Annotated in this window: 44 protein-coding genes, 1 tRNA gene and 3 pseudogenes; 13 read left to right on the top strand and 35 right to left on the bottom strand. The window is 60.7% G+C overall.

Features of this window, described 5'->3' with window-relative positions:
* The 3 genes and pseudogenes from AC6LKG_RS16935 to AC6LKG_RS16945 all read right to left on the bottom strand — a co-directional run.
* Nucleotides 1-222: LysR family transcriptional regulator (locus tag AC6LKG_RS16935; protein WP_498166107.1), on the bottom strand; the 222-nt coding region annotated here is incomplete at its 3' end.
* Nucleotides 223-640: 418 nt separating this feature from the next.
* Complete coding sequence (locus tag AC6LKG_RS16940; protein WP_498166108.1) at nt 641-1,060, bottom strand: hypothetical protein; 420 nt, start codon at nt 1,058-1,060, stop codon at nt 641-643.
* Nucleotides 1,057-1,496: pseudogene (locus AC6LKG_RS16945) on the bottom strand (Fur family transcriptional regulator). Before AC6LKG_RS16945 ends, AC6LKG_RS16940 begins: the two are co-directional and overlap by 4 nt.
* 106 nt (nt 1,497-1,602) lie before the next feature.
* On the opposite strand from AC6LKG_RS16945, the gene AC6LKG_RS16950 reads away from it, so the two are divergent.
* Both AC6LKG_RS16950 and AC6LKG_RS16955 read left to right on the top strand, forming a co-directional pair.
* Nucleotides 1,603-2,385: a helix-turn-helix domain-containing protein gene (locus AC6LKG_RS16950; RefSeq protein ID WP_498166110.1), complete on the top strand. Its 783-nt coding sequence runs from the start codon at nt 1,603-1,605 to the stop codon at nt 2,383-2,385.
* Nucleotides 2,386-2,539: 154 nt separating this feature from the next.
* A complete protein-coding gene (locus AC6LKG_RS16955) occupies nt 2,540-3,424 on the top strand; it encodes an alpha/beta hydrolase (protein WP_498166111.1) in 885 nt (294 codons plus the stop codon).
* Nucleotides 3,425-3,437: 13 nt separating this feature from the next.
* On the opposite strand, the gene AC6LKG_RS16960 is transcribed toward AC6LKG_RS16955, so the two are convergent.
* Nucleotides 3,438-3,911 (bottom strand): YkgJ family cysteine cluster protein, encoded by a 474-nt coding sequence (locus AC6LKG_RS16960; RefSeq protein ID WP_498166113.1) that lies wholly within the window; start codon nt 3,909-3,911, stop codon nt 3,438-3,440.
* A gap of 215 nt (nt 3,912-4,126) precedes the next feature.
* Here AC6LKG_RS16960 and AC6LKG_RS16965 point away from each other — a divergent pair, with 215 nt between their 5' ends.
* Nucleotides 4,127-4,732: a DNA-3-methyladenine glycosylase I gene (locus AC6LKG_RS16965; protein WP_498166115.1), complete on the top strand. Its 606-nt coding sequence runs from the start codon at nt 4,127-4,129 to the stop codon at nt 4,730-4,732.
* 4 nt (nt 4,733-4,736) lie between these two features.
* Here AC6LKG_RS16965 and AC6LKG_RS16970 read toward each other — a convergent pair whose 3' ends face one another.
* Entirely contained in the window at nt 4,737-6,647 is a 1,911-nt protein-coding gene (locus tag AC6LKG_RS16970) for an LTA synthase family protein (RefSeq protein WP_498166117.1), read from the bottom strand.
* 298 nt (nt 6,648-6,945) lie between these two features.
* On the opposite strand from AC6LKG_RS16970, the gene AC6LKG_RS16975 reads away from it, so the two are divergent.
* Nucleotides 6,946-9,018, top strand: a complete 2,073-nt coding sequence (locus AC6LKG_RS16975) for an AsmA family protein (RefSeq protein ID WP_498166119.1) — start codon at nt 6,946-6,948, stop codon at nt 9,016-9,018.
* Nucleotides 9,019-9,023: 5 nt separating this feature from the next.
* Here AC6LKG_RS16975 and AC6LKG_RS16980 read toward each other — a convergent pair whose 3' ends face one another.
* On the bottom strand, nt 9,024-10,619 hold the full coding sequence (locus AC6LKG_RS16980) for a GGDEF domain-containing protein (RefSeq protein WP_498166121.1): 1,596 nt from the start codon (nt 10,617-10,619) through the stop codon (nt 9,024-9,026).
* 11 nt (nt 10,620-10,630) lie between these two features.
* On the bottom strand, nt 10,631-11,263 hold the full coding sequence (locus tag AC6LKG_RS16985) for a TetR/AcrR family transcriptional regulator (protein ID WP_498166123.1): 633 nt from the start codon (nt 11,261-11,263) through the stop codon (nt 10,631-10,633).
* 118 nt (nt 11,264-11,381) lie between these two features.
* Here AC6LKG_RS16985 and AC6LKG_RS16990 point away from each other — a divergent pair, with 118 nt between their 5' ends.
* The 3 genes from AC6LKG_RS16990 (at nt 11,382) to AC6LKG_RS17000 (ending at nt 13,819) form a co-directional block, all read left to right on the top strand.
* Nucleotides 11,382-12,128: a 3-oxoacyl-ACP reductase family protein gene (locus AC6LKG_RS16990; protein WP_498166124.1), complete on the top strand. Its 747-nt coding sequence runs from the start codon at nt 11,382-11,384 to the stop codon at nt 12,126-12,128.
* 163 nt (nt 12,129-12,291) lie between these two features.
* Nucleotides 12,292-12,367, top strand: a tRNA-Lys gene (locus AC6LKG_RS16995).
* 249 nt (nt 12,368-12,616) lie between these two features.
* Entirely contained in the window at nt 12,617-13,819 is a 1,203-nt protein-coding gene (locus AC6LKG_RS17000; protein ID WP_498166126.1) for a tyrosine-type recombinase/integrase, read from the top strand.
* Between the two features lie 158 nt (nt 13,820-13,977).
* On the opposite strand, the gene trfA is transcribed toward AC6LKG_RS17000, so the two are convergent.
* From trfA to AC6LKG_RS17060, 12 genes are all read right to left on the bottom strand, one after another.
* Complete coding sequence (gene trfA / locus AC6LKG_RS17005) at nt 13,978-14,883, bottom strand: plasmid replication initiator TrfA (RefSeq protein WP_498166128.1); 906 nt, start codon at nt 14,881-14,883, stop codon at nt 13,978-13,980.
* 891 nt (nt 14,884-15,774) lie between these two features.
* Nucleotides 15,775-16,593: a DUF6988 family protein gene (locus AC6LKG_RS17010; protein ID WP_498166129.1), complete on the bottom strand. Its 819-nt coding sequence runs from the start codon at nt 16,591-16,593 to the stop codon at nt 15,775-15,777.
* Nucleotides 16,594-17,319: 726 nt separating this feature from the next.
* Entirely contained in the window at nt 17,320-18,528 is a 1,209-nt protein-coding gene (locus AC6LKG_RS17015) for a radical SAM protein (RefSeq protein ID WP_498166182.1), read from the bottom strand.
* Nucleotides 18,525-19,457, bottom strand: a complete 933-nt coding sequence (locus tag AC6LKG_RS17020) for a glycosyltransferase family 2 protein (protein ID WP_498166130.1) — start codon at nt 19,455-19,457, stop codon at nt 18,525-18,527. The genes AC6LKG_RS17015 and AC6LKG_RS17020 overlap by 4 nt, the downstream gene beginning before the upstream one ends.
* Nucleotides 19,450-21,015, bottom strand: coding sequence for a carbamoyltransferase C-terminal domain-containing protein (locus tag AC6LKG_RS17025; protein ID WP_498166131.1), 1,566 nt, complete (start codon nt 21,013-21,015; stop codon nt 19,450-19,452). The genes AC6LKG_RS17020 and AC6LKG_RS17025 overlap by 8 nt, the downstream gene beginning before the upstream one ends.
* Nucleotides 21,012-21,677: a hypothetical protein gene (locus AC6LKG_RS17030; protein WP_498166132.1), complete on the bottom strand. Its 666-nt coding sequence runs from the start codon at nt 21,675-21,677 to the stop codon at nt 21,012-21,014. Before AC6LKG_RS17030 ends, AC6LKG_RS17025 begins: the two co-directional genes overlap by 4 nt.
* Nucleotides 21,664-22,791: an ATP-grasp domain-containing protein gene (locus AC6LKG_RS17035; RefSeq protein ID WP_498166133.1), complete on the bottom strand. Its 1,128-nt coding sequence runs from the start codon at nt 22,789-22,791 to the stop codon at nt 21,664-21,666. The genes AC6LKG_RS17030 and AC6LKG_RS17035 overlap by 14 nt, the downstream gene beginning before the upstream one ends.
* On the bottom strand, nt 22,784-23,725 hold the full coding sequence (locus tag AC6LKG_RS17040; protein WP_498166135.1) for a GDP-mannose 4,6-dehydratase: 942 nt from the start codon (nt 23,723-23,725) through the stop codon (nt 22,784-22,786). The genes AC6LKG_RS17035 and AC6LKG_RS17040 overlap by 8 nt, the downstream gene beginning before the upstream one ends.
* Before the next feature lie 133 nt (nt 23,726-23,858).
* Complete coding sequence (locus AC6LKG_RS17045; protein WP_498166137.1) at nt 23,859-24,248, bottom strand: hypothetical protein; 390 nt, start codon at nt 24,246-24,248, stop codon at nt 23,859-23,861.
* Nucleotides 24,249-24,493: 245 nt separating this feature from the next.
* Entirely contained in the window at nt 24,494-25,735 is a 1,242-nt protein-coding gene (locus AC6LKG_RS17050; protein WP_498166138.1) for an NYN domain-containing protein, read from the bottom strand.
* A gap of 199 nt (nt 25,736-25,934) precedes the next feature.
* Nucleotides 25,935-26,771: a YaaW family protein gene (locus AC6LKG_RS17055; RefSeq protein ID WP_498166140.1), complete on the bottom strand. Its 837-nt coding sequence runs from the start codon at nt 26,769-26,771 to the stop codon at nt 25,935-25,937.
* 10 nt (nt 26,772-26,781) lie between these two features.
* Nucleotides 26,782-27,420 (bottom strand): helix-turn-helix domain-containing protein, encoded by a 639-nt coding sequence (locus AC6LKG_RS17060; RefSeq protein ID WP_498166142.1) that lies wholly within the window; start codon nt 27,418-27,420, stop codon nt 26,782-26,784.
* A gap of 258 nt (nt 27,421-27,678) precedes the next feature.
* Between AC6LKG_RS17060 and AC6LKG_RS17065 the strand changes: the two are divergent.
* Nucleotides 27,679-27,824: pseudogene (locus tag AC6LKG_RS17065) on the top strand (IS5/IS1182 family transposase); the annotation flags it as partial.
* Nucleotides 27,825-28,030: 206 nt separating this feature from the next.
* Nucleotides 28,031-28,402 (top strand): annotated as a pseudogene (locus AC6LKG_RS17070) (transposase domain-containing protein); the annotation flags it as partial.
* Between the two features lie 100 nt (nt 28,403-28,502).
* Here the strand turns inward: AC6LKG_RS17070 and AC6LKG_RS17075 are convergent.
* The 4 genes from AC6LKG_RS17075 to AC6LKG_RS17090 all read right to left on the bottom strand — a co-directional run bounded on the left by AC6LKG_RS17075 (nt 28,503) and on the right by AC6LKG_RS17090 (nt 32,942).
* Nucleotides 28,503-29,579 carry a protein kinase domain-containing protein gene (locus AC6LKG_RS17075; protein ID WP_498166144.1) on the bottom strand — a complete coding sequence of 359 codons (1,077 nt, stop codon included), beginning with the start codon at nt 29,577-29,579 and terminating at the stop codon, nt 28,503-28,505.
* Between the two features lie 431 nt (nt 29,580-30,010).
* Nucleotides 30,011-31,927 carry a DUF262 domain-containing protein gene (locus AC6LKG_RS17080; RefSeq protein ID WP_498166146.1) on the bottom strand — a complete coding sequence of 639 codons (1,917 nt, stop codon included), beginning with the start codon at nt 31,925-31,927 and terminating at the stop codon, nt 30,011-30,013.
* Nucleotides 31,928-32,216: 289 nt separating this feature from the next.
* Nucleotides 32,217-32,648, bottom strand: coding sequence for an NIF family HAD-type phosphatase (locus tag AC6LKG_RS17085; RefSeq protein WP_498166148.1), 432 nt, complete (start codon nt 32,646-32,648; stop codon nt 32,217-32,219).
* A gap of 96 nt (nt 32,649-32,744) precedes the next feature.
* Nucleotides 32,745-32,942, bottom strand: coding sequence for an AbrB/MazE/SpoVT family DNA-binding domain-containing protein (locus tag AC6LKG_RS17090; RefSeq protein ID WP_498166150.1), 198 nt, complete (start codon nt 32,940-32,942; stop codon nt 32,745-32,747).
* Between the two features lie 913 nt (nt 32,943-33,855).
* Here AC6LKG_RS17090 and AC6LKG_RS17095 point away from each other — a divergent pair.
* A complete protein-coding gene (locus tag AC6LKG_RS17095; protein ID WP_498166152.1) occupies nt 33,856-34,278 on the top strand; it encodes a hypothetical protein in 423 nt (140 codons plus the stop codon).
* Between the two features lie 93 nt (nt 34,279-34,371).
* On the opposite strand, the gene AC6LKG_RS17100 is transcribed toward AC6LKG_RS17095, so the two are convergent.
* On the bottom strand, nt 34,372-36,252 hold the full coding sequence (locus tag AC6LKG_RS17100; RefSeq protein ID WP_498166154.1) for a site-specific integrase: 1,881 nt from the start codon (nt 36,250-36,252) through the stop codon (nt 34,372-34,374).
* 418 nt (nt 36,253-36,670) lie between these two features.
* Between AC6LKG_RS17100 and AC6LKG_RS17105 the strand changes: the two genes are divergently transcribed.
* On the top strand, nt 36,671-37,768 hold the full coding sequence (locus tag AC6LKG_RS17105; protein ID WP_498166156.1) for a nucleoid-associated protein: 1,098 nt from the start codon (nt 36,671-36,673) through the stop codon (nt 37,766-37,768).
* Nucleotides 37,765-38,757, top strand: coding sequence for a GTP pyrophosphokinase (locus tag AC6LKG_RS17110; RefSeq protein WP_498166158.1), 993 nt, complete (start codon nt 37,765-37,767; stop codon nt 38,755-38,757). Before AC6LKG_RS17105 ends, AC6LKG_RS17110 begins: the two co-directional genes overlap by 4 nt.
* 60 nt (nt 38,758-38,817) lie before the next feature.
* On the opposite strand, the gene AC6LKG_RS17115 is transcribed toward AC6LKG_RS17110, so the two are convergent.
* The 7 genes from AC6LKG_RS17115 to AC6LKG_RS17145 all read right to left on the bottom strand — a co-directional run bounded on the left by AC6LKG_RS17115 (nt 38,818) and on the right by AC6LKG_RS17145 (nt 47,136).
* Entirely contained in the window at nt 38,818-41,958 is a 3,141-nt protein-coding gene (locus AC6LKG_RS17115) for a type I restriction endonuclease subunit R (protein WP_498166160.1), read from the bottom strand.
* A gap of 29 nt (nt 41,959-41,987) precedes the next feature.
* Complete coding sequence (locus AC6LKG_RS17120) at nt 41,988-43,334, bottom strand: restriction endonuclease subunit S (protein WP_498166162.1); 1,347 nt, start codon at nt 43,332-43,334, stop codon at nt 41,988-41,990.
* Entirely contained in the window at nt 43,331-45,376 is a 2,046-nt protein-coding gene (locus AC6LKG_RS17125) for a type I restriction-modification system subunit M (RefSeq protein ID WP_498166164.1), read from the bottom strand. The genes AC6LKG_RS17120 and AC6LKG_RS17125 overlap by 4 nt, the downstream gene beginning before the upstream one ends.
* Nucleotides 45,377-45,577 carry a hypothetical protein gene (locus AC6LKG_RS17130; protein WP_498166166.1) on the bottom strand — a complete coding sequence of 67 codons (201 nt, stop codon included), beginning with the start codon at nt 45,575-45,577 and terminating at the stop codon, nt 45,377-45,379.
* Between the two features lie 282 nt (nt 45,578-45,859).
* Nucleotides 45,860-46,222 carry a helix-turn-helix transcriptional regulator gene (locus AC6LKG_RS17135; protein ID WP_498166168.1) on the bottom strand — a complete coding sequence of 121 codons (363 nt, stop codon included), beginning with the start codon at nt 46,220-46,222 and terminating at the stop codon, nt 45,860-45,862.
* Nucleotides 46,223-46,591: 369 nt separating this feature from the next.
* Nucleotides 46,592-46,861: a PAAR domain-containing protein gene (locus AC6LKG_RS17140; protein WP_498166170.1), complete on the bottom strand. Its 270-nt coding sequence runs from the start codon at nt 46,859-46,861 to the stop codon at nt 46,592-46,594.
* Nucleotides 46,862-46,881: 20 nt separating this feature from the next.
* On the bottom strand, nt 46,882-47,136 hold the full coding sequence (locus AC6LKG_RS17145) for a hypothetical protein (protein ID WP_498166172.1): 255 nt from the start codon (nt 47,134-47,136) through the stop codon (nt 46,882-46,884).
* Nucleotides 47,137-47,266: 130 nt separating this feature from the next.
* On the opposite strand from AC6LKG_RS17145, the gene tssA reads away from it, so the two are divergent.
* A complete protein-coding gene (tssA, locus tag AC6LKG_RS17150; RefSeq protein WP_498166174.1) occupies nt 47,267-48,397 on the top strand; it encodes a type VI secretion system protein TssA in 1,131 nt (376 codons plus the stop codon).
* A gap of 114 nt (nt 48,398-48,511) precedes the next feature.
* Here the strand turns inward: tssA and AC6LKG_RS17155 are convergent, their stop codons facing one another.
* The 4 genes from AC6LKG_RS17155 to AC6LKG_RS17170 form a co-directional block, all read right to left on the bottom strand.
* On the bottom strand, nt 48,512-49,306 hold the full coding sequence (locus AC6LKG_RS17155) for an OmpA family protein (RefSeq protein WP_498166176.1): 795 nt from the start codon (nt 49,304-49,306) through the stop codon (nt 48,512-48,514).
* Nucleotides 49,307-49,309: 3 nt separating this feature from the next.
* A complete protein-coding gene (tagF, locus tag AC6LKG_RS17160; protein WP_498166178.1) occupies nt 49,310-50,293 on the bottom strand; it encodes a type VI secretion system-associated protein TagF in 984 nt (327 codons plus the stop codon).
* Nucleotides 50,290-54,054 (bottom strand): type VI secretion system membrane subunit TssM, encoded by a 3,765-nt coding sequence (gene tssM, locus AC6LKG_RS17165; protein WP_498166184.1) that lies wholly within the window; start codon nt 54,052-54,054, stop codon nt 50,290-50,292. Before tssM ends, tagF begins: the two co-directional genes overlap by 4 nt.
* Nucleotides 54,055-54,118: 64 nt before the next feature.
* The coding region (locus AC6LKG_RS17170; RefSeq protein WP_498166180.1) for a hypothetical protein at nt 54,119-55,161 on the bottom strand (1,043 nt) is incomplete at its 5' end.

The raw sequence follows: 55,161 nt of genomic DNA on the forward strand, positions 1-55,161 counted from the left end.
GCGCGCATGGTCGGCCAGGATGCGGCCGACTTCGGTGACCCGCATGCCCTTGGGGTGGCGTTCGAACAGTTGATTCTGCAGGCGCTGCTCCAGGCCGGCGATCTGCCGGCTGACGGCGGAACTGACGACATTCAGGCGCGCGGCGGCGCCATTGACGGATCCGGTGTCGACGACGGTGAGAAAGTAACGAAGCGCGGTGCTGTCGAATTGGAATCGCTTCATCGGTATGAATGCCGTAAATCGCAGTGTCGGGTCCGGGCGGCGGGCAATCGCGACAGACAGCGCGGGAGGTGGCGGCCGGTTGGTGCGGCCGCGCGCCGTGGCGTCTGGTGGACGCCGCGGCCAACAGTGTCGGACCACGGAAGCGAGCGCGGGTTGCGCCGCGGGCGGGATGGGAGCGCCTTCCGGAGGGCGCCGGCGCGCCGCAATACCGGTCCCGGGAGCCTGCGGGACAGGCGATGGGCCAGACGTGGAATTTAGTCCAGCAACACCTTTTGCCACAATCGCAAATTTCTCAATATTGCATTCTAATTTCGGCAATAACACCGCAGGCCGGGGATTGCGGCCGGGCGGCCTGGCCGCGCCGCAAAAAAAAGCGCGCCCGAAGGCGCGCCTGGAAAGGCCGAAGCGGCGGGCCGTTTCAGTCGACCACGAAGCCGCCTGGGCCGGCCTGGCCCAGCAGTTCTCGCGCGCATTGCACCGCTTCGCCGGGCGTGGCCACCGCCAGGAACGGCATGCCGAAAGCGCGCGCCATCTTCTCGCCGCGCTTGCGGATCTTGTCGAGCGCGGCGCTATCGCGTTCGATCGCGATGAACGCGCGGCAACGGGCCTTCAGGCGCGGCATGTTGCTGGTTTGCCATTCGATCATGGCCTTGCGGTCGTCATGGCTGGCTTCCTGGCGCATGTCCGGCACCACCATGACGAAGGTCTGCGGGTTGTCCACCAGCATTTCCATTTCGCGGATCCAACTGGCGGCGTAGCCGGCCGGCGCGCTGCCGTGGCGGGCGGTGACGATGGGGAACTGGGACAGGTCGTGGAAGAAAAACTGGTTGCGGTTCATTCGAATTCTCCGATGGAAGGGGGGGCGCGTTCTCGCGGCAGCCGCAGCCGCCGTAAAGCACCAGGCTGTAGGACTCCAGCGCGAAGCCGCTGTCCCGGGCGATCTTGCGAATGCGTTGCGCCATGGCGGTGTCGCTGGATTCCTGGATCCGGCCGCAGTGGCGGCATACCAGGTGGTCGTGGTGTCCCTTGTCATTCAGCTCATACACAGTGGAGTGCGAGTCGAGCTGGGTCCGTTTGAGCAGGCCGGCATCCTCGAGTTGCGTGATGACGCGATAGACCGTGGCCAGGCCGATGCGGCTGTGTTCCGAGATGAGGCTGCGGTAGATATCCGCGGCGCTCAGGTGCTGGTCCGAGTGCTGGTGGAAGATGTCGAGGATCTTCAGGCGCGGGAAGGTGGCTTTGATGCCGGCCCCGCGCAAGCGGGTATGGTCCATGATGATTCTCCATGCCGGGGCGATGCCCGAATGATGAGAATGATGTACATTTTCAAGCACGCCCGCTAACGCGAACCCGTCAACCTGTAGCTCAAATCTGCCAACCATGTCCGACCTGGTCGTGGTCCACCACGCCCTCCCCGACGTCCTGCTGACACCCTTCAGCGTCCAGCATCCGCGGACGTCCAAAGGCGTCAGCGTGCCTGACCATGCCCATGACGAGGGCATGCTGGTGCTGGTGCACGCCGGCCTGGTGCTGGTGCAGGTGGGCAACCAGGTCTGGACGGTGCTGCCGGGCAGCCTGGGCTGGATCCCCCCCGGCGTGCAGCATGCGGCCCGCTGGTTCGGCGAGGCGCGCGGTTCGTTACTGTATGTGCGGGCCGACGCCTGCGCGCGCTTGCCGGACCATTGCCGGTCGTGGCCGTCGTCGCGCCTGATCGACGCCTTGGTCGAGCGGTTCACCGCCAGCCCGGCCGGGGAGCTTTCCGAGGCCTACCTGGCGCAGTTGTTCGACGTGCTGCTGGCCGAGCTCGCGCAGCGCGACCACGTCCCGCTGCCGCTGCCGATGCCGCGCGACCCGCGCCTGCAGGATCTGGCCAATTCGCTGTTGGGCCGGCCCGACGATCCATCGGGCATCGACGCCTGGGCGCAGCGCCTGAACATGTCGTCGCGCACCCTGATGCGCCGCTTCCGCCAGGAAACCGGTGTCACGCTGGGGCAGTGGCGCCAGCAGGCGCGGCTGCTGCGGGCGCTGGAAATGCTGTGCCGGGGAGGCTCGGTGACCGAGGCGGCGCTGTCGGTGGGCTACGAAAGCACCAGCGCCTTCATCGGCAGTTTCCGCGCTGCCTTCGGCATGACGCCCACGCGCTACCTGGCCGGCCGCGAGTAGCTATCCGCCACGGCCGCGCCGCCGGCCGCCAGCCTTTACCGATCTTCACGTTTTCCCGACAGATTTGCGGATCTTGCCGCGCGCCCCTTGCCTACCATGGCGCCAGGGTAGGACAGGGCTTGCCGTTCCTCCCGCCACGCATCAAGGGTGTTTCATGAATTGCCAACCATTCCTTTCCACGCCGCCGCGCACCGCCGCGTTGCTGATCCACGGGCTGGGCGGCACCGAATTCGACATGGGCTCGCTGCACCGGGTACTGGCCCGCGCCGGCGTGGACACCCATGGCGTAACGCTGCCGGGCCATGCCGGCCGCCCCGAAGATCTGCTGGACGTGCGGGTCGAGGACTGGATGGCGGTGGTCACCCGCCGCTACCACGAGCTGTGCGCGCAGTACGAAGTCGTGCACGTCATCGGCATGTGCCTGGGCGCGTTGCTGGCGGTGGAACTGTGCAAGCGCGAGTCGCACACCCGCGGCGCCCTGGTGTCGCTGTCGGCGCCGGTGTTCCTGGATGGCTGGAGCACGCCCTGGTACCGGGCCTTGCGCTACCTGCTGTACCACCTGCCGGGTGTGCCGCGCCGCATCCGTGTGGAGGAAGAGGACCCCTACGGCGTCAAGAGCGAGCTGGTGCGGGCCTTCATCAAGGCCGGTTTCGCGCGCGGCGATGGCTTCCATTACCAATGGGTGCCGCTGGCCTGCGTGCGCCAGGTCGACCGGCTGCGCCGCATGGTCAAGCGCGGGCTCGAACACATGCGTTGCCCGGTACTGGTGATGCACGCGGTCGAGGACGAACTGACCAGCCCGCGTTCGGCGCGGTTGCTGGGGGCGCGGATTCCCGGCGCGTCGGTGGTGCTGTTGCGCGACAGCTATCACATGATCTGTGTCGACCATGAGCGCGAGCGCGTCATGCAGAACGTGTTGAGTTTCCTGGGCAAGGACCCGGGCATCGTGCGAGTGCGGCGGCGCGCCGGCCAGGTCGGCGGCTGCCGCGTCGACCAGGCGCCAGCGCGGGCCGAGGGCCTGCTGGTCGCCGCGCGCTAGGCGCGGCGCCGCATCAGGCGGCGGCGGGCTGGTCGGGCTGGTTGGGATGCGAGGGGCCCTGCGGGTCGTTTTCCGCATCCGGCCGCGGTGGCACCGGGGCCAGCCCGAGCGCCAGCCGCAGCCGTTGGCAATCCGGATTGGGCGAACCGTCGGGTTGCCAGATATCGAACTCGCGGCATGGCGTGGGCCGGTTTTCGTAGATGGCGCAATGGATGCCCGGCCGGCCCAGTTGGCCGCGCAGGGCGATGCAGCGGCCGCCCCCCATCTCGGTGCCTTTCATGCAGGCCCGCAGCGGGCTGATCTGGGCGACCAGGTCGAGCGGCACCTGGCCGCCGTTTTCTCCAGCCAGTTCCCCGACATAGAACGACACCCGGAAATGCGAGCAACAGGCGCCGCAGTCCAGGCAGGGATTGGCGGCTGGGTTGTTGTCGCCGGCCAGCAGGGCGGGCGATACCAGGGTCAGGGCGACTGTCTCGAGCTGGGACATGGCGGTGGATCCGAAGGCCTGTCCGGCCCCGGCGTGACGCAAAACGGGCTTGCATGCCGCAAGCCCGCCTGGCCGACCCGGGATGCGCGAGGACAGGGCCGGCGCGGGATCAGGGCTGGTGATAGTAGCTGGATTCGACTTGGGGCCGCTACGTCTTTTTTCGGGGACGTTGCTGCGGTAGCATCTGACTCCCGAACGCCGCCTGGATGCCTGCCATGACTGCCAACACCGACTTTCCCGACGGCCTTGCCCGTTGCCGCTGGGTCGATACGTCCGCCGAGTACATGGCGTACCACGATACCGAATGGGGCCGTCCGCAGGGCGAGGACCGGGCGCTGTTCGAGCAGTTGTGCCTGGAAGGGTTCCAGTCCGGCCTGAGCTGGCGCACCATCCTGAACAAGCGCGAGGCCTTCCGCCGCGGTTTCGCCGGTTTCGACCCGGCCGGGGTGGCGCGCTTTGGCGAACGGCAGGTCGAGGCGCTGCTGGCCGACGCGGGCATCGTGCGCCATCGCGGCAAGATCGAAGCCGTCATCAACAATGCCCGGCGGGCGCTTGAAATGATCGAGCGCGAAGGTTCGCTGGGCGCGTTCTTCTGGCGTTTTGAAGCGCCGCCCGGGGAGCCGTCGACGCGCGGCGCGTCAACCTCGCCGCAATCCGAAGCCCTGTCCAAGGCCCTCAAGAAACTCGGCTGGAAGTTCGTGGGCCCGACCACCGTCTATGCGTTCATGCAGTCGGTGGGCATGGTCAACGACCACCATCCCGATTGCCATTGCCACCGCTCGAGCGAGCAGGCGCGCAAGGCTTTCCGCCGGCCGGGGTAGGGCGTCAGCGCGCCGCGCCGGGCGTCATGGTGGCGGCGCCCGGGATGCAATAGCGGCCTTCGCGATAGGCCCAACTGGGCCACAGCGCGTGGGCCAGCGCTTCGCTGGCCAGTTCCGGATCCAGCGGCACCGGGGCGTAGTCCTGTGGCGCGGTGTAGCGGTACTGCACCGGCGGCTTGTTGGGCGCCAGCACCAGCAGGTCGTTATCCTTCAGGTACCCATAGGTGTTGTCGTACTGCATGATGGCGCGGCCCGGCGTGCTGCGGGTCAGGTCGTGGCCGAGCATCGGGTGTTCGGTGTCCAGGCCGATCAGCGACAGCAGCGTCGGCGCCAGGTCGATCTGGCTGATCAGGCGGTCGTCGCGGCGCGGTTCGATGCCGGCGCCGAGGATCACGGCGGGGATATGGAAGTGGCGCACCGGCACCAGGCTGGCGCCGAACACGCGCGAGTCGTGGTCGGCGGCGATCAGGAACACCGTGTTTTCCCAATAGGGCGCGGCCTTGGCGCGCTCGAAGAAACGGCCCAGGGCCCAGTCGGCGTAGCGCACGGTGTTCTCCACCGTGGCCGGGTTGCCCTCGGTCTGGATGCGTCCCGAGGGGTATTCCCAGGGCGAGTGGTTCGAGACGCTGAAGGCCAGCGTGAAGGTCGGCTGGTCGCCGTCTTCGCGCAGCAGCCGGTCGAGCTGGTTGAACATGTCTTCGTCCGACGCGCCCCAGGTGCCCACGAAAGCCGGGTCGACGAAGTCCTGGCGGTCGACGATCTGCCTGAAGCCGTTGCCCAGGAAGAAGCCCTTCATGTTGTCGAAGTGCGATTCGCCGCCGTAGATGAAGCGCGAGTGATAGCCGTGGCGCCCCAGCAGATCGGCCAGCGAGAAGAAGCCGCGTTGCGAGCGCGGCAGTTTCAGCACCGCCTGGGCCGGCGTCGGCAGGAAGCCGGTCACAACGGCTTCCAGGCCGCGCACCGAGCGCGTGCCGGTGGCATAGGCGCGGGTGAAGGTCCAGGCGTCGCGCGCCAGGGCGTCGAGCTCGGGGGTGAGATCCATGCCGCCCAGGCTGGCGCTGTACTGGGCGCCCAGGCTTTCCTCGAGGATGATGACCAGGTTGAGCGGGCGCGCGGTCTGGCGGCTGGCGGGCTGGCGATGCAGGCTGGGATGGCGCGCGTCGGCCGGCGGGTGGGGCAGGCCGGCCCGCGCCAGCACGCGGCGGTGCATGTCGTCGTCGTCCATGTCGCCATAGACGGCGGAGGCCGACTTCTCGTTTTTCATGCTGTAGACGGCATAGAACACGTTGTACAGCGAGTTCAGGGCCAGGGTGTTGAGCATGCCATCGGAACTGTAGGCGACCGATGAGGGGTTGATCGGGCGGTGGCCGAGCGTGCCGCGGATCGCCAGGATCACCACGGCCAGGATCGCCAGGCTGGCCAGCGGCATTTGCCACCAGGCCAGCGGCGCGTCGGGCACGGCGTGGCCGAACAGCGCATAGGCGCCCCAACCTATCAGGCCGAGGGCGCCGAAGCCGCCCAGCAGCGCGCCCTTGTAGCCGCGCCACAGCATGCCGGACACCTCGCGCGGGTGCTTCAGGTATTCGACGAACAGCCGGTTGGGGCGGGTGTCGTATTCCAGGATGAATGGCGGCGTGGCGACTTCCAGGAACGCCAGCAGGATGAAGGCGACCAGGTACCAGATGCCGGCCGCGGCGGCGGCGAGCGGCAGGTGGCCGAACCAGGGCGACAGTACCGCCGGCAGCGCGGCCAGCACGCCGATCTGGTGGGCGTCGATGCGCAGGCCGCCCAGCAGCAGGGGCGCCAGTCCGCCGGCATCGCGCACGCGGCGCCATTGCCAGGCGGCCAGGGCCAGGCGGCTGAGGGTCAGCAGGGCAAAGGCTGCCACCACGAAGATCAAGCTTGAATGCCGCATCGGGCCTCCTGGTAGTACTGCGGTTGCGCGCGCGGGGCGGCGGCGGGTCGATCGCCCCGCGCATTTGAACAGGGCCGGCGTCAAAAATTCGGTAGGGCTCATGCCTTCCCGGCCGGTGAAACCCCTGGCCGGGCCGGCCCGCTTTGTAACTTTTGCCGACCGGTCTCTCTGTGGCGCGGAAAAATCCGTACACATTATGAGGCCGGCAAGCTTAACCCGCCCGGCGCGGCGCGCTACCCTTGAGGGTAAATAGGGCCGGGGCAGCGGCGCGCCGGCGGCAACGGCAAGGATGATAACGATGACGCGCAGAACAAAAATCGTGGGCGGGATCGTGGGTGGGCTGGTCCTCCTGATGGCGGTAGCGGTAGTGGCGATCGCCACGTTCGACTGGAATCGCGCCAGGCCGATGATCAATGAGCGCGTCAGCGCGGCCATCGGACGGCCCTTCGCCATCAACGGCGACCTGAGCGTCGTGTGGTCGCGGGAACCGGACGAGGGCGGATGGCGCGCCTGGGTGCCGTGGCCGCACATCGTGGCCAACGATATCAGCATTGGCAACACCGAGTGGGCCAGGGCGCCGCAATTCGCGACCCTCAAGCGCGGCGAGTTCAGCCTGGCGCCGCTGCCGCTGCTGCGTCAGCGGGTGGTGATCCGGCGGATCCAGTTGACGGAGCCGGCCGCCGACCTGGAGCGCCTGGCCGATGGCCGCGCCAATTGGGTCTTCACCTTGCCCGACAGCGGCGAGCCGTCGCCCTGGGTGCTGGATATCAATGAAATCGGCTTCGACAAAGGCCGCATCGGCCTGAGCGATGCGATCCTGCAGGCCGATCTGACCGTGCTGGTCGATCCGCTGGGCAAGCCGGTGCCGTTCGCCGACGTGGCGGGCGCGGCTTTCGTGCCGGAGGATGCGGCCGCCGCGTCGCCACGCGATTATGTCTTCGGATGGAAGGTGGACGGCAAGTACAAGGGCCTGCCCGCCAAAGGCGAGGGCAAGGTTGGCGGCATGCTGGCCTTGCAGGACGCCAGGCAGCCTTTTCCGGTGCAGGCCGATGTGACGATCGGCGGCACCAAGGCGGCCGTGGCCGGCACCCTGACCGACCCGGTCAACCTGGGCGCGCTGGACCTGCGCCTGAAGCTGTCGGGCGGGTCGATGGCGCAACTGTATCCGCTGACCGGCGTGACCCTGCCCGACACGCCGCCGTACGCCACCGACGGCCATCTGGTGGCCAGGCTGCGCAACGCCGGCGGCGCGGTGTTCGACTATCGCGATTTCAATGGCCGCGTGGGCAATAGCGACCTGCACGGTGACGTGTCGTTTTCTTTGGCCGCGCCGCGGCCCAAGCTGACCGGCAAGCTGTCTTCCAAGCAGTTGCGCATGGCCGACCTGGGGCCGCTGATCGGGGTGCAGTCCGGCAAGCCGGCGCCGGCCTCGGACAAGCCCAAGGACGCGCCGGCCAAGCCACCGGGCGGCAAGGTGTTGCCGACGCAGGCGTTCCGCACCGACCGCTGGCGCGACATGGATGCCGATGTGGCGCTGGAGGCCGGCCGCATCGTGCATGACGCCAAGCTGCCGTTGTCCGATCTGTCGGTGCATCTGGTGCTGCAGGATGGCCAGTTGACGCTCGATCCGCTGCGCTTCGGCATGGCCGGCGGCAGCATGGCCGCGACCGTGCGGCTCGACGGCGCCAATGCGGCGCTGACCGGGCGTGTCGAGATGCACGCGCGGCGCTTGCGCCTGAAGCAACTGTTCCCGGCCACCGAGGCGATGCAGAAGACCCTGGGCGAGCTGAATGGCGACCTGGCGCTGTCCGGCACGGGCAATTCGGTGGCCGCGCTGCTCGGGTCGGCCAGCGGCGATGTGAAGATGCTGGTCAACGATGGCGTGATCAGCCGCAGCCTGATGGAGATCGCCGGCCTGAACGTGGGCAACTACGTCGTCTCCAAGCTGTTCGGCGATGACGAGGTCAAGATCAATTGCGGCGCCGCGGACCTGGAAATGAAGCGCGGCCTGATGACGCCGCGCGTGTTCGTGTTCGACACCGAGAATGCGCTGATCAACATCACCGGCAGCGCCGACTTCAAGAACGAGAAGCTGGATCTGGATATCACGCCGGATAGCAAGGGGTTTCGCATCTTCTCGCTGCGCTCGCCGCTGTATGTGCGCGGCACCTTCGGCAAGCCGGACGTGGGCGTGCACGTGGGGCCGCTGGCGGCGCGCGGCGCGGGCATGGTGGCGCTGGGGGTGATTCTGACGCCGGCGGCGGGCCTGCTGGCGCTGATCGCACCGAGCACCAGCGACGATAATTCCTGCGGCACGCTGCTCAAGCAGATGCGCTCGCCGCCCAAGGCGCCGGCGCCCAAGGGCAAGTAGGGCCGTCAGCGCGGCAGCGCCATGCGCGCGCCGTCGTCGGCCTGGTCGTCGGCGACACAGACCATGTTGCGGCCGTGGTTCTTGGCGTAGTAGAGCGCGCGGTCGGCTCGCTGGATGACCTCGTCCAGCGTGGCGCCGTGGGTCGGATAACAGGCGACGCCGGCCGACAGGGTGATGGGCGCCGGCAGGCCGGCTTCCGTACCCAGGCGCGCCAGCCTGCGGCGCAGGCGCTCGGCCGAGGCCACCGCCGCCGCCTGGGGGGCGCCAGGCATCAGTACGATGAATTCCTCGCCGCCGCTGCGGGCCACCGTGTCGCCCTGGCGCGAGCCTTCGGTCAGCAGCGTCGCCAGCGCCCGCAAGGCCTGATCGCCGGCGGCATGGCCATGGCGGTCATTGACCGCCTTGAAGTGGTCGATGTCCAGCGCCACGATGGCGAGCGGTGTCTCCGCCGCCTGCAACAGCGCCATGGCTTCGTTCAGGCCGCGGCGGTTCAGCAGGCCGGTGAGCGTGTCGGTGGTGGACGCGCGGCGCAGGTCCCGTATCTTGTGCTGGATCGATGTCAGCCCCATCAGCAGCGCGCGCTTGAGCTGGGTGGCCTCGAAGTACCACGAGCGCACCTTGCGGATGCGTTCGGCCGAGTCAGGGTCCTGCATGTGCCTGGCGATGTCGGCCAGTTCGCCGAGCGGCCGCGCGATCCAGCGCGACAGCAGCCAGAGCAGCGCAATCGAGAGCAGCAGCAGCGGCAGCGTATTGCGGGCGGTGGCCATCAGCAGGTCGTTGAGCGGCAGCAGGGTGCTGGCCACCGGCCGTTGCGCGATGATGGTCCAGCCGGCGCTGGGCACCGGTGCATAGCCGGCCAGGATGTCGGCGCCTGTGGAATCGGTGAAGCGCAATTCGCCGGTCTCGCCGCGTAGCGCGGCCCGCAGCGCGTCCTTGTCGGCGCTCGCATGGCCGAGGCGGCTGCGGTCGGGGTGATAGATCAGGGTGCCGTCGCGCGACAGCACGTAGAGCAGGGAGTCGTCACGGTTGAAGTGCTGCCCGAGCAGACGGTCGAGCACATTGTCTTCATGCAGATACAGCGTGCCGGCGATATAGCCGAGATAGCGATAGTCGCGCGAGAAGATGGGGTGGGTGTACAGGATGAGCCAGCGGCCGTTGCTGGCCCGGAACGGTTCGCTGATGACCGGACGGTGGCTGCTCAGCGAGAGCCGGGCGGCATCGCTGGTCATCTGCTGGCCGAGCAGTTGCGGATACGAGGTCGATACCGCCAGCACTTTGCCCTGCGGCGAGACGACAAAGCTGGAGTTGAAGTGGCCGAGCTGTTCCTCCTGGCGGCGTGCCTCCGACCTCATCAGTCCGGGCTGGGTTTCCATGTCGGCCAGCACGTCGGCGCTGTAGGCCAGGTGACGCCGCAGATCGCCCAGGAAGTATTCGGTGGTGGCGGCCAGCTTGGCGGCATAGACGCGATTGCTTTCCAGCGCGTTGTGCAGCAGCAGGTCGCGTTGCACCAGATAGCTGGCGTGCAGCCCCGCCGCCAGCACCAGGAAGATCGACAGCAGGCTGATCCAGAGGATCAGGCGCCGGAGGTCGATGCGGAACATGACTTGCCCCGTCAGGCACTGGCGCGGCCGGGCGGAGGGGCTTCGCCGGTGAGCGCGTCCCAGGCGCGCATCGCCTGGCGCGCCACGGCTTGCAGGGTCTTGCGGCTGGCGCCGTCGCGCGCCTGGATCGACATGCCGTGCAGGATGGTGGTGTAGAAGGCCGCCAGCCCTTTCAGGTCGGCGCCGGGGGGAAGTTCACCCGAGGCCGCGGCGGCGGTCAGGCGCGCCAGGATGCGGCTTTGCATTTCGCGGCGGTTGTCGCCGAGGAACATGCCGACGCCGTCGTGGCTGTCGGCGCCCGATGGCGCGCCCAGCACGATCAGGCAGCCGGGCGGGGCCCCGGGGGCGGTGAAGCGCTCGGCCGCCGCCAGCAGCATGCCGCACACGCCGTCGCGAGCGGTGGCGCCGGCGGCCAACGCCTGCCGCGAGGCGGCGCCATCGGTGTCGCGGTAGAGCTGCACCGCTTCGCGGAATAGTCCCTCTTTCGAGCCGAATGCGCCGTACAAGCTGGGCGAGTTGATACCCATCGCGGCCGTCAGATCGGTTAGCGATGCTCCTTCATATCCCTTCGACCAGAAGACTTCCATGGCCTTGCGCAAGGCCTGGGCTCGGTCGAAGTTCCGGGGGCGCCCACGTTCTGCCATAAGGCCTGGATTTTACTCGTGGGATATATTTTGTGTTGATCGATAAAAAAATGGTTGACGTCCGCCGGCCAGCATCGGAATATATTTGTACTAATCACTACAAATTTAGGATCGACCCATGCAGAATCTGTACGGAAAAGTCGCTTTCGTGACCGGCGGCAGCCGCGGTATCGGCGCCGCCATCGTGCGGCGCCTGGCGGCGGACGGCGCCGACGTCGCTTTCACCTATGTCAGCGAGGCGTCGCGCGACACGGCCTTGGCGCTGGCGCGCGAGGTCGAGGGCGGCGGCCGCCGCGCGCGCGCCATCCAGGCCGATTCGGCCGACGCGGCGCAAGTGCGCCAGGCGGTGGAGCAGGCCATCGCCGAGTTGGGGCCGGTGGATGTGCTGGTGAACAATGCCGGCATCTTCCTGGCCGGTCCGCTGGACGCGGTGACGCCGGATGACTACGAACGCACCATGAACATCAACGTGCGTGCGCCTTTCGTCGCCATCCAGACGGCGCAGGCCACGATGCCGCGCGGCGGCCGCATCATCAACATCGGCAGTTGCCTGGCCGAGCGCGCGGGCCGCGCCGGCGTGACGCTGTACGCGGCCAGCAAGTCCGCGCTGCTGGGTATGACCCGCGGCCTGGCGCGCGACCTGGGCGAGCGCGGCATCACGGCCAACGTGGTGCACCCGGGACCGATCGATACCGACATGAACCCGGCCAATGGCGAACGCGCCGGTGAGTTGGTGGCGGTGCTGTCCTTGCCGCACTACGGCGAAGCGCGCGACATCGCCGGCATGGTGGCCTTCCTGGCCGGGCCGGATGGCCGCTACGTGACGGGCGCGAGCCTGGCGGTGGATGGCGGCTACGCGGCGTGACCCTCGGGGTAGGTGACTTTTTTTGGGGGCGATGGAACACTGACTTGCACATTTAAAAAAAGCTCTCTATAATCTCGCTTCTTCGCTGATCAAACGCAACGAAACGCATCGAAGCCCAGGCGAGAGCCAGGTTGAAAATGCCCGAGTCGTGAATGAACATGCAGGGCTGTTAGCTCAGTTGGTAGAGCAGCGGACTCTTAATCCGTAGGTCGAGTGTTCGAGCCACTCACAGCCCACCAGAATTCTCTAGTAGTATCAAGCGCTTAGCCCACCGGAAACGGTGGGCTTTTTGCTTTCTGGGAATTTTGACCGCACTTCTAACGCACTCCGGTGTTTTGGCGGACTCTGGCAGCGAACTTCGAGCGCTGTTACAGAAAAAATTTCTGCCTCCATTTGCTGGTAGTTTTCGGCGAAACGGAGCCCCGCGAAGCAAGGGCCCTTCCGCGTTGGCGCTTATACCTCAATCCTCAAATTGTGAGATAAGCAGCATGGCTAACATTCAGAAGCGCGGTGAGTACCAGTATCAGGCAGACATTCGTCGTAAAGGCTTCCCGCGGCAAACCCAGACGTTCTTGACCAAAGACGACGCCGAACGGTGGGTGCGAAAGCACGAAGGGCAAATGGACGAGGGGAAATTCAGAGACCTGCGCCCAGTCGCGAAACTGACCCTCGGCGATGCTTTGGACCGCTACATGGACGAAGTCGTCCCGACCAAGGCCGTAGGTGGGCAGCGCAACGAGCGCAATCGAATTCGACTTCTGAAGAAGCTTCCGCTGGCCAAGCGTGAGCTGAGCACTCTTCAGTCCTCTGACTTTGCCAAGTACCGCAATGAGCGAACCGCACAAGTAGGCAGTGCCAACACGGTGCGGCTCGAGCTGGCGTTGCTCTCGCACCTGTACACGATTGGCAAGAAGGAGTGGAACTGGCCACTCGACAATCCCTTGAAGGATGTGAGGCGGCCATCGGCGCCCGAGGGTCGTGAGCGTCGGCTTCGTGGGGATGAAGAGGCCCGGCTCCTCTCGGGAGTCAGCGATAAGCGCGTTCGGCAATCCGTCTGGCTGGAAGCATGCATTCGACTTTCGCTGGCCACGGGTTTGCGTGCCGGTGAGCTCCTGACTCTCGAGTGGTCACAGGTTGATCTGAAAGGCGGTGTCTTGAACCTGACAAAGGCCCGCAATGGCAGCAAGCGGTCAGTGGGCTTGAATCTCGAGGCAGTACGCGTCCTTCAGAGCCTTCCTCGTTCGACCGAGAAGGTCATCAAGGGCTATCACGAGACCGGCAAGCTGGATTGCGATTTCAAGGCAGCCTGCGTTGCTGCTGGTTTGCTTGATTTGCACTTTCACGATCTTCGTCACGAAGCGGCGACTCGCTTGGCTCCGCACATGATGCCGCAGGAGCTGGCCAAGATCATGGGCTGGAAGACCTTGCAGATGGCCATGCGCTATTACAACCCTTCGCCTAGCGAATTGGCCGCAAGGGTGAGGGCTGTGGAGGCTGCGCGCAGTGGAGGGAGTACCGAGCCAGAAGCCTCGTCGGGCAAACATGTCATCGTCGTCGCTCCTTCCTCCGATTCCTACGACGGTTCGTCCGAAATGCTCGACCATGGTGCCGTCGCGACATGCGGCAACGTAATCCGGGTCGAGTTTGCTCGACGGGGCACGGTCTCAACGCGGACAGCGCAAGCCGCCTGATCGACTTTTTGGCGATGATCAAAGCCCAAGCTAGACCAGCTTGGGCTTTGATCTCGGAATTGAAAGCTGTCTACCGCGCAAGTAGCGAGCTCGCCTTCGATTAGTTGACAGCGTTATCGGCCCGCGGGTCGGGGCAACACAGCCGACGCGCTAACGAATCAGATTTCTTCGTCGAGAGGGCTTTGCCGGTCTCGTTTCGAAACGAAGGCCGGCCTTTGAACGTGGATCATCGTGCCCTTAGATAGATCAAACCTGCACTTCCAACCAGTGGCATCTGTCAAAGCTTCCAACGCGAGTTTCAGCTTTTGCGCCCAGGCAGCAGCTCTCATGTTTTCGCACCCCGAAAGCCGTTGCAGTGTGGCTGAGGCGAGCGGTAGCGGATTTCTATGTGTCGAGTAGAAGGTGTGTAGCCAAAGCCCCAGCGCTGAATCTCTCAGCTTGCGTCGTTGATCCAAATTGACGAGCGTATAACCTGCTGTGTACGCAGAGAGCAGGTTGGTATCAACGCTCAAAACGATGCGTGTTGATGGCCCATTGACGACTTCATCAAGGTTGATCAGGTTGCTCTCCCATTTGAATCCGCTGTCGTGCACGACGCTCACACGCGCAGCGGCCAGGCCTTGCAAACTCGTCCGCAGGGCCTGACGGTTCTTTCTGTCGCAGGTCTTATCCAGCCGCTTCAGCAGGCCGTTGGCAGAAGCGTCAATGGGAATGCGAGGTGCATTTGGTTGGTGGGTGGCCAGGAAGGCAATTCTGAGCAGCTCCATCCACAGGGTCGCTTCAGCTTGGGTTAACTGCATGCCATCTTGCTGAAAGATTTGGTAGCCGCGGACCGATTGCAGGAGTGAGTTCTCAGTGAACGCTCGCCGATTCTTCAAATTCGCAGGCTGGCCTGCAAATATCGCTGAACGAGCCAGAACGTTTGGGATCGCCGCCCGAACATTTCCTGGCCTCACGTTTGGAGTTAACCAAATATCCTGCGTCCGGGGTTGATTGGGTCGATTACTCATGACTCGCGCACTAAGAGTTTTATTGAGTATGTATAGCTTCGCAAGGGGGGCCATGCCGCTTGCCTGATCTACGGAAATCCGGGTTTTTTTGACTGGGAGTAGCAATAGAGATGCCGCCGGGGGGATCGGATTGGTTCAGACGCGGGTCAGCATGCCTACGAGCAGAGATAAGGGGCGGAGGGGGGGCAGAATGCCTAAGCTGGGGGGCCAGATTGCGTCCGGCGAGCGGGGCTGTTCGATCTACTCGGAAAATCTCCTTGTGATTCATGCCTGTTTTCGAGAGTCAGCCACCGTCCTCGTTACTCCTAACTAAAAGAGTTCTTTAACTAAAAGATCCATCTCCCCTGGATGGACGATTTGCGTCATGCAGGCGCTGTCCTGTGGTGAAAGGTACCTTGCTAGGTTTCGAGATGGGATGCTCGAACTTCTGGTTAGCCGTGTGAAAAAACTGGCTGACCAGATGGGTGAGGTGGTAGCGCAGACAATTGAGATTGGGCGTCGCTGACTTTGCGGCTCAGCGCGTGTTTGATAAACTGGCCTATCGCTGAATTCGACGATAAGTCCGGCCGGGGTGACATTACGGGCGAGGCTTGGGAGCAGAACTGGAGTCACTCAGCATCGCTGTCCAGTTGAGCGGGGTGCCTCAAAGTGAGGCGCAATTTGCAGATCGCATTTTGCGGGCGCCGTTCCGATGACTTTCCTTGGGCCCATGCAATGCGTGGGCTTTGCTTTTGGATTCCATGTCTCCAGCACCTGTGCAGTCACGCGATCCGTTTCGGCACTCAAACGGGGCTCCGAGTAACGCAGCCATTCCCCGATGCCGCTTCGGCGCAGATGTCTTGGCCGTTTCACTGCCTGGTCGATCTGGGAGAAAGCTGAACATTCGAGGAGCTACTCCAACGGACCTGTTGAGCTCGGTCACCCAGTTTGAATTTGAAGCCGCCGTCACGCTTGGCCGATGATAGGCAACACGTCCGAAAACGAGTGTTGCATGTGCTGGATGGGCTCCATTTTTTCTGGCATCCCGGTGAGGATGGATTGGAGTTGTGTGCACAAGGCCGTTAGGGCATTGGAGTTGCGGATGATGTCGTAGATGAGCTGCTCTGGGTAGCCCGACAGCGTTCTTGCCAGCGCATGAATTCCTCCGTGCGTGTAGCTGTTCATCGCTTTCCAGCTCACATCTTTGAATTCACGCAACTGGGCAACGATGGGTGCAGGTGCGTTTGGAGCAGTTTCCAAGGCTTTAAGCATGTCAGCAAGCCCGACCCCTTCATTGGCTTGCTTGGCGCTTTCCGCCGTTAGCGGTTCCGAGAACTTGGCTATCCAGTTGTCATTTGCGGCATAGAGCAACCAGATGCCGCGGACGAGGCACTCAAACTGGGGCCTGAGTAGTGCAATGCCAGAAGCAAACCGTCCTTGTTCGAACAACATCGTGGCACTGCGTGCATGCTCTAGGGACAGGAGGCCGGACTGGAAGGCAACAACGAAGCGCCCACCAGGAGCAGGCGTGAGTAATTCGACATGGCGCAGGACGACCTCATAAAACAATGCCGTGCGCGATAGTAGTGTCTGAATTCGTTCCGTAGCCATGGACATTGAGCGGGTAGCGGGTGAATGCAAATCTATCTTATCGGTTTCATGGGTAACGTGTAGCCACGCGCTAAAGGAGCGACGGTGACACATGATGGTTCGTTGGTGACCGCCGTAGGCATCGATATTGGTGCCGCACGAAAGGGCCGCCACCCCTTCATCCTGCGTGGACAAGAAGTGTGGTGTTGCACCCATACTGGTGACCCGGTCTTGTTGGCACAACGTAGCACGGAGTTTGAGGTTCGCCCTGTGGGTATCGACCTTGCCCGTAGATGGAGCCGTCTCGAGAGGGAGAGTCGCAGAGCGGGCTCTGGCCAGTGCAGCGGATATTCTCTTTCTGGCCCCCAGCAACAATGGGCGCTGAGTCTAGTCAGTTTTGCTTCTATGACTGCGTGCGCAATGGTGGGCGCCTGTACCTGACCCAGACGCTGGCGATTTCACATCTCTATCTATCAAAATCAGATCCCACAACAACGTTTTTACGGGGGATTACCAATCCAACGCTTTATCACGTGCCTCCATGGGAGGGTTAGTCGTGTTGGTGTTTAGGAAAATTCGAACAATCTTTGGAAAATTCGAACAATCTTTGGAAAATCAATTCGAGCTGAGCGAAAAGATCAGTCTCTGAACGGCTGCTCTTGGCCGAATCTGTTGAAAAACTCTTTCAGATTGCGCTGTGCTACATCCTTGAGTGTGCTTCACCCCTTGTCCTGGCAGAGATCGTTGATCTGGTGCTGATCTGAAGGGGGGGAAATCTCGGTGCGATGGCGTGCGGAGATCGAGTTTTTCAACAGATTCGGCCAAGAGCGGGCGTTAGGGGTAGTTCAACCTCTCCATGACCTCGGTAACGGGGGGCTAACGCCCACCCATGATGGTGGCATCGTGTCTGGGCCTCAATCGTCAGTTGAAGCGTCCATCTTGCATTTCATTGGACAGACTCGTCCTTAGCGCTTTGGAGCAATAAAATGCATCGAAGCCGTACCGGCGATTTATGTTGGACAGTTCGCTGAAGAAGTGAACGACTGTTTCCTTTGTCGGAGGGATACAGTCGAGCCGGCTTCCTTCGTCCACGTGCAAGACATTGGCGCTAGATACGACGCCGTGTTTGGCGAGGTCCTCGCAAAGCGCTAGCAATCTGTCAGTGGGTTCGAGGCCAAGGACGAAATTAGTCCATGATTTTCCGCGTCCGAAAATTGTCGCCGCATGCTTTAAACGGTCTATGAAGAAGTCGCGCCCCAACGCGCTCTTGCCAGGGCAGTATTTGGTAAACCACGGATCGTTTCCCACTTCCAGATTAAACACAACGATACTCACCCCGGAGTCCTTCAATTTCTCCAGTCGGCCCATATCGTGTGGCGGCGTAATGACCGCGACGATACCTTCGCTGGATTTAGGCGAAACCTGATCCTTGATATGCGCGGCGATGTCACAGTAGATGTCCGCTTGATAATCCAGCTGATCATTGGGTAGGTTTCCCGAGATAAGGATCACGTGCATATGCTCGGAATAGCACTCCGCTCGCAGGGCGTGGTCGATGGACTCGGATAGCGCGCTCAAGTAGTCCTGACGAACCGAGTCCCACGCCGATGAATTACGTCTCATATGGGCCGCGTGCAATGCATCGCTCGGGTTCTTCACCGCAACATTGTTCACACCGCAGAAATGGCAAACGCTCGATATCAAGCAGCCCTTCCAGGGGATGATATTCAACTCATCGTAGCCGCAAGCGGAGATGTATTTCTGCGCGAAGTCACCGTTGCTTAGCTGTTTCCGGTAATACTCAGGCTGCTTCACGAAACTCACGTCGACCTCACGCGAAATGACCACGTTGCCTAGGCGACAATGGACTTCTCCGTTTCCAGATACGTCCACAGTGACTGGTTCACGATGCCCGTGTGCGGATACGCAGGAAACCACAGTCACGTACTCATCCTCACCGGCAAGGAATAATTCCTGCGGGCGTCCGGCGGTATATCCTTTTGGAGCGTTGTAGACAAGGTTCTGTCCTTTCGCATTGACGCTAGCGGCGAAGTCCAGCGCGGCCGGCGTGAACACAACGCCTCGTGTAAGGATCTCGGCCTTCAAATCGGTTTCCGGTTTTAGTATCACTTTTTCGCTTTGATGAAATGAATGAGCCAACCCATATGGAAGACTGGGAAGATCAGCTGATAAGCTGCTGCCGCGGCGATCGAGCGGGGGCGTCGCATCGCAATTACGCCTGCCATCAGTCCCAGCCAGGCGAAGCCGAGAATGGGATGCTGTGCTCCTAGCGCAGCAAGAAAAATGCAGTGGAGCATAGGTAGCAGGTGATAGACGCTAGCGTGGACCCAAAGCAGGCGTCTGTCATACGCGGTCAGTTGTGGGCAGGACAGCGTCTGGCGGAATCCCATGGCCCACCGGGCTCGTTGCCGCCATAGCGCGGAAAAGGAGTAAGACGGCAACTCGAACGCCACGATTTCATGGCTGTAGCGATAGCGCAGTTTGTTCCGCGCAGCGTACACGCCGATCGAGAGATCATCTAAATAGGTATCCGTACGGGATAGCCTGTTCTTGAACGCGGCGGTTCTCAGCAGGAAGCACTGTCCGGGGATCGTCACACCCAAATTCAGCCGCCACAGCAGCGGCCTGAGCAGATTGTGAGAGATCAGTTTGTCCACTTGGACCAGATGCGACGTGAAGTTGTTGACCTGCCGAGAGCTGACTCTGCCCCAGGCAAGATCATAGCTACCGGCTAAGGTCTCTCCAACAAGCCGTATCAATCCCGGAATGTTGGCCTTGATGTCGTTGTCCAGGCTGAGGAGGTACTCATAGTCGCTTTCGTGCAGGGCATGCAGCAGCTTTCGGTATTTCGTGCCGTCAGTATGATGTGTGCGAATGGCGAAATCTGCGGTTAAGGAAGGTAGCGTTGCGCCGGTCTCGTGATAGATCTCCATTATTAGGTCGGGATGGTCTCTGCGCAGGGCGTTCCCGATTTCGACTAGGTCCCGTGTCAAGTGTTCATTGGCGCGCATATAGGTCACGATGCCCAATCTAGCCATGAATCTTCTCCAGGGACCCGCCTACGTAGACGTAGTCCAAGCCAATGGCGGCTGCGCACCGGGCAGCCTGGGAGGGAGTTTCCACAATGGGCTCGTCCGCACCGTTAAAGGAAGTGTTGATTAGGGCAATGCGGCCGGTCACGCGTTCGTATTCATCGAGGACTCCGTGCAGCAGGCCGCCATCGTCTTCCACGACCTGAAGCCGGACGCTATGGTCCACATGCGCCAAGGCCGGGTATGCGGCGCGTGCGCCGTCGATGATCTTGGCGGCCGAAAGCATATTGGGGCCCGCCAGGACATCCCGCGTCAGCTCGTGCAAGTTGCGTCGCAGCACGATGCCGCCGAAAGGGCGGAATGGCTCGCGCCGCTTGATCTGCATGTTTAGCCGAATCTTGAATGCCAGATCGTTGGCCGGCGACAGGATGGACCGGTAACCCAACGCGCGGGGTCCGAATTCGGAGCCACCGTGGTGGACACCGACTATTTTTCCTTCGGCAAGCAAGTGAGCGATTCGCGCCGGGGCATCGGTAGTCTCCCTCGCAACGGGATAAGGGGCGCCGAGCGACACCCCGCAGTTGATCGGCGTATCAATCCCGAACCGTGTCCGAAGCGCCCAGACCGCGGCGCCCACGGCCAAGCCTTCGTCTCCACAGGCGGGAAATATGTCGATGCTGCGCATCCAGGAGCAGTTGGCAAGCAGGCCGTTGCTCTTGCAGTTCAAAGCAACACCACCGCCCAGTAGAAAATCGCCGCATGCGTACTTCGCGGATAGATACTCGCTGCGGACGTGCAGATAGTCCTCCAGCCCCCGTTGCACGGAGCTCGCCAGATCGGCCGCAAGCGGCGTCTGCCAGGGAATGGAGTCGGGGCAGCGCTCCAGAAACGCCAACCATTCAGGATTTACCGAAAACGTACGATGAGCGTCGTAGTTATAGGGATTGGGAATTACAGCACCCTGTTCGCTGAAGGCGGCTAGAGCCATGACCTTTCCGGCGGCATGCGTGGACCCAAATATTTTCTTGCTAACCGCAGCGTAAGCGTAGCCCAGGCTGTCGATATGTGAACCCCATCGGTACCGATTTTTGAAATAGGGCCTATAGCGTTTTTCGAGTTCGTGCAGCTCGCCCCTTTCATGGAGATACACCGACTCGACTTCGTAGAGACCGGCGTCTTGCCCTGTCTCGCCATTGTCTTCCGGCCTGCATCCCCTACCGTCAGTGATCAGGACGATGGAGGGACGTCCTCGTGTCATGACGCTGGCTGCATAGCCGTGAAGCAGATGATGCTGGAACGTGGTTTCGCTGCGCGCGAACCGACTGTCCGCATGCAGAAGCTGCGTGGGGGCATCATGCCAGGCACTATGCACAGCGAGATCAATGTCCGACGCAGAGAGACCAAAAGATTCCAGGAGATAGTCGACGCATATCGACGGATCTCCGCCGTCGTGCTTGCTGCGCGTCAATCGCTCCTTGGATATCGCCCCGACTAGGGCGTCATCTATAAGCAGGCAGGCTGACGCGTCGTGGCCACTGTGCGTGCCGATTATCCTAATACTCATGCCGGCAGGTCTTCTAGGTGAACCAGGCCGAGATTAATCATCTGCCGGACATTTTCAATGGCATCTGGGCAATGGAATGCCTGGATGATCGCATTCATCGGCAGTTGCAACTGGGCGGCGCCGATGACGATCTTCGGAGAGAGCCGGTTGCGGTTTTCATTTTTATATTTGGTCAGGTTGTTCGTGTCTTCCGGCGTCATCGGGTCCAGCAGGAGGAACGTGGACGGCTTGCCGTAGTCGCCCCGATGCGCGCAGCCCGCAGCGTAGGATGCGTGCCATTGATAGCCGCCATATAGGTCGGACACCAGCTTCCGTGTAAGTGGCCGGCTTTCCATCGAAGTGACGCGCCAGCGCTTCTCCAATTCGTGCCGCAGTGCAGTGATGCACTCCACATGCGCCGGATGGACGAAGATGAAGGTCTTGTTTAGGTTGTGCGTGGATCTAAATGCTTTGAAGCTCTCCAATCCGAATTTATGCATGACGACTTGCGGAACAACTCTCCAGAGGATGTGCGAAACATCTTTATCTATCGCGATCAGGCTTTCCAAGCTGTTGATGGCATCTAGACTGTCAGCGAGGCACTCAATGGGCAACTGCTGTTCGCGGATACTGAAGTAGTCGTGCAGCAGCAGGGCAAGTTGTCGTGATTCAATGACAGACATCGGCTACCACCATGCGATCGAGTTGTTCGGCCCGCGCCATTGCATCTTGCAGGTCCTGGGCGGAGAAGCAGACCTCGGCGATTCTGGCATTGGCGCTACCCGTGTTCGGCGGCACGAGGTCGCCGGCCCGCTTGCGCAGCGTCGGGCGATAGCCTTCGGGTACGCTGCACTGCACCCCGGTGATGTGTCCGCCGCCCGTCAGCACGATATTCTTTTGCACCGTATAAGGCGGGAAAAAGGCTGGTGCGTTGAACAGCGCGGCAGCTGCATAGCAGCGGATCCCAGCGTACTGCTTGATCGCATCCATGCCACCTCCGAGCCGGCATGAGAAGTCGATAGGTATCATCCTCCCGTGTGCGACGATAAAGTCGAAGTGCCCAAAGCTGGTAGCCTGGTCGCCAAAGAGAGCATGGCACCAGCGGCGAATTTCCTCTGTCGACGCTGACGCCATGGGCATGGCGATATAGCTGTCACAAACTGGTCTTCCGTTTTTCCAGACGACGATCTTCCGGAACAGCCTAAGTACTTCAGTGTGACCGTTTCGCACGAGTACGTCCGCGCTGAATTCGTCGCCTTGAAGATAGTCTTCGACGACCACGCGGGCGGTGGCGCCGCCAAGCATTGTGCGCATGCTGGCTGTTTCTTGCGCCAAAACCGCGACGGCGATTCTCTCCGGATCGAACTCGCCGAGTTCGATGTGTCGGACGATGCCATAGCCGGAATAGGCCGCGTCCAGGCGCGCCAGATAGTGCGTCGGGTAAGGGGGAGCCTGTGCGTCCAGGTAACGCCTGGATTGATGGTGCAGGCCCCATTGCGCTAGGCGCTCGGACAGATAATGCTTGGAGCGGCTGGCGCACAGCGCGCTCGTCGGAATGTTTGATACACGGCGAAGTCCGGCCTGTGATACCCAGAACTCGTTTAGAGGCAACACCAGGTCAGGGAGGTCAGGCAGAGATTCGGCACGCGTCACAAGATGCCGGTGGGGCGCCGGGATATGGTCGTACATGGCGCCGTTCTCGAGTAGGCAAACCGACGCGCCGACACGGTCGGCAGCATCTAGCAAATACGGGATGTCCTCGATGCAGGAGGCGCCTGCGAGTACGTATTCAGGCAATCGACACCTCAGCGAGCGTTTTGAAGTATTCCGCGGTTTTTCTAAGTCCGACTGCCAGCGGCGTACGGGCTTGCCAGCCCAGGAGCTGTCGGCATTTCGTTAAATCGGGTAATCGTTCCTGAGGGTCGTCCGGACGCCCAGGTGCATGGGTGATGTGGAGGGGCTCTCCCAAGACTGCACCGACCTGTAGCGCAAGGTCGGAGATCGAGATCTCTTGGTCCGAGCCCAGGTTCACAGGCGTGGTGCAGTCGCTCGCCATTAGTGCGACGAGGGCATCCACCATGTCGTCGCGATAGCAGAAGGAACGCGTCTGCGATCCATCACCATCTATGCGTACCGGCTCGCCGGCCAATCCTTGAACGATGAAGTTGCTGACGACGCGCCCGTCGTCGACCTGCATCCCAGGACCATAGGTATTGAATATCCGCGCTACGCGTACGTCAACAGCGTGATGGGCCCAGTACGCGTAGGCCAGCGCCTCAGCGCAGCGCTTGCCCTCGTCGTAGCAGGCGCGCGGCCCCATTGTGTTGACATTACCGCGATAATCCTCGCGCTGGGGCTTTTGCTCAGGATCGCCATAGACTTCGCTGGTCGATGCCAAGAGGAACCTAGCTTGGGACCGCTGGGCCAGCGCGAGCAAATTGCGCGTCCCTAGTACGTTGGTTTCGATAGTCCCAACTGGATCATGCTGGTAATGCACTGGCGATGCTGGACAGGCCAGATTGTAGATCTGGTGGACAGGTTCGATGTTCAGTGGCTGGACGATATCCTGCTGGATGAAGACGAAGTTCTCTTGCGCGAGGAGGCCCGCGAGATTTTCAAGTCTTCCGGTTTGAAGGGAATCTACACAGATGACGGTGTGGCCGGACGTCACCAGAAACTGGCATAAGGCGGCACCAATAAATCCCGCACCTCCGGCAACGACTACCCGCATGCGTTCAGTTCTCACTTTGTATATTCATTTGGAAATGATCGCCGCGCTCGTTCATGCTCGCGGTCGACCGGCTTGTGGAGAGGAGTAGGGAGGTGGCGACAAGGATTGCGCCGCATTCTTACCTGATGGCATGTTAGTAGGGCGGATCGGCAAGCTGTGGGTTTTCGGTGAGATCGGTTTCGTTTTGCTTTTCTAACTCAGCCAGCGAGCCAAATTCGTTCTTCGAGGTACGTATGGGAGCCATGCAGATGAGCAGTGTGTCGATATTCGCCCGAAATACGTCGTAGCCCGGGCGACGCAGCGCCTTTTCATAGTCATCAATCACCACAGCTCTGATTTTTACTCGTCCGGTTTCTTTCCTGATTTCTTCGCGGGTAAGGGTCACACTCGGATGAATCTTGTCCTCGACCTCAGCCTGAAAGTATGCGGTCCCTATCTCCTTGTTCACATTGATGAGGTGCCGCTTCCATAATGCATCTAACACCTTCTTTTGTAGCGCTTCATCCCGCTTACCGAAGTCCATCACCCCCTCCTCCGTATCAGAGATGCCATTATGCAATCGCATTCAATGCCGGCAAGAGGGAAATAAGGCGATGTTTTTACTGCTTTTTATTTTCAAGGGGTGCCATTCAATGCCGCGTCGAGATGCCCGACGTCCAAAAATGCGGAACGGCCACCTAGGCTATCGAGGTGTTTTTCTAACAGGGCATCTTCGTTTCTTACAAATGAGTGCACATTGATCGACGTCTGTTTTCCGAGCGGCCTGCTTCAGGCTGCTGCCGCATCCAGTTTCGTCTCGAAAGGCGCGGCGATGCGTAGGTCATAGATTCGCACCATCGGGCCAACAATTTCGTGTCGTAGCACGCGCTCTTCCTTAATTGCAGACTTTTCAGGAAAATCTGCATACCGGTCATTGCTGATAACAAAGGTGTAATGGTCATTGCCGGCGACATCCAGGATGAGCTCATCGGCTTTGCACTTGTTCGCAACAACATGCACCTGGGAGGCATCTGGAAAAGCTGCTGCAATTTCCTTGTCGCGCAACTTCAGTTTGCGACGAATACTGGCGTCAAAAATCAGCGTAACCGTATAGGCTTCTGCGAGAATCGGAATGATGGCTTTAAGCGCGGCCAGACCGACGAATCTATTTCCTCCTTCGTAGCAAAGGTTGCTGCCGTCGATAACGAGGTTTCGAACATCTCTGCTGGCGATTCTTACAAGCTCGGCAATCCGAGCTCGAAGCTTCTCGATGTTGGAATCAACTCGACGCAGGCCCTTGCGGGTCTCCTGCATGACGGTGCTGGGACTTTCGTCTCCCAACGAACTGCCGCACTTCAAGTGTATCTGTCGTTTGTCGTAGCTGTTCGAAGCCTTGCTGAGCTCGTTATCGAAGGTCTCTGCGAGCTCGAATCGAGTCTGGAGCCGAGCGCGCTCTGTTTCCTCGTCGTATAAGCGTTGCTGTGGCTCCGCTAAGGTCTCGTCCAATTTTTCGCTGCGATGACGCAAAGCGGCCAACTGGGGGGAAATCCCATCCATGATCGCTTGAAGCGCGACGATCGCCGACTGCGCAAGCAAAGGGTCGAAGATCCGTGCCTTTTCAATCTCATCACGGATCGCACGACAGCTCTCGCCGGCTTTCGAGATGGCCGCTTCCATACGCGCTGCCGATTCTTTCCCGGCCGCCAGCTTCTGTTGCATCGCAGCGAGTTGCCTCTTTGCGATGGCACGTTCCGAGGAGAACCAGTGGCGCGGGTCGATTCCCATGCCGGCCTCTTCCTCCAGGCGTTGCACCGACAACTCCAGGTCGACAAGGCCTTGACTCATGATGCTTAGCCGCGACTGGCTTTCTGCATTCATTCGTTGGGCGAGCAAAAGCTCGCCAGCGGCTTGGTCGAGGTCCAGGCTCTCGAACCAAGTGAGCTCCGTTTTCCAGCGGCGAAACTCTCTTCTGGTCTTCTCGTAGTTGCGCTCCAGCGTTTCGATTTCTTTGGTAAAGGGATTGGAATTCATTTTGTTTTTGCGAGATTGGAATGGTTGCTGGTGTCCTGGACCTATGCGTCAGATTGGGACGTCCGGGCGCTAGTCGACGGCGTGCTGGTCGTCGAAACCGCGACGGGCTAGAAGAGCTCCAATTGCCATGGCAATCGCGTAGGACGCCACAATGCGCAGCGGCGTGGAGATGATGACCAACATGATGTGCATTCCTCTTTCAGTTTGGTTGCGAGGCCGCTGGGAGCAGCTGACGAAGGGGGCTGCCACATTCGCCGCAGAACTTTTTGCCGATTTCAACGGTTGCCGCGCAGGTCGGGCATCTGCGATAGGAGGCCTTCTGACGCATGTAGGCAATTTGAACAACGCAAGGCACCGTCACCCGGTACGCCGGGCTGCCAAGATCGAACAAGGTCCAAATCGCGGTGATGGCCCATCCGATTGGCCCGGAGAACACACTAATTCCTCGCATTAGTCCGCCTGCGGCCCCAAAGGCCAAGCCTCGTCCCAGAATGGCCTTGGCAATGGCGTTGGCCACAACCGCTGCGAGCTTATATGCACCAAAGCCGGAAGCGTTGATCGCAACCTGTAGCGCCGCCATTACTGTTGGTCCGGTGCCAGGGATGTAGGTGCTGCCGAATTCGGCGAACAGCCGCGCTTTTTCCTGCTCGCTCATCTTGTCCAGCGACTGCTCCAGTATCGCTTCCAGGATGGCGACTTCGATCTGTGTGCAGTCACTTTTGGCCGAATACCGGGCCTTAACGTGACTAGCCACGTCGCAGAGCACTTCCTTGTAGGGAACTCCAGCGCCGCCTCGCATTAGATTGAAAAGCGAGTTTCCGCCAAAGCGTTGCAGTTCTTCGGCTATCAAGGCTCGACAAGCAGCGTCCACGAATCCAGCCGATTTCGCGTCGACCAGCTTCTTGCACGCTGTCGAGGAAAGCGAGACCCTTCCTTCGCCCTTGTCGGTGAGGTGATCGATCAGTACGGCGAGATCGTCATTGTCGGCGCCGTCAAGTACCTGTGCGAGATCGGGATCTGAGATCAAGGAAGTCATAGCAGATGTATTAATTGTCTTGGAATTGGGTTGAGCCGCTGGGATTGAACGGCGTCATTTCGTTGGCCAGAGCTGCCGCCAGCGCGGTCAAGTCGGCAAACTTGCGCTGGTCGCCTCGCGCGGCGGGCTGGGCTAGCGCGGCTATCACGAGACTGGTTCTGCGCCGCCATTCATTACGGGCGTCGAGGCGCTGAATTTCTTGGGCATCATAGGCCGCGCCGAAAGGGGGGTACTCAGGGTGGACCTTGCAGCGCTTCAGAACGGCTTCCGCAAACGCTGGGCCGCCCAGAGAGTCGCTTACTAATCCGCGCGCAGCGGCTTGATAGTCCGTCAGGGCTCCAATCGCCTTTATCAGATCACGCCAATCGTCGGGTGTCATCAAAAGGAATGCCATGGGCACTCCCAACGCTTCGGCCAGTTTTTGGAGAGTGGACAGATCGGGGTTGCGCTGGCTCGAATCGGTTATATCGAGGAGCGGTTTGAGCGTGGTCCGCGACATCCCCGTGCGCCGCATGACGTCGATCTGACGAAGCTTGTTTGGCTTGCCGTCATGAGCGAGTCCGGCAACGCGGAGCGCTGCCGTGACGCTGAGAGCGAGTTGTTTTTTCGGTGTGTGTTTCAGACCATCGGGTGGCTGCGATGCGATCATTTTGTTGGGTTACGTAATGTGACGGGCACAGATTATCGGTATTTGCCAAGGGCAGAGAAGATAAAACGATCGAAAAGAGTCGCTTTTTTTAAAAAACAGATCGTCTTCGATATGTTTATGGTGGTCCACACACACGAGAGATTCGCATTGGACGGGGCGGTTGCTGAAATTTAGGATGCTCGGTGAAACCGAGGGCGCGGTGATAGCTGGCGGACTCGATCAGTGATGAGCAAGCGATGCGCGACGCATCTCGTCGCATTCGTCGACGAGCTCAATCTGGCGTCGCTGGGATTTGAGAAGGCAGCGCTAGCAATTACAGGCGGCCCGTCGTATCACCCGGCCGTGCTGCTGAAGATCTACTCTACGGCTACCGAAATCGGGTCCAGTTCAGTCGTCGACTTGAGTGAGAGTGCCAATGCAACGCCGAACTGATGTGGCTCGACGGCCGTTTGTTGCCGTATGCCGATATCTCAAGCCATTCAGCCAAGCCCTGGTTGCAGTTGATGGAAGCAAGTTCAAGGCAGTCAACACGCGCGACAAGAACTTCACAGCCGCCAAGATAGACAAACGTCAGCAGCAGATTGAGGAGAGCATCCACCGCTATCTGGCGGCGCTCGACACTACGGACCGAACGCAACCTGTCGAGGTCGAGGCCCGGACCCCCAATCGGCTCAACGACAAGATCGATCGCCTGCGCTGGGAGGCGCTGACACGCTACCTTGACGACGGCGATGCGCCGATCGACAACAATTGGGTGGAGAACCAGATCCGCGCCTGGGCGATCGGGCGTTCGAACTGGCTGTTCGCGGGCTCGCTGCGCGGGGGCCAGCGCGCGGCCGCCATCATGAGCCTGATCCAGTCGGCACGGTTCAATGGGCACGACCCGTATGCCTATATGAAGGACGTGCTCACGCGGCTGCCGACGCAGAAAAACAGCCAGATCGCTGAGCTGCTGCCGCATCGGTGGCAACCTGCTGCATAAGCAGAACCGTCAAGGGTGTGTTCGGCAGGCGCTTACCATCCACCAAACTTTGGTAGCGACATGCTTCGGCCGGCCGCTAGCAAACAGCAGGAGACAAGGCTCACTCCGCGTTTCGCGGATAGTGAACATTGATCGCGCGCTCTAGACCTTCGACACGGTCCTTGAAGTGCTGCCACTCCTCTGCTGCGCTCTGGCTCTCGGCCACGCCGAGAAAAAGATTGACTTGTTTCGCTGCGGTGACGGATCGCTGGTGCATCAGGCCGAGCAGCGCTGCCTGGACTTCGTGCAAGGACGGACGATCAGCGGTGGACGGTGCGAGGCAAGCCGCCACTAGGTCCGCTATATCGTGATCAGGAAGCGGTTGCGCGATCGGGCAACCATTCTCAACCCATTTGCGCCAGTGCTTGTTCTGCTGCCAGCGATTGAAGCCAGGATTGATTTTATGATGCCAGTCGCTGCTGGGCTCGCCTATCGGGTGGATGCCGCGCGACATGATCTCGTGGAGCATGATTCCAAGTACGAACACGCTGGTCCATTCGCCAAGCTCAGTCTTCTGCCATTGCTCGGGTGCCATATAGGGTCGGGAACCTGTGAATTCACCGACGGCGGCAGCGAGATTGACGCTACCAAAGTCCGCGACTAAGGGGCGCAACCACAAATCGGTCGTCGGCAGCGAAAAGCTCGATCGGAGATCTCGAACGAAGACATTTTGCGGCTTCAGGTCTTGATGGACCAAGCCACGGGCGTGGCAGTGCGCCAGACCTGCCGTGAGCTGAGTTATCAGCGACAAGCGACCAAGATCGCCCCAGTGAGAATCTTCGATGAAGTGGGATAGATCGCCCTCCCAGCACCGGAAAAAGGCAATTGGCACTCCGAGGATGAGCATGACGTCAAACGGCCAATGTACATTTGGATGATAGTGAGCCGCTGCTTGCAGCTTGATCTCACGCAAGAAGCGATCCGCGCGTAATGCTGGTGTGAGTTCTTGGCGCCATCGTGGGAATTTGGCGCAGATCAGGCGGGGAAAAACGCCATCGCCTTTATCGAGAAAGACGATTTCACCTGAGAAACCGGCGCTTGTGCTGACCACTTTGTGCGCCTTTCCCCAAAAGGCGAGAAGCTCACCGCGGAGGTGAGCTGGAAGCTCGTAGAAAGCATCAGGTGATAGCTCGGTCATTTTTTCAGAAATTGGACGAAAGCTCTATAGGGCTTTGACTGCATTGCCACTAGCAGCTTGGAAGTCAATCAACATTGCAACTTTGCCAATCCGCGCGGGATTGCTAATGATTTCCTCGCACGACATCGCGTTGCGCCTCTTGGGTCATGGACCTGACCTTCGTAAACGTTTTGCGGATACCCGAAATTGGCCGTGAACCGTCGTTCGCGACTGTCCTCTGCTTCTCACCTACATTTCTGAGCTCTGCGCGGGTGATCCCCTGCTATTGCGGGGGGATTACCCACTCACGTAGCCACCATGCATGCGCCCGCCTCGCTCACGGGCCATTGCACTGTCGCTTGCGCGGGACCGCGCAACAGGTGGATCTCGATGTGACGGCCTGACGCAGACACCGCGAAGCTAGGCTCTGGTGCGCTTGCGTGCCGGCGACATCAAGCCGTCTTTACCTCGTCGTCGTCATCGAAGTCTTCGGCCAGGTCAGCACGATACCTCGCATCAAGAGGACCCACACCCAGTTCAACAATGGCGCGCTGCCCCCACAACTCTTCAGCCGCCTTTCGGATCTGAGCAACGCGCTTCCTGCAATTGTTCGCGCCCCAGTGCGGACGATCCATCAGGTTGCCCCGATAGTCGGAAGACGAAAGCAACTCATTGAACGATACCTTTCGCTGGCTGCGCAGCCAGTCCAATTTGCTTCGTTCGCCCACAAACGGGGCATTCTTCATTTTCCGGTTGTCCCGGACCGGCAGGACAGTTAGATTGCCCAGATGGTTAAGCCATGGCGCCATGTTCTTGTGTAGCTGCCTGCCATCCTTGGTGTCGAGGTCATCGGGATTTTGCGGATAAATGTGCTCTATATCCCAGGAAGTAAACCGCTCCTCGGCATCGAACCAGACACTGTCCTGGAAGGGCGAAATGTCCTCACGTGTGCAATGAGCCCACTCCTTCGAATACGGGAGGTACCTCCCGTAGTGCCAGAACATGTAATGCACTATGTGCCTGTATTGGCCATAAAAATGCGAGCTGTCGAGCGCTGCGCCTGGAAAGACTTCGGCGGCACTCTGTTCTGGTGAAAGCTCATCGCCTAGATCAGCTGCCTCTTGCAGATCCCAGTAAGGGGTCGCATGCCAAAACAGCTGATGGATCAGCTCCTTTGGAGTCGATATCAAGTGGTCCCGAGCGTCCGCTAAGGTGCCTTGGAACAGTTGCTTTCCCGCCCGCCATTTGTATGACCGACCATAGTTGCTATTCTTGCGCGCGAGGGCACCCCGGAATGAGCTGATCTCGCAGAACCGTACAAGAGGAGCTGCCTTGTCACCCCAACGCAGGATCGCGGCTACGATTACGGGCTGGAATTGTGCATCTCGTGCCAGCCTACCGAAATCAAGCAAAGCTTGCTTCAAGTCTTTGGCGTAGTCATGTGGCATCTTCTCGTACGGCCGTTCCACAGCTACCCAGATTTCCGCCACTTTAACGAGCGTGTCCAGATACCTCTCAATCCACGAAACCAGGTTCTCACCTGCGTCCGTCAACGCCTTAAGGGCTGCATCGAACTGAATCAGAACCCTGTCCGAACTTTTGAATTGATGTTCGGTAAACAGGATCCAGTGGACTTTGAGCAGCTTATCGGAATCCAGAGCCTGCGCTTCGCTCATCACATCCAGATGCTCGTAGAGTGTGTTGTACCGTCCTGTGATGAGCGCCTCGAGGGATTCGCGAACTTGGGGATTCTTCTCGGTTCCCGCCCATTCAATAAGCTTGTTTTTGATCAGGTCGAACTGGCACACGTCCTTGCCGCGCAGATTGATACGTTCGAACAAGCCCGTCGCGCCTGCCAGAGACGGGGACATATATACGATAATCTGCGCATTAAGCAGCGCTTCATCGGTAAAAGCTGCGCCAGAGGTCGCGAGCGCGTCAAACGCCTCGGAAAGGCGACGCTGGGACAGAGTTTTCTGAGCCTCCGGACGTCCATCCACAAGCGCGCGCGTGAAGTCAAAATCCGCTTGCCGGGGCGCGACCCATAGTGAAGAAAGGCCGGTAGCGGCTGGACGCAAAACACTGCGTTTGTCACCTCTCGCGGCAATTGCCAGCATTACTGACGTGAGGCGCTGTTGTCCGTCGATGATGCCGTATCCACCGCGGCCGTCCTTACACACCACCACCAAACCCAGGAATAGCGGCATGCCTTTTGTATCTGCTTCCAAGAGGTCATTGGCCAGATCTTCCACTTGCGAGAGTTCCCAGTCGTAGGGCCTCTGGAACGGCGGAATGGAGAAGTTGTAGGCCAGCATCTCCCGTACAGTCAACATTCTAGATTGTCCAACTTCAAGCTCAACAGGCTGCATGCTTCCGTTTCTCGGCTAGCTAACGTCCCTGCGACAGCAGAGCACATATCGAATAAGAAATAAACAGACACTTATTTAAGCATGAATATACATTTCCTCGCTGGCACAGCGTACGCAGCAACACTGGAGTCTCCCGTCTGCTTGAGGTTATCTCGGAGGTGGCTGCCGCGGATTTGTTGCTTCGCGGTATTTGTGAGCGACGAACCACCCTTGGACGGCTGAGCCCGGCAGGTTTTGAATCACGTAATTGAGATCCTATCCGGCCGCCCAAACAGTCCATACGGAAGGCTCAACCCAGTCGCTGATGCAGTTCCAGTAATGCACGTGCGAGCCCCTGGTCGGACAGCTCATAAGGATGTTCGAAACAGTCGATCCTTACCCATTGAGCACGCTGCCCGGGATGGACATATCCTTCGAAGTCATCGACAAGAAGGCACTGCTGAACCGTCGCGCCACGGATCCTGGTCAGGTCCTTGGTGGTCCCTGTCCATCGCACGTATTCAATTTGTGCAAACCAGCCGGGTGCCTGGCCTTCATCAATGAGCAGTTCTGCGATTGGACGAAACCTCGCTTCGCTCACTGTCGTGTACATCACGATCCTCGGGAAGATCGCACGGCACTGAATCAGGAACTCGTTGAGCCCAGGTCGAGGAATTTGGCTGACGGCGTTAGAAATTAACGTGCCTTCTAAGTCGAGAGCAAGGATATCGGGGCGAGGCATAGGTGAAACCTGTGTCAAAAAGGGAAGGATGGGGATACTGATGACATGCCCCAGCGCTTGAAGCCGAGGCGGGCCGCGCCGGGACGACTGTGGAGATCATTCTTGGCCGTCATCCCTGCCGCCATCGGGCACCGCGCCTTCCCCTGTGGCAAGACGAGCTTCCAACGTGCCATCTGCACGTAGTTCGAATTGGAGTCTATCGCCAGGCCTGAGGGACAGCTTCTCGCGGATGGCGCCGGGGATCGTCACCCTGCCTTTGGTGCTCAGCTTCGCTGAGATCTGCTCATCGGTCATGCCTTAGGTGCATTCTCACGTCGTCGAAGCTCCAGCAGTTCCGAGCGCATTGAGTTTGCTGATCTCAGGAGGTTAATGACTGAGTTCCAGTATTCCGCGCCTAAGTCCCCGTCCTCGTGAGCGAGTCGCCAGAGCGTTCGAACCGCCTCGTTCAGGTCGATAGGTTGGTCAGAGTTATCGCCTCCTGCGCTTGCCAAGGATATGCGGCTTGAGTTTGAGGCCTTGATCATCTCCTTGCTTCCTGGCCAGCCTTGGGCGGATTCGGCATGAGAGTTGGATGACACACTTTCGTTTGCTACACGTGTCGGAAGAAGCGGAACAAACTTGTGCGGATGTAGAGGAAGCAGGCGTTGTAGTTCTGACGCCGAAAGTCCATAGATGGGCCGCCACAGTCGGTAGATCACTTCATCATGGTCTTGGGCGACATATTGGAAGACGGGGCAGCTTGCCTCTAGCGCGTCGTCGTCGCTGTCGTCATCCGGCTCAAGCAAGCCCAAGGCCTTCGTGCATTCGATGAGCAGGCCCCGCATTAGCGATCGACTTTCTCGTGGCAGATCTGCTCGTCGAAGAAGTTCCTCAGCCTCCACGCGATGGTGGTCGCTCTCGCCTAACTCGATTCCGATGGCCATCATTGTGTGAAGGAGCCGTTTTGCCGGATCACCTAGGTCAGAGGTGTCAAGAGCGTTGGGGTGAAAGTAGATCATCTGGGGGCGGGGAAAATATGTTCCAGCCTACTCGTCTCTACTTGGCATGGAGCCTTTATTGCTGGGGGCAATGGGATTGCGCTGGCGGCAATATCTCATCGTGCGCCACATCTAGCTATACGCCTGTGGGCATGTGCCCGTTCTATTAGGCAAGAATTATGGAGAAAGGAAATAAGGGCCTTCGGCTCCGGCACGCTTTGCGAGTTGCCATGCGTGAACGTTCGCATACGGTTTCGCTGCTGGCCGCTCACGTCGGGGTCAGTCAGAGCTACCTGTCTCAGTTGTTGAACGGCGATAAGGCGATGGATGCAGTGAGCGATCAACATTTGCGGCGGTTCGCGGCGTATCTCGGTATGCCGGCTATCGCTGGCTTTATGCTTGCCGGACGGCTTGAGCTGGCTGATTTCATCGAGGGGACGCCTACGCTGGAGCAGCAGTTGGAGTCCGGGCTTGCGGTCGTTTGCGGCAGTCCTTCGGCGGCCGAGGCAGGAATTGAGTTGGCCGACCTGGATCAGTTGCCTGTTCCGGTGAAGTCACTCATCGTTTTGCTTCATCAGCGTGCTCAGGTCGAAGATATTCTCAGGCCGTCGACCGCTTGGTGGTTGGCGCGGCACATCTTGATCCATGACTGATTGGTGACGAGCTCGGCCCCCACTTTCGGTAAAGGTGGGGGCCTTTGCACGGCCATAGGTAAAGGCCGTGGTCTAAGCCGCCGCTATCTGCCGTCACATCCGACTGAAGGCGCTGTCGAGCAGCTCCGCCATTCGCGTAGACCCTTCGCCGCTGCGCAAGAATGCATAGTGCTTCTCGACGGTGCCAACGCGATCGTTAAGTACAAGTGCGGCTGTCTTGAAATCGCCGCCGTCGGCTTTCAAGATGGATGTCGCGGCGAGATGACGAAACGCATGGGCGCCGAAGCCGTGGCAGCTAGGCAGATAGTTGGCGGTCAGTGTCTTGACCGTTGCGCCCATGTCGACCCAAGGTGTGTGCTTGGCGCCAGGCTTTTTCGATTTTCGCGTCAGAAACACCAGGTCAGTCGGTGCCACCATCAGGATAGGGCGGAGAGTAAACAGATACTTCTCGATGTCGATCCAGGCTGACGCGTGCACAGGGCTGTCGTAAGGCACATCCTGAGCCGCGCCGTACCAGTTCTTGAACTTGTGCTTCGGGATTCTGATCCACCAGGACTTGTCGCTCTTCTGGTAAAGCTCTCCCGTGTTGTCTGCTCGCCAAGTGAGATGAGCGAGGTTGCGGCGACGCAGCGGGTTGGACGCAAGGATCTTGATCAGCACCAAATCGCGAGCCCAGATGGCCTCCTTGCTAGGTGCCGCACCGACAGGCCGAGCCGCACGCATTCGTTGGATCATGTCTGCTACCGAATCCATGGGGTTCTTCTGATCGATGAGGTGGCGGAGCGGCTCGAACGAGTCGCGCGAGACCTCGATTTCGTTGTAGTACGACGAGGCAAGTTGTTCGAGCAGATCGAACTGACGATCACACATGGCCTCCCACTTCTCCTTTCGATAGCGCTTAGGCAGCGTGGCCTGCCATTCCGGACGCTGCCGCAGAAAGCCGAAGCGCGGACGGACCAAAGCCGTCAGGAAGGCTAGCGCCTGGATAGCCCCTTGATTACGCCGACCAGAGCGTGTTTTGCGCCAGTCCAGATAGGCCTCGATGTAGTCAGGCACAGCAAGCCACGCCATGGACTGCGTCTCCGAGGGATTCAGGCCCGCGCCACCGGCTTCCGGGCTCATCTTGAGCCACCCCAGGTACATCCCGGTGTTTCCCCATCCGTAGCGGGCTGATGCCACCTCGCGTCCATCCAGGAACGCCCACCAGTTCGCATCCGTCATTGCCGTCAGCGGGCACGGCGAGAACCGCCACCTTCCCCGCTTCGTGCGCTGAAGCCCGGCAGGCAATGCTGCCGCCGTCTTGTAGCGCATGAATTCGGTCCATTGGCGACGCAGGAGAGATCCAGGCGCCGGCTTCTCACCGTAGATCTGGCGCGCCAGGTCGCCCAGGATCGTGCGGTAGGCGATCGGGGCTGGTGCCTTTCCTACGTGCGCCTGGCGTTGGCCGATCAGCCGCATGCCTGACAGCTGCACCAAACTGTGCCTCTCAAGGCCAAAGAACGCTTCCAGCCTCAGAAGGTGATTCACGTTGTTCCCGCGAGGAATCTTGCCCTTGATCCAGCCGTACATCATGTCCCGGGGGATGCCGACTCGCTTGGCAACAGTGGCTGCGGCTCGGTTTTCCAGCAGTGTGGCCAGCGTCGACTGAAAGGGCGTGGCCTTGCCTTCGCGCGCCGCTTGGATGGTGTCATGGGCGATCACCGTGTCCTTCCAGTGGCGGAATGCCGACTTGGTGTTAGACACGGTTCGGGCAGACTGCCCCAGCTCTTGCAAGCCCAGCAGGAATCGTTCGAGAGCGGCGCTGTGACCGGCTCGCATCTCGTCGCCGACCACGTCGTCAACGTGGATGCCGTTCGCTTTGAGAAAGCCGCGCAACGCCGTTGCGCGATTCGAGGCGGTCTGTTCATTGAGGCCCTCGCCGATCACCTGGCGTTGCTGATCGTCGAGGAGGGTTTGGTAAGTAAGTTGAGCCACGGCTCGTCTCCGAGCCCGCGCCTCCGTTGGTTTGGCCGCCTGCGAGTCAAGTAAAGGCGACGGGACGAAATACCGGACGGCGCTGTAACCATATGATATTTTTGAGTTTTTCCTGGTCACTGTTTCCCACCCTTGAAGTTCGTGGGCGGTCATAGCGCAGGTTGTTTCCGGTCCGAGGAGGCGCGGGCATCAATGCCTCGCCGTGTGTATAGCTCCAACCGGTGGGAATAATGACCTTCGTGTGAGGCAAAGGACTTAATCGCCCCAGTTTTCTAGGCACTTCGGAGCCTCCAAACCTGAGATTCAATAGGTGGCATCAAGGAGCACTAGTACAATGCATGTATCAAAAAATTGCGGTTGTGTCTTATTGTCGTTTTAGATCGAGTGCCCCTGAGAAACTAGAAAAAAGAAACGAGCCATGTCCTTTGAGAATCTGTCGATCGGTCGAATCATCATCCATGAGGTCTTTGTTCGCGGAGAAGACAGAGCGCCCGCAGAACCCAGTTACGGGACCCAACTGCTAACTTTGCCGCAGGAGGCTAGGGATGCTCTTCAAGATCGCATCACAAATACGCTGGGGAGGTCCTCTCACGGCGTCGAGATGACAATCAGCGATGCCGGGCCAGAGAGTGCTTGGCAGTCTGCCAAGGCAATTGTTGAGTCCCTGGGGAACGACGAGCAGTTTGTGAATTTGTCGCAGGCAATCACCAGCAAGCTGGCCGCCGCACAAACCAGCCGGACAATTCCAGGAGGGATTGTCGTGGTTATCGATGGCACGTGTGGCAATCCGTCGCGGCCGTTCATGTGTGTCATCAAGGCTGAGCCGCATGGGGGGTTTACAAAGCGGCAGGTGAACAACACGCTGACGCTGGAGTACCTCAAAGAGCTGATCCTCACGCCCCAGGCGAAGCTCTACAAGATCGGTGCGTTTGTGCGGCAGGATCCCGATGCTGCTACCGAGCAACAGCCTACCAACGGCTGGCGTGCGTTCCTCTTCGATGACCAAATTACGCAAAGTAATAAACTGTCGGCGGCACTCTATTTCCGCGAGACGTTCCTCGGGCTGGATTTCCCGTCAAACAGCGCATTCCAGACCAAGCAGTTCCATTCCTTGACCAAAGATTTCATTCGTAACGCAGACATCGATGCGGAACGCAAGATAGACCTTTTGAACGCACTGACCACCTATCTGAAAACGGACCAGACGGCTACGATTCAGGTAGAGGCGTTTTCCATGGCCTATCTAGGAGATGCTCCGTTGCAAGATGCCTATACGGCATACATGCAGCAGAAGAATTTTCCGGACACGGCGATCCACAAGGATCTGTCCGAGGTTCAAAGTCAGTTGAGGCTGCGCAAACTGACCTTTGGCCATGACATCAAGCTGACGGCGCCAGCAGATCAATTCGAGAACCTCGTGCGACTCGAATCCATTGATGGCGATCCGGATGAGCACGGCAACATTCCTAAGTGGACCAAGATCACGGTCCGGACGCATATTCGAGACCAAGAGTGAGCGAGAAAGATATCCTGGAGCGATGGGAGAAGGACAAGCCCCTGTACAGGGCTTGGGCCTCGCTTATCGGTCAGGAAATCGAACAGCGGCTAGTACCCGCAATTGCTCCGACACCGTTGGGCTATTTCCTGAAGGTGCCGATGGAGCCGCGCCTGAAAGGCGACACGAGCTTGATCGACAAAGCTCTATATCGAGGGAAGGCCTACAAGGATCCGTATGGCGACATTACTGACAAGGTCGGTATGCGCTACGTCGTCCTGCTGACGACGCACATCAACCAGTTCTGTTCGATTATTGAGAGTCCGGAATGTGGCGCATTCTGGGATTGGTCCAAAGACAAGGACTACGAAGCCGAGCGGCTGGCGAAACCGTTGGAGTTCGCATACCAGTCCGTGCATTACGTACTGCGCTCCAAGGCCGGCCTGTCGTTTGAAGATGTGACCATCCCGGAAGGGATCGCATGTGAAGTGCAGATACGCACACTCCTGCAACATGCTCACAGCGAGTTGACGCACGATACGCTGTACAAGCCGAAGACTACTGCGCAGCCGTCGGTAAAGCGCACGGTGGCGAAGAGCATGGCTCTAATCGAGGCTACGGATGAGTTTTTTGAGCAGGCCATGCGTGATTTGGCTGCCGCAGATGAGCCGCAACGCAGTCTGTTGGACTACTTGGCCACGGCCTACAGGGATGGCACAGGTTTGGAGCCGGGCCAAGAGCGCTCCAACCAGCTCGTGATTGACGCATTCAATGATCTCTTGCCAACAGACGTCATAGACCAGTTGGACGCCTTTTTGCGAGACAAGAGCTATGTTTTCGACAAGATCAAAGAGCAGAACGGCCAGCGGCACTTCTTTAATCAGCCGGCTGTTTTGCTAGCGTATTTCCTGTCGGAACGGATGGCGGCGCAGACACGCGAGAATTGGCCGATCGGTACTGATGACCTAGCGAAGGTGTTCAGTGACCTGGGCAAGAAGTACGACGGCTGACCAGGTGGTAGCTAGCTTCTGGCCAATCCCGGTGAAATTTCGCCAGGAAATGACCGCTCGTCAGGCCCCGCTCAGCGCTTCTTCACCCTTGTCTCGCAGCTGTCGGTACACCTCATCTACCAAGAGGTTCGCCAACCCTTTGAATACCTTTTCATGCCTCAATGCCTGGTCAGCCATGGCGTTGTGACCCTCCAGGGCATCTACGACAGCATCGTTGAGCTTGGTTTCGTAAGCGCCATTTGCGAATGCGGTGACCGTATCGTTAGCCTCGGCCTGTTCCTTTAGGGTTGGATCGTTGACCATCTTGCCGATCAGAGTGGTTGCATACCCGCGGAAATCCGCATCGGAGAGATTGCCCGAGAACACCTCATTCATCTTTTTGATGATGGCGGACAGCCGGTCTTCTGGGTCGTCCCAGGCCCGACCACCTCCCGTCCCCAGTGGCTTCATCGGCTCGGCTGATCCTGCTTCCAGGTTGAGCTTGTGTTTTTGCTCGTTGATCACCTTGTACCCCGCCAGCCGCACGGATTCATCCAGGGCTTCATCGCCACCAGCCTTGCCCTGTAAGCGGGGCAGCAGCATCCGGCAGAAAGCGTGTAGGCGTTCCAGATCCGCATCGTCGTAGGAGCGCAGTTGCGACAGGAAGTCGTAGGCGCTGATGTACGACGAAACGTCACTACGGAACAAATCTTGCACTTCCTTGGCTTGTGCCTTGAACCGTTCGTGTGCTTTCTTCAACGGAGCTTGAATCGTGGCCTGCTTACCCTTGGGGTCGAAGTATCCATTGGAAAATTGCAGGACCTCTTCCCAAAGGTAGATACCTGCCTCATCCAGTTTCTGGCGCAATGTATGAACCAGGTTGGGATCTGTGACGGCAGACATCTTCGCAGTGCGATAGAACGGAAGGAATGCTTTGAGGATGCCGTCGGCTTCGTTGCGGAAATCCAGCACGAAGGTGGTTTCCTTGCCGGGGTACATGCGATTCAAGCGTGAGAGCGTTTGCACCGCCAGCACGTTATCCAAGCGTTTGTCTACGTACATGGCACAGAGTTTGGGTTGGTCGAATCCAGTCTGAAACTTCGATGCCACGATCAGCAGCTGATAGGCATCGGTCTTGAATACCTCCTTGATGCCGTCGTCGTGTTCCTTGCCGTCGTTGAGGTCACCTTCCTTGGCTTTGAGCACCTTCGACTCTTCGTCTGTCACCTCGCCCGAGTAGGCCACCAATGCTTTGCAGTCGGCGTACTTCATCTTCTTCATGTAGTCGTCGAACGCTTTCTTGTAGCGTACGGCCGCGACGCGGCTGTCCGACACCACCATGGCCTTGGCTTGCCCGCCCAGTTGGTGCATGATGTGCTCGCGGAAGTGCTCAACGATGACTGTGACTTTCTGAGCGATGCTGGTCGGGTGCAGCTGTGCGTATCGGAAGAGCTTGGTTTTGGCCTTACCTGCCTTTACCGCCTTGTCGTCGCCAGCTTGCTCCAACTTGAAGGCGAAACCATAGGTGGTGTAGCCCCGTAGTACGTCCAGAATGAACTTTTCCTCGATGGCTTGGCGCATCGAATATACGTGGAAGGGCTCGGGTGTTCCGTCTACGCCTGTCCGCCCAAAGAGCTCCATTGTTTTGGGCTTGGGCGTTGCTGTAAAGGCGTAGTACGACACGTTGGGCGGTCGCTGGCGAGACGCCATGATCTGGTTCAAGACATCTTCGTCCGTCAGCTCTGCATCTTCCTGTGCGGCGGCGATAGCATCCTCATACGCTGTTGACGGCGAGAGTTCTACGCTTAACGGTGTGCTTTGTGTTCCTGTGGTCAGGACCTGGCGCAGTTTCACAGCACCTTTGCCTGCTTGGCTGGAGTGAGCCTCATCTAGGATCAAGGCGAACCGGCGGTCACCCAAATCCCCAACTTTGTCCAGTACCCACGGAAATTTTTGTAGGGTAGTGATGATGATCAGCTTGCCCTTGTCCAGGGCTTGCGCCAACTGCGTGCTGTTTTCGTCGATCTTTTCGACTACACCTTGTTGGTGGTCGAACTGGTAGATGGTGTCTTGCAATTGCGTGTCCAGCACCCTGCGGTCTGTGATTACGATCACGCTGCTGAACACTTTCTGGTCCGTCGCGTCGTGGAGGGAGGCAAGACGGTGTGCCAACCAGCCGATTGTGTTGGACTTTCCAGATCCCGCTGAGTGTTGAACCAGGTAGGTATGTCCCACGCCCTCTGTGAGGGTCGCTGAAAGCAATCGGTTGACTGCATCCCACTGGTGGTAGCGCGGAAACAGTAGCGAGGTGCTGAATACCTTTTTACCTTTGGCGTCCTTGGTTTCAGAGACTTCGACGGACAGAAATTTGCCGATGATGGTCAACCACGCATCAGGCTGGAATACCTCGTGCCACAGGTATCCGGTGGAATAGCCCAATACGTCGTCAGGTGGATTGCCTGCTCCGGCGCCACCCATGCCATCCGGGTTGCCACGGTTGAACGGCAGGAACCGGGTGGCTGCGCCAGCCAGCCTAGTGGCCATCTGCACCTCATCAGTGCTGACAGCGAAATGAACCAGTGCCCTCTTGCCGAACGATAGCAAGGGCTCGGGTTGCCTGGTGTTTACGTCGATGGGGTTTCGGTCGTATTTGTACTGCCGAATCGCTTCTTCGATATTTTGCGTGGTGTCGGTTTTCAGCTCGATGGTCGCCAAGGGCAGGCCATTGAGGAACAGCACGAAATCGATGCACAACTGGTTGTGCATCGAGTAATGCAACTGTCGCACTACGCGCAGGCGGTTCTTTTTGTAGTGCTCCCAGGTGGTGGCATTCTGCCGATTGCTAGGGGCGAATTGCGCCATCTTGAATGTGGCGTTGATATCCTTGAAGCCCTTACGCAGAACGTAGAGCGTTCCCCAGAGCTGTGGCGTTTCTTTCTTGATCGTCGGACGGTCTTTGTCCAGCTCTTCCGCCAGCCGCTGGATGAACACAGCCTCTGGGTTCTTTGCATGGTTCTTGGAGAACTTCTCCCAGGCGTCGGGCTGAGTTTCTTTCACCCAGGCAATGGCATCCTCAGGGTACAGAGCCGTATGGCGATCGTAGCCTTCGTCATAGGCAAACCCCTTCTGATAGGGAAGAGGACCGTCCATAAGCCAGCCTTGAGCCTTCATGGCCTCGCAAATTTCGTCCTCAAACTGCTCTTCAGTGTGGATGGCTGCCATGGATCTCCCTCTCGTATTTTTCTCTGTTGTTATTGCGGCGTTGCGGTACGAACGTCGATGCGTCCTAGCACTGCGTCTGCGATGGTCGCGGCCCGGAGTTCTTTCAGAAGGGCGATCTCGTCTTGAGTGTGCTCAATGAGATCGGTCAAAGCCCTTCTGTCGTGTTGAGCTTCTAGAACAATTTCTTTTTGGATGTCTTTTGGAGGAAGTGGCACATCCAAGTCCATGATGGTGCGGCGGTCGATATTCAGCATGGAAGCACTGGCTCCTGTGGCACGCTCTTCGATATGAACGCGAACTGCCGCATGAGTCAGAACAAATACTAGATACTGAGGTAAGCATTCATTCTGATTGAGTCGAAGGCGGTAGTGCTTATCCGATAGCATCAGCTGCGGATAGTCTTTGTCCGCCATGGCTGCGCGCCCGACCAAGTTTTTGGTATTTGCTCGTGAAATCAGTACATCACCTTTCAAGAGAGTGATGCTCTCGATAGGCTCGATGTCATCTGGCAATGCTTTGGATTCGAGAGGGTTGAAATCACCGGTATTCACGCAGCCAACTTTTAGAACACCCCATTCTCCGTCATCAGGAGGGCGAGATTCGCACTGTGGGCTGATCCCTTGGTCAACTGACAACGTTAGGTGTTTGACTTTGGCGATGCGCCAACTATTGGGTAGTGATTGCAGCCATGTAAAACGATTGCACGGTGTACCAGCTGTTGAGCTTGCAAGTCGTATCAAAGTGGAGGCGAAGGACGACGCCTGTGCCTCCCGTAACAATCCAATCAGCTCATCCTTCTCATGAATTAGGGTGTCGATGCGGGCGGTTTCGGCATCGAGGTAGTCGGCAATCGCTTGCTGTTCGTCGGGTGGTGGAATTGGGGCGAAATAGTCTTTCACGAACAAATCAGGCACGCGCTTTTGGCCGCCCGCACCTTGCATCAAGGCTTCGCCGGGGAGACGAAATGCACTGCACATGGTCAGGTAGTAGAGCCATTTGGGGCAGTCGTCGTGGGTTGGCCGCATCACAATCAGCTCGGTGGTTCCAAAGCCAACGCCCTCAACCAGCCCAGCCATCGCCGCTCCTTTGCCGTTTTCATAGCAGGGCGTGATTTTTGCGATGGCAACATCGCCGTCTTCAAAATAGGTGTAGCCCGAAGCCACATCACCCACGAGCCGGGTACGCTCCAAATCAAGTGCGCCATCATCGCCAATGGCCTCCATGGGCAGGAACGAGACCGGAAGGTCAGCGCTGAGCGGTTTGGAACACGACGGATTCACCTTGACACGAAAGCGCAGGCGTTCAACCGCCCATAGCGTGGGAACATCCCCCAACCACGGTACGCCAGAAGGCTTGTAGCTCGCATACGGCTTCATGGGCGAACCTCGCCCTTAATGCCACGCAGCAGTTCCATGAACTTGTGCTCCTTGGCCTCGATGTCCGCTGCGATGGCTTCACGGCTGCGCGGAGGCGTGTACACGTAGAACTCGCGATTGAAGTTGATTTCGGTACCCACCACACCTGTCTTTCCGTCCGCAGAGTCCTTCACGTCGTAGTTGATCCACGCGTCTGGCCAGTGCGGGCGTACCTCTTTGTCAAAGTACGCTTCGATAGCGTCGTTGAAGGGCACGTATTCGGCATCGCGCAGTTCGGAGTCACTCAGAACTTCGCCCTTTTCGTTGGTGGTCGGCTCGGCATCTTTGTCCTTGGTGCCGAAGTATTTGCGAGCCAGTTCTACGGTCTTGGCTGTAAGCTTGGCGGCCTTTCCTGTCAACTCCAGTTCGTTTGCAGCAGCTTCGGCTGCTGCATGCAGCGCGGAACGAAATGACTCCGCGTCCCTGTAGATCACGTCGTTGTCCATGCGATTCACTGCTTCGGACAACAGGATCGATTGTTCCTGAGTAAGTTTGGCGGCGACTGTGTCGTAGCCCAAATCAATCCAGCGTTGAAGCTCAATCTGGAAGCGCATGCGCAAGGGCCGTTCAATGGTGACGCGGCGATAGAAGAAGTGCTCGTGGTCAAATACTTTGGCTTTGAGCACACGCCCACTTTTTCCTTCGGGATCTTCTGACCATTCCATGGCTTTGAAGTCGGCATAGGCTTTGGTGATGCGTTCCACACAGTCGGCGGTGAACTCACGGCGCTTCTTGCCCAGGTTCTTCTTCATCAGCACGCTCATGGCGGTGGCATCGATCAGCAGAACCTTGCCCTTGCGGTCAGCGGGCTTGCGGTTCGTCATGAACCACAGATAGGTGGTGATGTTGGTGTTGTAGAACATGTCCGTGGGCAGTGCCACGATGCAATCGAGGTAGTCATGCTCCAAGATGTGGCGGCGGATTTCGCTCTCGCCGCTGCCTGCGTCGCCGGTGAAGAGCGGGGAGCCGTTGTGCACTACGCCGATGCGCCCGCCGCCCTTGCCAGCAACCACGGGCTGCATTTTGGACAGTAGGTGCAGGGAGAACAGCATTTGCCCATCGCGGATGGCGGGCAGGCCAGGACCGAAACGTCCAGCAGCCCCTTTGGCGTGTTCTTTCTTGACGGCGGCTTCAGCCGGCTTCCACTCCACGCCGTAGGGCGGATTGGCTGCCTGGTATTCAAAGGTCTTGTCTGGGTGAAGATCGTTGGCCAGCGTGTCGCCGCTCTTGATGTCTGCTGGGTTTTGACCGCGAATGAGCATGTCGGCCTTGCAGATGGCGTAGGTCTCGTCTTCCAGCTCCTGCCCAAACAGTTTCAGGGTGGCACGGGCGTTGAACTTGCGCAGGTGCTCTTCGGCCACGCTCAGGATGCCCCCCGTGCCCGCCGTTGGGTCGTACATGGTGCGTATCACGCCAGGAACGGACAGCGCCTCGTCGTCGCCGCTGAAAAGCAGCGTCACCATGAGCTCAATTACATCGCGGGGGGTGTACTGCTCACCAGCAGGGGAGACGTCGTTGAACTTTCGCAGCAGCTCTTCGAATGCCTGCCCCATGTCGTGGTTCGTCACGATGGCCGGGTCAAGGTCTGTTTCTGCAAAACGCTGGACTACGAGGTACAGACGATTTTTCTCCGCCAGTTTATCCAGGGTGGCAGCGAATTCGAACTTGTCGAAGATGTCGCGCACATTCTGCGAGAAGCCATTGATCATCGCTTCCAGGTTGTCGCGGACGTCATCTGGAGTCTCTGCGATGTTGGGGAGGGTGAAGGAGGACGTGTTGAAGAACGGATAGCCACTGACGGGCGTCAGCATCTTGTCCAAGTCGTAGCCCTTGCTTCGTACGGCGGCATATCTAGCCCGAACGGCCTCACGAGTGGGCTGCAAGACGCAATCTAGGCGACGCAGGATGGTGAACGGCAGGATGACCTTGCGGTATTCGTTTTCCTTGTAGGCGCCGCGCAGTAGTTCGGCATTCTTCCAGATGAGGTCGGCTAACTTGGACATTCAAAGCTTCTTGGTTGCGTTCTTGTCGAGCTCGGGCTCGGCTGCTGGCAAGGCGATGCCATGGCTTGCGGCATAGGTATGCACCATGTGCTCCATCATCGAAGCCATGCTGCGGTGCTCACGTTGCGCACACAATGCAAGCAGCGCTTTGCCTTGAGGTGTCATACGCAAGGACATAAGCGCGGATTTGGGCTGGGTCATGAAGGCTATACCATTCGCAATCGTTTGTATTGCAAACGGTATCATTTGCGATTTATCGCCGTCAAATTTTGGGTGGCACGACACTGAAATACGGAAGGGCGGAGCGTCTCGGTAAAGGGGCATTCTCAGCCTGCCTCGAGGTAGCTCGGGGGGCGGTACGCTGACGTTGAGGCGGTACCCTAGGCTTGTTTTTCCAAAACCGGGTACAGAATCGAGTACGGGCTTGCCGAACAAGAACACCATACAATGACGGGACTTTTCGGCCGATTTGCGACTTAACGCCTAATCGCGCTGTGCAAGCTGTCGTCGTCGAATTTGTTCAGCCTTGGTTGGCCGCCCACGTCCGCGTGCAGCCTGTGGCGTTGCTGTCGGTTGTGGTTTGGCAAGTGCTACTTGCTGGACATGTAGAGTCTCGCGCTGTGATGCCAGCCAAGCATGAACCTCCGTCTGCTCATAGCGCAGCAGTCTGCCCACTTTCACACAAGGAGGGAGCGGTTCTCCGCGAGTGCGCCGGTTGTACAAGGTCTGCACAGACAACCCCAAAACGGCGGCCAGTTGATCGGAGGTAAGAAGTTTGTCCATCTGTACTTTCGCGAAGGCACTGGCACATGCCAGCAAAAAGTATAGACAGGCAAGGGTCGCCATGGCGGCCTATCAGTACCTCCCGGTAGGCCGTACAATCCGCGTCGGCGCCATCGAGATTGACCGCACTTTTAACGCACTGACCGCAGTAAAGTGCGTTAGGTCGCGGTAAGTTCCGGTAAGCTAAGCTCATGATTTTTCTAGATATTCATGTTGGCCTGTCCCTGGTAAAACACCCTTAAAACGGACTCTTAATCCGTAGGTCGAGTGTTCGAGCCACTCACAGCCCACCAGAATTCCCAAGTAGTACGACGTATAAAGCCCACCGGTGACGGTGGGCTTTTTGCTTTCTGGCGAATTGCGGCCGTGCGCCTGGCCCAGGCCGCGCTTGCAGGCTCCGGGAAGGGTGACGACCGCTTCCCGCGTCCGCGTTCAGCCGTATTCCAATTGATAGAAGTGCTGGCTGGCGATCAGGGTGGCGCCGCAGGATGTGCGCATGCCTTCCAGCGCGGTCATGCGATCCGAGGCGACGTTCTGCACTCCCTCGACAATGCTGTGCGTGCCGCCACACTTGGGGCAGGTGACGCGGTCGCCGAGACGGGCCATGGGCTGGCCGAAGATGACGACGGTTTCGTCGCCGGTCACGACCACGCCGCCGTGCGACGTCTTATCGCCTTTGCGGATGACGGAGCGTTGGGACATGTTGCTCGAGAGATATTTGTTTACAGATACGTACCGTCCGGCGCCAGCCTGGCCGGGCCGACCACGAAGGTGCCGTCGGGGGCCATGCGCACGGGGCCGCCACCGCCTTTGTAGCTGCCGTCCGGGGCGCGCTGGGGCGTGCCGGCCACGTAGGTGCCATCCGGCGCCCGGGTGATGGGGCCGTCGCCGCCGACGATGGTGCCGTCGGGGGCGCGGCGCGGGGTGCCCGCGATGAAGCGCCCGTCGGGCAGCATGCGGATCGATTTCGTCGTCATGAATGCTCCTTGGTCGGAGCGCAAATCATAGCGAAGCATCGTGATGCGCCTTGTAATAGGACGTGTCATCTTTGAACGTTATACGTAAGCCGTTGTGGGATGATTTGCGCCTACTTACCGATTTGCGCCTATGACCGACATCCACGCCTTGTTGCAACCGATACCCGGCGACGCGCCATGCGGCGTCGATCTGGTGTTTTCGCCCGAGTTCGACGCGATCCGCGAAGCGCGCCGGCACGATGACCCCCAGCTCGACCAGGGGGATTGGGTCATCGACCTGAAAGAGGCCGACTGGCCGGAAGTGACGCGCATTTGCACCACGGTGCTGCGCGATCGCAGCAAAGACATACGTATTGCGTCATGGCTCGCGGAGGCCTGGGCCAAGACGCGCGGGTTCGCGGGCCTGCGCGACGGTTATGTGCTGATCGACGGCCTGTGCCGCGAATACTGGGAGGGGTTGCACCCGGTGCCGGAAGATGGCGACGTGCAGCAGCGCGTCGGCAACCTGGCTTGGCTGCTGTCGCGCTCGCAGCAACTCATCGGCGAGATTCCGCTGACCCAGGCCGACGGCGCGCGCTATGGCGCGGTGCTGTGGGAGGCGGCGAGCCAGTTGGCCAATGCCGTCAAGCGCACGCCGGACAATGCCAATGAACTGACCCGCGGCAAGCTCACGCTCGACCGGTTCGATGCGGCGCGGCGCGATACGCCGCCGTCGTTCTACTCCGAGCTGGACGGGCAGCTCGAGGGATGCGCGCAGGCGCTCGCGCAATTGGAACGCACGCTGGATGAGCGGCTGGGCGAGGACAGCCCGGCGTTCTCGCGGGTGCGCGAGTCGCTGCGCAATGTCACGGAACTGGCGCATCGGTTCGCGCGCGATGCCGGCCTGCTGGTCCGCGCCGACCTGGCGGCCGCGCCGCCGCCTGTGGCGCCTTCCGCGCCCGCCGTTCCCGTCCGAGTGGAGCCCACCTTGCCCGCCGCCGAACATTTTCCCGTTGTCGATGCGCCAGCCCATGGCGCGCCACCGGCCGCCGCGCGCGGGTCGATCCAGACCCGCGAGCAAGCGCTGGCGCAACTGCGCGAGGTAGCGGATTTCTTTCGCCGCACCGAGCCGCACAGCCCGGTCGCCTATCTGGCCGACAAGGCCGCGAGCTGGGGCGAGATGTCCTTGCACCTGTGGCTGCGCACGGTGGTCAAGAACGACGAGACCCTGTCGGGCCTGGAAGAGCTGCTCGGCATCAAGAAGGCCGGCGAGGGCAACTGAGGCATCGGGCCGCCGCGTGTGGCGGCGAGCCGGCCAGGCGGCCGCGCGGGGCCGGCCGCCCGGGGACGCCCGCGTTGGGCAGGCGCGCGGCGGCGCCCCGCCATGGAGGCGGCCTCAGCGCGCCGCGCGAAACTCGATGCGCCGGTTCTTGGCGCGGCCTTCCGGCGTGGCGTTGGTGGCCACCGGCTGGTCCGGGCCGGCGCCCATCGCCTCGAAGCGCGACGCCGGCAGCCCCTTGTCCACCAGGTAATCCCGCACCGCATCCGCGCGCGCCTGGCTCAGCGCCAGATTGGTGCTGCGGCTGCCCGAGCTATCGGTGTGGCCGATGATCTGGATCTTGTCGGCGCGCAGCCGCGGCACGGCGTCGGCCACGCGGTCCAGCAATTCGCGTCCGCGCGCGGTCAGGCGGGCGCTGCCGGTTTCGAATTCCACCACCCGGTTGCTCAGCAGGTTGTCGAGCACGTCCTGCTCGTCCTTGCCGGCCGACACACGCAGGCCGTTGACGATCTTGTAGGTGGGGTTGAGCGCGGTCGCGAAGGTGCTGGCGATGCGCTGGCGCGAGGCTTCGTTGTCCACTTCGCCGCGCAGCCGGATCTGGGTGCCGTCGATTTCCAGTTGGCCGCGGTTGATCTGCTTGAGGGGGCTGTCGAGCAGCTTGCCGACATGCTGCGACCAGTTCGGCGGGGCGACCACGCCTCCGACGTCGATGCGGTCGATCACGTTGCCCACGCCGTAGACTTTCTGCAGCCGCTGCAGCACGTCGGCCTTGGTGGCTTCGTCGGGCACGGCGCCGCTGGCGACGACCTGGCCGGGCTGGGGAATGACGTTGGCGGGCACCACCGTGGCCGCGTCCTGGGCATAGAGCGGGCAGGCGAAGGCGGCGGCCAGGAGCAGAGAGAGTATGCGCATGTCCTAGGCTCCGATAAAGACTTCGCGGAAGGTCTCCAGCGCCTGGCGCAGGGAGAGCCGCGGTTGATCCAGATAGCTCGATAGCTTGGCCAGGCCGTGGCTGGCGCTGACATGGTCACGCACCCAGGGGGCATCTTCCAGCACGATGTAGTGCTGCGACAAGGTCTGCGGCGTCGACAGCAGGGTCGCCAGCGTCTGCGGCGATGCGCCACGAAAGCCCACCACCAGGCGGTGCTTGCCGGCGATCTGCCCGATGAACATGGCGATCTCGAAGTCGGCGCGATTGAGGAAGGGCGCGATCAGCGTCATCCAATACGTCGCCACCAGGTTGATGTAGAGCGGGTCGTCGGGCAGCGGCAGCGCCAGGCCGGTGTCCAACTGCGACGAGCCGCTGGACATGACCGGCGCCAGCAGGATGCCCAGCGCCAGCACGATGTCGTGCATGCTGGCTGCGTGGCCGTTGCCACGCAGCATCGCCTGCACGCGCTCGATCGTCTGCAAGTCGATGAAGGCGTCGAAGCCGTCGTCGGCGGCGGTGCGGATTTCTCCTTCCAGATCGTTCAGCGTCTGCAGCGCGGCGGCGGGATCGCCCGCCTGCATCAGCTGCGTGGCGGCGCTGCCCATGCGGTTCCACATGCGGCTGAATGCCAGCGGGCTGCGGGCGATGAAGTCGAGCGGACGCGACACTTCCACCGAGGTCGCGCTGATGAACGGGAAGCGCCGTCCGGATTGGTCGCGGCTGGGCTGCAAGTGGCCCGCGATGGCGAGCTTGCCGCGCGAGCCCAGCACCGCGAATGGCACCGGCTGGGCTTCGTCGTACAGCGTTTTCCAGTGTGGGTCCTGGGCCAGGATCTCCATGGTGTTCGCGACCCAGGCGTCCAGCGTCGCCATCAGTTGCGGATGCGAGGTGTTCTTGACGAAGTCGCCGCGCGACGGGATCTTGCCGAAATAGGCCGTACGGAACATGGGGGACTGAGGGTTGCTCATTGTTGCGCTCCGGCGGGCGTCGGGGCGACGGAGGGTTGGGGGGAGGTGCCCGCGACCGTGGCGGGCAGGCGCAGGTTGCGCAGACCCTGGCTGCCCGGCTCGGTGCCGCCGGCGCTGGCCGCCTGGGCGTTGCTGATGATGCGCAGCCTGACCGGGACCGTGATGTTGGACTTGGTCCAGCTCATCTCGAAGCTGCCGTCCGGGTTGGGCTTGCGCTGGGCGCCGGAAATCAGGCGCTCCAGGCCGAAGCGGCCGGGCTCGTTGACGATTTCGACCACGGTGCCATCGAAGGCGGTGGCCGTGATGCGCGCGCCGGGCGCGCCCTGCGCGTTGGGCCAGATGAAGTTGACCCATTGCGGCGGCGTGTTGCGGTAGCGAAGCTGCTGGCCGTCGATCTCGATGGTGTATTCGGTAACGCCGCCGGCCGGCTTGGGCTGGATCTGGAACAGCGTCTGCGGCTGGCTGGCCGCGCCCGAGCCGGCCGCGCCGCCGGACAGCGGGGCCACCCATTGCGCGAAGTTGGCGGTGAAGGACGGCTGCAGGTCGATGCCCATGTCGCCCCAGGTGCGGGCGGTCAGGATGTCGCCCCGGCGCACGGTCAACGGTCCCAGGGTTTCGTTGACATACTTGGCGATGCTGCCCTGCGGGCCGAAGACCTGGGCGATCTCCTCGCCGCTGGCCTCGATGCCGGCCTTGGTCGAGAACGGATATTTTTCCGCCAGGTTCTGCATGAAAACCTGATAGACCTGGGCGTTCCAGACCTTGTTCAGTTCGGTCTGCGCGGGTTGCATGGCGACGGCGTAGCCCTGGATCAGCGGACGCACCAGCAGCGGGCGCAGCGTGTCGCGCTGCGCCGGCGTCAGGCCGGCGAGCATTTGCTCGTCCACCAGCTTGAGCGCATCGGCCAGCTCCGAGTCCTTGCCTTCCAGCGTCTGGCGCATCAGCAGCAACGCGCCCGGGCCGGGGTCTCCCTGGTTGTTGATCAGGTTGAAGCGGGTGCGGATCTTGGACAGCGCGTTCATGTAGTTGCCCAGCAGCGACTGGTTGTCGCGCGTGACCACCAGGCGCGCCACGTCGGAGAACTCGCGGCCCACCGGACCCATCGGGATCTGTTCGCCGCCGGACGCCGCCGTGGCCGGCTTGGGCTGGCCCTGGCGCAGGATCACGCGCTTGAACCAGGCGACCACGCCGGTCTGGGCCTGGGAAATGCCGGTATTGATCAGCGAGGGGTTGTCCCACGAGGTCTGTTCGTAGGTGGTGTTGATGAGCTTGACCAGCGGCGAGTTCTGCGGGTCGCCCAGGCGGTTCATGCCGTGCACCGCCTGCTCGAAGCTGGTGAAGGGCTTGATCGTGACGCCGCGCAGCATCTTCTGCCATTCCTGCGCGTACTCGGTCTTGTACATCGTCGCCAGGCTCTTCTGGATCTGCTCGGGACTGCCTTCCAGCGTGAGGTCGTCGCGCGCGTTCACGCCCAGCACCCAGTCGCTGGTCTGCACTTCGCGACGGGCGGCCTCGCCGATGGCCGGCTCGATGTATTGTTCCCAGGCCTCGCGCGTGAACGTGCCGGGCACCGCGTAGCTGCCGGCCACCACGGCGGCATCGGCCTCGCCCATGATGCGGGCGACGGTCATGGCGGGGAAGCGCGTGGCGGCGCGCGCCTTCAGCGTGGCATAGGCGCGTTCGCGCGCCGGCATGCCCTGCATCACGCTGCGCAGATTGCCGCGCGTGCGCTCAACCATGGCCAGATTGGTTTCGATCTGGGGCCAGTCGGCATCGGCCGCGCGCGCCACATAGAACGAAATCAGCCGTTCGGCGCTGCGGATCAGTTGGTCGCGCGGCATGGCGCCACGGTTGGTTTCCAGCCATCCGCGCCAGAACCGGGTGATCTGGTCGGACAGATGGGTGGGGTCCACGTGCTCGCGATTGGCCATCATCAGATAGGTCTTGAGCGCGTTGTAGGCGTCGTCGACGTTGGTGGGCGAGGCGTCCTGGAACAGGGTGTCGCCGGCATTGTCGCGCACCGGCTGGGCCTGGGGCGGCGTCGGGCGAGCGGTCCCGGCCGCTGCCGCCTGCGACACGTCGACGCGGCCCAGGTAGTCTTCCAGGCTGGCCTTGACCGGCACCAGCATGAATTGGCGCAGGCCGTTGTAGTACTCGGCCAGCAGGCGCTGCTTGAGCACGTCGCCTTGGTACAGGCCCAGTCCCAGCGACAGCGGCCGGCTGTTCGAGTAACGGTCCAACTGCTCGATACGGTCCTGCAGGATCTCCATGGCCTCCAGGCGGCTCTGCAGGTCGGTGCGTTCGCTTTGCAGGCGCACCACCTTGTCGAGGTCGGCCTGCACATTACTGGCCAGTTGCCGGTTGCCCAGGTAAGACCAGCTCCAGCCGCCCAGTACCAGTCCCAGCGCCAGCACCAGGCCGGAGAAAGCCAGGTAGCGCATGCGGACCTTGTTGGGGCTGGCGTGCTGGCGCACCAGTTTCTTGTCGGCGAAGATTACGCTGGAGAACAGGTCGCGCAGGAAAAAGCCATTGTGCGAGGCGACGCTGCGCGCGGTTTCGCGCGAGGCCGGGCGCAGCGCGAAGCGCTCGGCGAGCTTGTCGGTCGAGGTGCTGCGCGACGCGCCCTCCTGCAAGGCGCTGGTGAAATAGAAGCCCCGGAACACCGGTTTGTACTGGAACGGGTTGGTTTCGAACAGGGTCGACAGGAAGGTGCGCAACGCCGGTTTGATGCCGGCGAATTCCAGCGGGAAAGTCAGCAGCCCCGGCGGCAGGGCGCCACTGCGGCGCAGCGAGATCTGCGCCGTGCCCATTTCCTTCAGGCCCTCATAGAGTTCATCGAAACGTTCGTCGAACAGCGTCAGCACATCGCGGCTTTCGTCGGCGCCGTATGGCAGGGTCGCGCCCCAGACGCGGTCGCGCTCGCGCGCGTCGGCGTCGGCGAAGAATTCGGAGAAACCGGCGATCAGGTCGGCTTTGGTGAAGATCACGTAGACCGGGGCGAACACTTCCAGCCGGTCGGTCAGTTCCTGCACGCGCTGGCGCAGGTTCTTGGCCAGGTTGATGGCGAATTCCGGGCCGGCGTCGGTGAGTTCGCTGATGCTGGCCGCCACGATGATGCCGTTGATCGGCGCCTTGGGGCGATGCCGCTTGAGCAGGTCCAGAAAGCTCATCCACTCGTTGCGGTCTTCTTCGTGCACCGAGTAGCGGCCGGCGGTGTCCAGCAGGATGCCCTCGGTGGTGAAGAACCAGTCGCAGTTGCGGGTGCCGCCCACGCCGCGCACGGCGGCGCCATTCTTGTCGGCGAAGGGAAACTGCAAGCCCGAGTTGATGACGGCGCTGCTCTTGCCTGCCGCGGGGTTGCCGATGACGATGTACCAGGGCAGTTCGTAGAGCGCCTCGTTGCCGGAGGTCTGGCCGATCTTGGAGGTCTTGATGGTGCGCACGGCCTGCGTCAGGCGAGTGCGCAGCGCGTCGATTTCGCTGCGGTTGGCGGCGGGACTGGCGGCGGCGCCGGTCTGCACCTGTTGCTCCAGCATGTCGCCCAGCTTCTGGTTGGCGCGCCGCGTGCGGCGCCGGCGCCAGAGGAAGGCGCAGAGCCACAGGCATAGCAGCACGCCCAGCACCACGCCCACCCAGGCCATGGCGATCTGCATGGTGTCGGCGAACAGGAACAGGAACACGATCAGCGCGACCAGGCCGATCAGCATGAAGGTGCGCGGGTTGGCGAACGCGCGCCCGCTCCAATAGCGGAAGTCGCTCATGGCGCTGGAAAATCGAGAAAGCAATCCTGATGGGCTACGCATGGTTTTCGCTTTTGTTTTGGGGTCAGGCGGTAGCGCTGGCGGCGGGTCGGGAGACCAGCGCCGCGGCGCGCAATGCGGGGTCTTGCAGGGTAAGGGTGAGCACGGGTTGGTCGATCTGCATGCAGGTTGCGCCGGCCACGGCCAGCGTCAGCAGCGATGCCGCCGCGCCGGTGTGGCCGCAGGCCGCGCCTATGGCCTGGCAGTCCTTGCCGCTGTCCAGATGGGCAAGCAATTGCGCGGCCACGTCCAAGGGTTCCAGGGGGCGGCTGCCGCGGTGATCGGCATCGCTGACGATATGGGCGACGCTGTCGGGGGCGACACCGGCGGCCTGCAGCAGGTCGCGCGCCAGATCCGTCAGCGGCGCTTCGGCCTGGGCGCCGCGCGCGTCGGCAGGCTTGTGCCGCTGCAGCACCGGCGACAGCGTGAGCCGCAGTTCGGCTTCGGCCCCGGGGGGAGCCAGCAGCAGGCCGGCGGCGGCTTCGCCCGGCACGCGGCCTTGCGGGTTGGCATGCGTCAATAGCGTCGACGCGCCATCCCAGCGGGCAACCTGTTCGGCGTCGATATAGCCGTCGCCGGCCAGCACGATGCGCCATTGCGGCTCGGCCTGGGGATCTTCTGGCTCGGCGGCGATCCGGCGCAGCAGCAGGTCGGCGGCCATGGCGTTTGAAGCCGGGTGGGCGGCGGCGTTGATGCGGGCATCGGGCCAGACCGCGGCCGCGGCTCGCACCGCCGCGAGCGCGCGCTGCTGCGCCGTTTCGGACCAGTGCGCCGGCGCCAGCACGTCCAAGCGCAGCAGCGGCCAGTCCGCTTCGCGCGCCGGCACGTCCAGTTCCGTGACGCGGGCATGCGCGGCCTGGCTCAGTGTGCGCGCGATCTCGGCGAGCAGCGCGGTGGCTCGCAGCGTGGCCGTGGCGAGGGCGTCGGCGGGCGCGCCCTGTTCCCGCGCCGCCGCGTACAGTTCCAGATCGTCCACGCCGGGCACGCGCCCGGCTAAGATCGGAAAGCCCTGCGCTGTCTTGAGCGCGGCGTCCAGTTCGGGACGCCGCTGTTCGGCCAGCGCGGCGG

The organism is Achromobacter sp. 46006 (assembly GCF_059761975.1).

Coding starts and splice junctions, on each gene's coding strand:
- AC6LKG_RS16940 (WP_498166108.1), bottom strand. CDS start 1,060: ATGAACCGCAACCAGTTTTTCTTCCACGACCTGTCCCAGTTCCCCATC.
- AC6LKG_RS16950 (WP_498166110.1), top strand. CDS start 1,603: ATGTCCGACCTGGTCGTGGTCCACCACGCCCTCCCCGACGTCCTGCTG.
- AC6LKG_RS16955 (WP_498166111.1), top strand. CDS start 2,540: ATGAATTGCCAACCATTCCTTTCCACGCCGCCGCGCACCGCCGCGTTG.
- AC6LKG_RS16960 (WP_498166113.1), bottom strand. CDS start 3,911: ATGTCCCAGCTCGAGACAGTCGCCCTGACCCTGGTATCGCCCGCCCTG.
- AC6LKG_RS16965 (WP_498166115.1), top strand. CDS start 4,127: ATGACTGCCAACACCGACTTTCCCGACGGCCTTGCCCGTTGCCGCTGG.
- AC6LKG_RS16970 (WP_498166117.1), bottom strand. CDS start 6,647: ATGCGGCATTCAAGCTTGATCTTCGTGGTGGCAGCCTTTGCCCTGCTG.
- AC6LKG_RS16975 (WP_498166119.1), top strand. CDS start 6,946: ATGACGCGCAGAACAAAAATCGTGGGCGGGATCGTGGGTGGGCTGGTC.
- AC6LKG_RS16980 (WP_498166121.1), bottom strand. CDS start 10,619: ATGTTCCGCATCGACCTCCGGCGCCTGATCCTCTGGATCAGCCTGCTG.
- AC6LKG_RS16985 (WP_498166123.1), bottom strand. CDS start 11,263: ATGGCAGAACGTGGGCGCCCCCGGAACTTCGACCGAGCCCAGGCCTTG.
- AC6LKG_RS16990 (WP_498166124.1), top strand. CDS start 11,382: ATGCAGAATCTGTACGGAAAAGTCGCTTTCGTGACCGGCGGCAGCCGC.
- AC6LKG_RS17000 (WP_498166126.1), top strand. CDS start 12,617: ATGGCTAACATTCAGAAGCGCGGTGAGTACCAGTATCAGGCAGACATT.
- trfA (WP_498166128.1), bottom strand. CDS start 14,883: ATGGCCCCCCTTGCGAAGCTATACATACTCAATAAAACTCTTAGTGCG.
- AC6LKG_RS17020 (WP_498166130.1), bottom strand. CDS start 19,457: ATGGCTAGATTGGGCATCGTGACCTATATGCGCGCCAATGAACACTTG.
- AC6LKG_RS17025 (WP_498166131.1), bottom strand. CDS start 21,015: ATGAGTATTAGGATAATCGGCACGCACAGTGGCCACGACGCGTCAGCC.
- AC6LKG_RS17030 (WP_498166132.1), bottom strand. CDS start 21,677: ATGTCTGTCATTGAATCACGACAACTTGCCCTGCTGCTGCACGACTAC.
- AC6LKG_RS17040 (WP_498166135.1), bottom strand. CDS start 23,725: ATGCGGGTAGTCGTTGCCGGAGGTGCGGGATTTATTGGTGCCGCCTTA.
- AC6LKG_RS17045 (WP_498166137.1), bottom strand. CDS start 24,248: ATGGACTTCGGTAAGCGGGATGAAGCGCTACAAAAGAAGGTGTTAGAT.
- AC6LKG_RS17050 (WP_498166138.1), bottom strand. CDS start 25,735: ATGAATTCCAATCCCTTTACCAAAGAAATCGAAACGCTGGAGCGCAAC.
- AC6LKG_RS17055 (WP_498166140.1), bottom strand. CDS start 26,771: ATGACTTCCTTGATCTCAGATCCCGATCTCGCACAGGTACTTGACGGC.
- AC6LKG_RS17060 (WP_498166142.1), bottom strand. CDS start 27,420: ATGATCGCATCGCAGCCACCCGATGGTCTGAAACACACACCGAAAAAA.
- AC6LKG_RS17075 (WP_498166144.1), bottom strand. CDS start 29,579: ATGACCGAGCTATCACCTGATGCTTTCTACGAGCTTCCAGCTCACCTC.
- AC6LKG_RS17080 (WP_498166146.1), bottom strand. CDS start 31,927: ATGCAGCCTGTTGAGCTTGAAGTTGGACAATCTAGAATGTTGACTGTA.
- AC6LKG_RS17085 (WP_498166148.1), bottom strand. CDS start 32,648: ATGCCTCGCCCCGATATCCTTGCTCTCGACTTAGAAGGCACGTTAATT.
- AC6LKG_RS17090 (WP_498166150.1), bottom strand. CDS start 32,942: ATGACCGATGAGCAGATCTCAGCGAAGCTGAGCACCAAAGGCAGGGTG.
- AC6LKG_RS17095 (WP_498166152.1), top strand. CDS start 33,856: ATGCGTGAACGTTCGCATACGGTTTCGCTGCTGGCCGCTCACGTCGGG.
- AC6LKG_RS17105 (WP_498166156.1), top strand. CDS start 36,671: ATGTCCTTTGAGAATCTGTCGATCGGTCGAATCATCATCCATGAGGTC.
- AC6LKG_RS17115 (WP_498166160.1), bottom strand. CDS start 41,958: ATGGCAGCCATCCACACTGAAGAGCAGTTTGAGGACGAAATTTGCGAG.
- AC6LKG_RS17120 (WP_498166162.1), bottom strand. CDS start 43,334: ATGAAGCCGTATGCGAGCTACAAGCCTTCTGGCGTACCGTGGTTGGGG.
- AC6LKG_RS17125 (WP_498166164.1), bottom strand. CDS start 45,376: ATGTCCAAGTTAGCCGACCTCATCTGGAAGAATGCCGAACTACTGCGC.
- AC6LKG_RS17130 (WP_498166166.1), bottom strand. CDS start 45,577: ATGACCCAGCCCAAATCCGCGCTTATGTCCTTGCGTATGACACCTCAA.
- AC6LKG_RS17135 (WP_498166168.1), bottom strand. CDS start 46,222: ATGGCGACCCTTGCCTGTCTATACTTTTTGCTGGCATGTGCCAGTGCC.
- AC6LKG_RS17140 (WP_498166170.1), bottom strand. CDS start 46,861: ATGTCCCAACGCTCCGTCATCCGCAAAGGCGATAAGACGTCGCACGGC.
- AC6LKG_RS17145 (WP_498166172.1), bottom strand. CDS start 47,136: ATGACGACGAAATCGATCCGCATGCTGCCCGACGGGCGCTTCATCGCG.
- tssA (WP_498166174.1), top strand. CDS start 47,267: ATGACCGACATCCACGCCTTGTTGCAACCGATACCCGGCGACGCGCCA.
- AC6LKG_RS17155 (WP_498166176.1), bottom strand. CDS start 49,306: ATGCGCATACTCTCTCTGCTCCTGGCCGCCGCCTTCGCCTGCCCGCTC.
- tagF (WP_498166178.1), bottom strand. CDS start 50,293: ATGAGCAACCCTCAGTCCCCCATGTTCCGTACGGCCTATTTCGGCAAG.
- tssM (WP_498166184.1), bottom strand. CDS start 54,054: ATGAGCGACTTCCGCTATTGGAGCGGGCGCGCGTTCGCCAACCCGCGC.